Origin of the sequence: Hydrobacter penzbergensis (assembly GCF_900106985.1) — a bacterium.
Taxonomy (GTDB): Bacteria; Bacteroidota; Bacteroidia; order Chitinophagales; family Chitinophagaceae; genus Sediminibacterium; species Sediminibacterium magnilacihabitans.
On the sequence record NZ_FNNO01000015.1, the window covers coordinates 1 to 57,671 of the forward strand.

Annotated in this window: 40 protein-coding genes and 1 tRNA gene (1 of these 41 running past the window's edge); 19 read left to right on the forward strand and 22 right to left on the reverse strand. The window is 45.5% G+C overall.

All coding sequences use genetic code 11. From position 1 onward, the window contains the following. Positions 1-113: 113 nt before the first annotated feature. Positions 114-1,346, reverse strand: a complete 1,233-nt coding sequence (locus BLU98_RS14110; RefSeq protein WP_026773331.1) for an NADP-dependent isocitrate dehydrogenase — start codon at positions 1,344-1,346, stop codon at positions 114-116. Positions 1,347-1,411: 65 nt separating this feature from the next. Continuing rightward, positions 1,412-3,295 carry an Nramp family divalent metal transporter gene (locus BLU98_RS14115; protein WP_092725830.1) on the reverse strand — a complete coding sequence of 628 codons (1,884 nt, stop codon included), beginning with the start codon at positions 3,293-3,295 and terminating at the stop codon, positions 1,412-1,414. A gap of 136 nt (positions 3,296-3,431) precedes the next feature. On the opposite strand from BLU98_RS14115, the gene BLU98_RS14120 reads away from it, so the two are divergent. The 3 genes from BLU98_RS14120 to BLU98_RS14130 all read left to right on the forward strand — a co-directional run bounded on the left by BLU98_RS14120 (position 3,432) and on the right by BLU98_RS14130 (position 6,790). Further along, positions 3,432-4,382, forward strand: coding sequence for a hypothetical protein (locus tag BLU98_RS14120; RefSeq protein ID WP_092725832.1), 951 nt, complete (start codon positions 3,432-3,434; stop codon positions 4,380-4,382). A 117-nt stretch (positions 4,383-4,499) separates the two neighbouring features. Next, entirely contained in the window at positions 4,500-6,152 is a 1,653-nt protein-coding gene (gene glgP / locus BLU98_RS14125; RefSeq protein WP_092726019.1) for an alpha-glucan family phosphorylase, read from the forward strand. A 77-nt stretch (positions 6,153-6,229) separates the two neighbouring features. Beyond that, positions 6,230-6,790, forward strand: a complete 561-nt coding sequence (locus BLU98_RS14130; protein WP_092725834.1) for a UbiX family flavin prenyltransferase — start codon at positions 6,230-6,232, stop codon at positions 6,788-6,790. On the opposite strand, the gene BLU98_RS14135 is transcribed toward BLU98_RS14130, so the two are convergent. Further along, a complete protein-coding gene (locus BLU98_RS14135) occupies positions 6,787-7,833 on the reverse strand; it encodes a formimidoylglutamase (protein WP_092725836.1) in 1,047 nt (348 codons plus the stop codon). The genes BLU98_RS14130 and BLU98_RS14135 overlap by 4 nt on opposite strands. A gap of 56 nt (positions 7,834-7,889) precedes the next feature. Then, on the reverse strand, positions 7,890-9,134 hold the full coding sequence (hutI, locus tag BLU98_RS14140; protein WP_092725838.1) for an imidazolonepropionase: 1,245 nt from the start codon (positions 9,132-9,134) through the stop codon (positions 7,890-7,892). 216 nt (positions 9,135-9,350) lie between these two features. Here hutI and BLU98_RS14145 point away from each other — a divergent pair, with 216 nt between their 5' ends. Together BLU98_RS14145 and ctlX are read left to right on the forward strand one after the other, a co-directional pair. Further along, positions 9,351-10,787 carry an arginine deiminase family protein gene (locus BLU98_RS14145; protein ID WP_092725840.1) on the forward strand — a complete coding sequence of 479 codons (1,437 nt, stop codon included), beginning with the start codon at positions 9,351-9,353 and terminating at the stop codon, positions 10,785-10,787. A 5-nt stretch (positions 10,788-10,792) separates the two neighbouring features. Continuing rightward, entirely contained in the window at positions 10,793-11,707 is a 915-nt protein-coding gene (gene ctlX / locus BLU98_RS14150; RefSeq protein WP_092725843.1) for a citrulline utilization hydrolase CtlX, read from the forward strand. Here the strand turns inward: ctlX and BLU98_RS14155 are convergent. Continuing rightward, positions 11,694-12,575, reverse strand: coding sequence for an SDR family oxidoreductase (locus BLU98_RS14155; RefSeq protein ID WP_092725845.1), 882 nt, complete (start codon positions 12,573-12,575; stop codon positions 11,694-11,696). The genes ctlX and BLU98_RS14155 overlap by 14 nt on opposite strands. Positions 12,576-12,735: 160 nt before the next feature. Here BLU98_RS14155 and pfkA point away from each other — a divergent pair, with 160 nt between their 5' ends. From pfkA to BLU98_RS14180, 5 genes are all read left to right on the forward strand, one after another. Continuing rightward, the gene (pfkA, locus tag BLU98_RS14160) at positions 12,736-13,722 is read left to right on the forward strand and encodes a 6-phosphofructokinase (protein ID WP_092725847.1); all 987 of its coding nucleotides are present in this window, start codon (positions 12,736-12,738) and stop codon (positions 13,720-13,722) included. Between the two features lie 39 nt (positions 13,723-13,761). Continuing rightward, positions 13,762-15,252: a pyruvate kinase gene (pyk, locus tag BLU98_RS14165; protein ID WP_092725849.1), complete on the forward strand. Its 1,491-nt coding sequence runs from the start codon at positions 13,762-13,764 to the stop codon at positions 15,250-15,252. A gap of 154 nt (positions 15,253-15,406) precedes the next feature. Further along, the gene (locus BLU98_RS14170; RefSeq protein WP_092725851.1) at positions 15,407-17,038 is read left to right on the forward strand and encodes a beta-N-acetylhexosaminidase; all 1,632 of its coding nucleotides are present in this window, start codon (positions 15,407-15,409) and stop codon (positions 17,036-17,038) included. Positions 17,039-17,123: 85 nt separating this feature from the next. Continuing rightward, positions 17,124-19,022: a glucosamine-6-phosphate deaminase gene (gene nagB / locus BLU98_RS14175; protein ID WP_092725853.1), complete on the forward strand. Its 1,899-nt coding sequence runs from the start codon at positions 17,124-17,126 to the stop codon at positions 19,020-19,022. An 89-nt stretch (positions 19,023-19,111) separates the two neighbouring features. After that, positions 19,112-19,789 (forward strand): phosphatase PAP2-related protein, encoded by a 678-nt coding sequence (locus BLU98_RS14180; RefSeq protein WP_257575005.1) that lies wholly within the window; start codon positions 19,112-19,114, stop codon positions 19,787-19,789. Position 19,790: 1 nt separating this feature from the next. Here BLU98_RS14180 and BLU98_RS14185 read toward each other — a convergent pair whose 3' ends face one another. After that, the gene (locus BLU98_RS14185) at positions 19,791-20,870 is read right to left on the reverse strand and encodes a BamA/TamA family outer membrane protein (RefSeq protein ID WP_092725855.1); all 1,080 of its coding nucleotides are present in this window, start codon (positions 20,868-20,870) and stop codon (positions 19,791-19,793) included. A 169-nt stretch (positions 20,871-21,039) separates the two neighbouring features. Here BLU98_RS14185 and BLU98_RS14190 point away from each other — a divergent pair, with 169 nt between their 5' ends. From BLU98_RS14190 to BLU98_RS14200, 3 genes are all read left to right on the forward strand, one after another. Continuing rightward, positions 21,040-21,852 (forward strand): phytanoyl-CoA dioxygenase family protein, encoded by an 813-nt coding sequence (locus tag BLU98_RS14190; RefSeq protein ID WP_092725857.1) that lies wholly within the window; start codon positions 21,040-21,042, stop codon positions 21,850-21,852. A gap of 75 nt (positions 21,853-21,927) precedes the next feature. Next, complete coding sequence (locus BLU98_RS14195; protein WP_092725859.1) at positions 21,928-22,707, forward strand: SDR family NAD(P)-dependent oxidoreductase; 780 nt, start codon at positions 21,928-21,930, stop codon at positions 22,705-22,707. 72 nt (positions 22,708-22,779) lie between these two features. After that, positions 22,780-22,853, forward strand: a tRNA-Arg gene (locus BLU98_RS14200). Between the two features lie 339 nt (positions 22,854-23,192). Here the strand turns inward: BLU98_RS14200 and BLU98_RS14205 are convergent. The 9 genes from BLU98_RS14205 to BLU98_RS14245 form a co-directional block, all read right to left on the reverse strand. Beyond that, positions 23,193-24,590 (reverse strand): c-type cytochrome domain-containing protein, encoded by a 1,398-nt coding sequence (locus BLU98_RS14205; protein ID WP_257575006.1) that lies wholly within the window; start codon positions 24,588-24,590, stop codon positions 23,193-23,195. Positions 24,591-24,619: 29 nt separating this feature from the next. After that, positions 24,620-25,549 carry a sugar phosphate isomerase/epimerase family protein gene (locus BLU98_RS14210; protein ID WP_092725861.1) on the reverse strand — a complete coding sequence of 310 codons (930 nt, stop codon included), beginning with the start codon at positions 25,547-25,549 and terminating at the stop codon, positions 24,620-24,622. 20 nt (positions 25,550-25,569) lie between these two features. Next, the gene (locus BLU98_RS14215; protein WP_092725864.1) at positions 25,570-27,078 is read right to left on the reverse strand and encodes a DUF1501 domain-containing protein; all 1,509 of its coding nucleotides are present in this window, start codon (positions 27,076-27,078) and stop codon (positions 25,570-25,572) included. Positions 27,079-27,097: 19 nt separating this feature from the next. After that, positions 27,098-29,839, reverse strand: a complete 2,742-nt coding sequence (locus BLU98_RS14220; RefSeq protein WP_092725885.1) for a DUF1553 domain-containing protein — start codon at positions 29,837-29,839, stop codon at positions 27,098-27,100. Positions 29,840-30,166: 327 nt separating this feature from the next. Continuing rightward, positions 30,167-30,733 (reverse strand): fasciclin domain-containing protein, encoded by a 567-nt coding sequence (locus BLU98_RS14225; protein WP_092726025.1) that lies wholly within the window; start codon positions 30,731-30,733, stop codon positions 30,167-30,169. Between the two features lie 118 nt (positions 30,734-30,851). Beyond that, a complete protein-coding gene (locus BLU98_RS14230; RefSeq protein ID WP_257575007.1) occupies positions 30,852-31,541 on the reverse strand; it encodes an anti-sigma factor in 690 nt (229 codons plus the stop codon). A gap of 94 nt (positions 31,542-31,635) precedes the next feature. After that, positions 31,636-32,199, reverse strand: coding sequence for a sigma-70 family RNA polymerase sigma factor (locus BLU98_RS14235; RefSeq protein WP_257575008.1), 564 nt, complete (start codon positions 32,197-32,199; stop codon positions 31,636-31,638). A gap of 64 nt (positions 32,200-32,263) precedes the next feature. After that, positions 32,264-32,833 carry a globin family protein gene (locus BLU98_RS14240; RefSeq protein WP_051348002.1) on the reverse strand — a complete coding sequence of 190 codons (570 nt, stop codon included), beginning with the start codon at positions 32,831-32,833 and terminating at the stop codon, positions 32,264-32,266. Between the two features lie 18 nt (positions 32,834-32,851). After that, the gene (locus BLU98_RS14245; protein WP_139173953.1) at positions 32,852-33,277 is read right to left on the reverse strand and encodes a hypothetical protein; all 426 of its coding nucleotides are present in this window, start codon (positions 33,275-33,277) and stop codon (positions 32,852-32,854) included. Positions 33,278-33,757: 480 nt separating this feature from the next. On the opposite strand from BLU98_RS14245, the gene BLU98_RS14250 reads away from it, so the two are divergent. After that, entirely contained in the window at positions 33,758-34,174 is a 417-nt protein-coding gene (locus BLU98_RS14250) for a hypothetical protein (protein ID WP_092725895.1), read from the forward strand. Between the two features lie 65 nt (positions 34,175-34,239). Here the strand turns inward: BLU98_RS14250 and BLU98_RS18145 are convergent, their stop codons facing one another. The 7 genes from BLU98_RS18145 to BLU98_RS14285 all read right to left on the reverse strand — a co-directional run bounded on the left by BLU98_RS18145 (position 34,240) and on the right by BLU98_RS14285 (position 38,872). Continuing rightward, a complete protein-coding gene (locus BLU98_RS18145; protein WP_092725898.1) occupies positions 34,240-34,617 on the reverse strand; it encodes a response regulator transcription factor in 378 nt (125 codons plus the stop codon). 175 nt (positions 34,618-34,792) lie between these two features. Beyond that, the gene (locus BLU98_RS17905) at positions 34,793-34,978 is read right to left on the reverse strand and encodes a hypothetical protein (protein WP_092725903.1); all 186 of its coding nucleotides are present in this window, start codon (positions 34,976-34,978) and stop codon (positions 34,793-34,795) included. A 379-nt stretch (positions 34,979-35,357) separates the two neighbouring features. Further along, positions 35,358-36,005: a response regulator transcription factor gene (locus BLU98_RS14265; protein ID WP_037361193.1), complete on the reverse strand. Its 648-nt coding sequence runs from the start codon at positions 36,003-36,005 to the stop codon at positions 35,358-35,360. 1 nt (position 36,006) lies between these two features. Then, a complete protein-coding gene (locus BLU98_RS14270; protein ID WP_092725905.1) occupies positions 36,007-36,798 on the reverse strand; it encodes a sensor histidine kinase in 792 nt (263 codons plus the stop codon). Then, positions 36,759-37,418, reverse strand: a complete 660-nt coding sequence (locus BLU98_RS14275; protein WP_092725907.1) for a hypothetical protein — start codon at positions 37,416-37,418, stop codon at positions 36,759-36,761. The genes BLU98_RS14270 and BLU98_RS14275 overlap by 40 nt, the downstream gene beginning before the upstream one ends. 51 nt (positions 37,419-37,469) lie before the next feature. Further along, positions 37,470-37,973 carry a hypothetical protein gene (locus BLU98_RS14280; RefSeq protein ID WP_092725909.1) on the reverse strand — a complete coding sequence of 168 codons (504 nt, stop codon included), beginning with the start codon at positions 37,971-37,973 and terminating at the stop codon, positions 37,470-37,472. A gap of 245 nt (positions 37,974-38,218) precedes the next feature. Beyond that, positions 38,219-38,872, reverse strand: a complete 654-nt coding sequence (locus BLU98_RS14285) for a response regulator transcription factor (protein ID WP_092725911.1) — start codon at positions 38,870-38,872, stop codon at positions 38,219-38,221. 666 nt (positions 38,873-39,538) lie between these two features. Between BLU98_RS14285 and BLU98_RS14290 the strand changes: the two genes are divergently transcribed. The 5 genes from BLU98_RS14290 to BLU98_RS14315 all read left to right on the forward strand — a co-directional run. Continuing rightward, positions 39,539-41,215: a Hint domain-containing protein gene (locus BLU98_RS14290; RefSeq protein ID WP_092725913.1), complete on the forward strand. Its 1,677-nt coding sequence runs from the start codon at positions 39,539-39,541 to the stop codon at positions 41,213-41,215. A gap of 3,602 nt (positions 41,216-44,817) precedes the next feature. Next, the gene (locus tag BLU98_RS14300; protein ID WP_092725917.1) at positions 44,818-48,522 is read left to right on the forward strand and encodes a hypothetical protein; all 3,705 of its coding nucleotides are present in this window, start codon (positions 44,818-44,820) and stop codon (positions 48,520-48,522) included. Between the two features lie 16 nt (positions 48,523-48,538). Next, positions 48,539-49,924: a ComEC/Rec2 family competence protein gene (locus tag BLU98_RS14305; protein WP_092725920.1), complete on the forward strand. Its 1,386-nt coding sequence runs from the start codon at positions 48,539-48,541 to the stop codon at positions 49,922-49,924. A gap of 58 nt (positions 49,925-49,982) precedes the next feature. Continuing rightward, positions 49,983-51,410 carry a ComEC/Rec2 family competence protein gene (locus BLU98_RS14310; RefSeq protein ID WP_092725922.1) on the forward strand — a complete coding sequence of 476 codons (1,428 nt, stop codon included), beginning with the start codon at positions 49,983-49,985 and terminating at the stop codon, positions 51,408-51,410. 13 nt (positions 51,411-51,423) lie between these two features. Beyond that, positions 51,424-57,671: the 5' portion of a LysM peptidoglycan-binding domain-containing protein gene (locus BLU98_RS14315; protein ID WP_092725926.1), read on the forward strand. It continues 5,671 nt past the right edge of the window; the window shows 6,248 of its 11,919 coding nt (coding positions 1-6,248); its start codon is at positions 51,424-51,426; the stop codon falls past the right edge of the window.

Below are 57,671 nucleotides of genomic sequence, written 5' to 3' on the forward strand. Positions count from 1 at the left end.
ATTGTATGATAACCTATATCTTTTTATTCACCTCCATTGTGCACAAACCCACCCTTAAAAATAAAAAGAGGCTGCCCTTTTGAGACAGCCTCTTTGTCTTTTATCCGAAAATTTTATTTACCCAGTTTGGCTTTCAGGTTCTGGTCCAGCGCATCGAGGAATTCCTCGGTGTACAGGTAATGTTCACCATGGTTCACTTTATTGCCATGGATACATACAGCGAGGTCTTTGGTCATCTTACCACTTTCCACTGTTTCTACACATACCTGCTCCAGTGCTTGACAGAAATTGATCAGCTCCTGGTTACCATCCAGCTTACCACGGAATTCCAGTCCACGTGTCCATGCAAAGATGGAAGCGATGGGGTTGGTAGAAGTAGGCTTCCCTTTCTGGTATTCGCGGTAGTGACGTGTTACGGTACCGTGTGCGGCTTCAGCTTCCATCACTTTGCCATCGGGTGTTACCAGTGTGGAAGTCATCAGTCCGAGTGAACCGAAACCTTGTGCAACTGTATCGCTCTGCACATCCCCATCGTAGTTTTTACAAGCCCATACGAAATTACCATGCCATTTCAGTGCACTAGCCACCATGTCATCGATCAGACGGTGTTCGTAAGTGATACCGGCTGCATCGAAAGCAGCTTTGAATTCTTTCTGGTAAATGTCTTCAAAAATATCTTTGAAACGGCCATCGTATTTTTTAAGGATGGTGTTCTTGGTAGAAAGATACAGGGGCCATTTTTTCATCAGGGCCTGGTTAAAGCAGGCGCGTGCAAATCCCTGGATACTTTCATCGGTATTGTACATGGTGAGGGCTACGCCATCGCCTTTGAAATTGTACACTTCGAATTCCTGAACGGTTCCGTCTTCTCCTTCGAATTTAACGGTGAGCTTGCCCTTTCCTTTGGTCACAAAATCTGTGGCGCGGTACTGGTCGCCAAAAGCATGACGGCCAATGCAGATGGGGGCAGTCCAGTTGGGCACCAGCCTGGGCACATTGGAACAAACGATGGGCTCACGGAAAACGGTACCATCGAGAATGTTACGGATGGTTCCGTTCGGGCTCTTCCACATTTGTTTCAGGTTGAATTCTTTCACACGCGCTTCATCGGGTGTGATGGTAGCACATTTGATACCAACGCCATATTGCCTGATGGCATTGGCCGCATCTATCGTTACCTGGTCGTTTGTCTCATCACGGTATTCCACGCCAAGGTCATAGTATTTAATGTCAACTTCAATATAAGGAAGTATCAGTTTTTCTTTGATGAATTTCCAGATGATCCTTGTCATCTCATCTCCATCCAGTTCCACGACCGGATTAGCTACTTTGATTTTTTGTGGCATGAACGATTGCTTTTATTGATTGTAAAACGGAGCAAATGTACGTCAAATGAAGTTTCAAAATTTGGCTAAACATTCACGATTAATACCGGTATGGGCAGCGCGTGCCTTACGTCTTCAATGGTTTCCCCGAAGAGATAATCCTTGAGACCGCTGTGCCTGTGGGCGCCCATCACCAGCAGATCGGCCTTCGAATCCTTCACGATCCGGATGATCTCATTCACCCGGCTCCGGTATCCCAATGCGGTCTCTACATGGTAACCCATGTCGCGCAGCTGGTGGGCATAGGCCTCCAAGCGGTTACGGTCGCGGCGGGTTTCGTCGTCATCGCTGGCCGATCCCAGGTAGCTGGCCGATACGCTTTCTACCACGTGCAATAAAATATAGTGGACCGATTTTTTGCCCTGGGTTACCGCATGGGCGATGAGCTTTTCATCGGCAATAGAAAAATCAAGCGATACCGCGATCCGTTCTGTGGGTTTCACCACCAGGTTGCGCAGGTTTGCTACATCGCCGTGCATGGGAGGAACCTGGCGGCGGGCTTTGTATTTGCGCACCAGGGGCTGGAAAGTCATGATGAGGAACAGCCAGGTAAACCCGGGTATCGCCAGCGCCACCAGTATTTTCCATATCCAAAGTCCTTCTGAATGGAACAATTGCGTTGTTTCTTCAGCAACCAATTTTACGTTAAGGATCACCAGGATCAACGCTACCAGCCAGGCCAGTACTTTGATGCGCCAGGAAATGGCAAACTCCCCCATCGTTTCTTTATCGCTCACAAAATGGATCAGCGGGATCACGGCAAAGCCCAGTTGCAGGCTCAGTATCACCTGGCTCAATACCAACAGGTCGTCTACTTTTCCTTCACCATAAATCAATATCACTACTACTGCGGGTATGATGGCAATGAGGCGTGTGAGCAATCTTCTGAGCCAGGGATTCAGTCGCAGGCGCAGGTATCCTTCCATCACAATCTGACCCGCCAAAGTACCTGTAACGGTTGAGCTTTGTCCCGCTGCGATCAAAGCCACTGCAAACAACACCGGCGCCAGTCTCGTACCCAACAAGGGTTGCAACAGGCGATGGGCATCTTCAATCCGTGCCACTTGTGTGTTACCAGTCTTGAAAAAAACGGCTGCTGCCAGCACCATGATGGCAGTGTTCACAAAAAAAGCGCTGTTCAATGCAATGAAACTGTCGATCAGGTTGTACCTGATGGCCCGCCATATCCCTGGCTTATCATCACTGATCTTTCTTGTCTGTACCAGCGCCGAATGCAGGTACAGGTTATGCGGCATCACTGTAGCGCCAATGATACCTACTGCAATATAGAGTGCATCGTTATCGAGTGCAGAAGGCACGAGGCCGGTTACTACTTCTTCCAGGTGAGGTTCAGCGAGAAACAATTCCACCAAAAAAGAACACCCGATCGTAGCCACCAATGCAATGATGAAGGCTTCCATTTTGCGAATGCCGTAACGCTGCAACAAAAGAAAAAGAAAAGTGTCGAGCAGGGTAATAACGGTACCCCATATCAATGGCAAGCCTGTGAGGAGGTTGATACCAATGGCCATGCCCAGCACTTCGGCCAGGTCGGTAGCGGCGATGGCCAGTTCGGCCAGGATGTAGAGGCAGAAGTTAACCAGTGGCGGATAGGTCTCGCGGTTGGCTTGTGCCAGGTCGCGACGGCGAACGATGCCCAGCCTGGCGCTGAGGCCCTGCAGGAGCAAAGCCATTAAGTTGCTCATCAGCAATACCCAAATCAGCTGGTAACCAAAGCGGGAACCTCCCTGCAAATCAGTAGCCCAGTTACCGGGATCCATATAACCCACACTTACCAGGTAAGCAGGCCCTATATAGGCCAATATGCGCTTCCACCCTTTGCGCGGGGTGGTAGTATCTACCGATTCATGCACTTCACTCAGCGACTGGTCTGTCTGCACCCTGTTCATTATGAGTCTAAATTAAACATTTAGACAAATCTAAATTATTTTATCGATAACACTGTCCGCCTAGTCACTTCACGCGAAACGCTTACATTTATGGCATAAAACCGGGCAAAGCAATTATTACACAAACAATATCTGAATGAAAAAATGGATCGCTGGCTTTTTACTATTGGGTATTTTATCCTGTAAAGAGAAAAAGACCGACTTCTCAGGCGATGTGCCGCTCAAAGCTTCCGATTTTATCGGAGCGTTTCCGAAGATCACAACGGTATTCAATGTGACGGATACCAATGTAGGCAAAAAAGCAGATACCCTTACCATCGGCTACAAGGCGCTGGAGCAGTTTGTGCCCGACAGTGCGCTTGATATACTAACGGGGAAAGATAAGAAGCGCTTGCAGATACACCCTGTTGGATTGATCGAAAAGGACAAGGAAAATTATCTCCTGCTCAATTTCGTTAAACGGAACAAGACAACCCTGGGAGTGATCGTGACCGATAAGAAGATCAAATTCCTGGGTGCCAAAGAGCTGTTATCCAATGCCAGGGATGATGGATATACGCATTCTGTTTCTGTGAACCGCGAGCCCACTTTCATCGTCAGCAAAGAAAGGATGGGGAAAGACAATACCCTGTTGTTTTCACGTACCGGCTGGGTGTTCAACAATGCGGGATTGTTCATGGTAGCGATACATGATTCCAATGAAGAACCGCGGAAATCGGCTATCATCAACCCTATTGATACATTGTCGCGTAAAAACAAGCTCAGCGGCGATTATGTGCAGGATAAAAAGAATTTTGTATCGTTGCGTGACGGAAAAGATCCCAGCCACTATGTCTTCTTCATTCATTTTGAAAAAGATGGTGGCAGTTGCACCGGTGAACTGAAAGGCCAGTTGGTTATTCATACACCCAATACAGCCCAATTTTCAGCGAGTGGCGACCCCTGTGTGATCGATTTCAACTTTGAAGGCAATACATTAAAGATCAAGGAAAAAGGTAGTTGCGGCAACCATCGCGGTATCAAATGTTTCTTCGATGATTCCTTCCGTAAGAAAAGGGAACCCAAAACCGCCCGTAAGCAGGGGTAACCCGAACGATTGTATCAATCTTAAACATGTTTCCCACAGACCAATGTGTATAAAATACATGTTAATTGAAAAAACCTATATTGCGCAACTAAATTGTATCAAAGCAAGCAACCCATCATGAATTTCAGAAATTTCCAGGTTCCCTATCAGATCAGTGAACAGTACAGCAAGAAAGCGGCTTATTTTTCTATGGAATTTGCCGTTCATCAACCTTTGAAAATATACAGCGGCGGCCTGGGCTTCCTGGCCGGATCGCATCTGCGCAGCGCCTATGAATTGCGGCAGAACCTTATCGGTGTGGGCATTTTATGGAAATACGGTTATTACGACCAGGCACGTAACCAGGACCAGACCCTGCAGGTGACTTTTATGGAAAAGCTCTACAGTTTTCTGGAAGATACCGGTATTAAATTCCAGATATCGATACATGATCATCCGGTATGGGTGAAAGCCTATTACCTGCATCCGGAAACTTTTTGCAGTGCACCCCTGTTCCTGCTGAGCACCGACTTGCCGGAGAACGATTATGTATCGCAAACCATTACCCACCGTTTATACGATGCCAATGTGGCCACTAAAGTGGCTCAGTTCATCCTGTTGGGCGTGGGTGGCGCGAAGCTGATAGACGAGCTCGGTTTCAACCCCGATGTGTATCACCTGAACGAAGCACACGGCATTTCTTCCGCTTTTTACCTGCTCAACAAATTCAAGAGCGTAGAGAAAGTGAAGGAACACCTGGTATTCACTACCCATACACCCGAAGAAGCCGGCAACGAGAAGCACGATATTTATCTCTGTCATAAAATGAGTTATTTCTGCGGACTCAGCATCGATGAAGTGCGCAAGCTCACCGGCATCAAAGACGACCAGTTCAACCATTCACTGGCAGCACTTCGCTTTGCCCGCAAAGCCAACGGCGTATCTGCTTTGCACGGTCGCGTGAGCCGTGAAATGTGGAAGAACTATGAAGGCATTTGTCCGATCGCTTCCATCACCAACGCGCAAAACTGGCGTTACTGGGCCGATAAACAATTGTATCGTTTCCAGGAAGAAGGCAATGATCTTGGGTTCGATGACCGCAAAAAATACCTGAAGAAAAGGGCTTTTGAGATCGTTGCCGATCAAACCGGGAAGGTTTTTGATCCGAATGTGCTCACCATTGTATGGGCCAGGCGTTTTGCCGGCTACAAGCGTGCCGATATGCTCACCTACGATATGGAGCGTTTTGAGGCATTGCTGAATAATCCGAAATACCCTGTACAGATCATCTGGGCAGGTAAACCCTACCCTGTTGATTACCCGGCTATTTCGCAGTTCAACAACCTGGTACACCTGAGCAAGAACTACAAAAACGTAGCAGTATTGATCGGTTATGAACTGGGGTTGAGCAAGCGATTGAAGCAGTCGGCCGACGTATGGCTGAACAACCCGCGTGTACCCCGCGAAGCATCGGGTACCAGTGGTATGACGGCCGCTATGAACGGAGCCGTGAACTTTTCTACCGATGATGGCTGGATACCTGAATTCGTGAACCATGGCAACAATGGTTTCGTGGTACCCAAGGCCGATTATGGCAACATGACCGTACATGACCAGGACGAATACGACCTGCATAAGGTGTATGAAATCCTGGAACAACAAATACTGCCCATCTACTACGATAATTTCGATACCTGGAGGCAGATCATGAAAAACGGTATGCGTGATGTGCGTTTCCAGTTCGACAGCAACAGGATGGCGCATGAGTACTACGAGATCATGTATAAATAGATGTTAGTTGTGAGTTGTTAGATTAATTCTAGCAACTCACAACTAACAACTCTCAACTATAATTCTATCTTTGGCGGATGAATAAAGTTGCCCTAGCTATTACCGGAGCCAGCGGAGCCATTTATGCAAAGCTGTTACTGGATAAGTTGTTATTGCTGAAAACACAATATGCTGAAGTGGGTATTGTGATGAGCAAAAATGCAGAAGAGGTATGGCAGACAGAATTAGGCAATGATAGTTATCGCAAATACCCTTTCCGTTTTTTTGATAAACATGATTTCAAAGCGCCCTTTGCTTCGGGATCGACGCATTACAATATTATGATGGTAGCGCCCTGTAGTATGGGCACGCTGGGCAGGATTGCAAGTGGTGTAAGTGACGATCTGGTTACCCGTAGCGCCGATGTGATGCTGAAAGAAAGACGCAAGCTCATTTTACTGGTGCGCGAAACGCCTTACAACCTTATTCATATCCGGAACATGGAAACAGTAACACTGGCAGGGGGCATTATTTGCCCTGCCAGTCCTTCTTTTTACAGTAAACCTGTTACCATTGAGGCAGCTGCATCTACTGTAGTAGATCGCATGCTCGATTTAGCAGGATTTGAAATTAACAGCTTTCGTTGGGGGAGCGCTTAACTCTTGGCTTTCAGAAAATCGCTCACCAGATAACTGATCAGCTTCCCTGTATCGGCGCTGGTTCTTCCGTTAGACAACTGTGCAGCACCTTCACAAATATGCAGATATGCCACTTTGCTGTCTGCTGCCGTAAAATTGATATACTGTCGGGCATGCTGAATGCTGATACCGGCTGGACTGGAAGCGCTGCTCAACACATTTGCAACTGAATCGAGGTCTATTTCTATTCCACACAGACTATCTTCTGTAAAGCCTGTTGCATGGCCAATGGCTTGCAGGAAAGTTCTTTTTTCGTGCACGAATATGTCTTCATAAGTAATGCAATCAACAAAGGGATTGTTCACAATATCCATCCACACATTTTGAGGCAGGTAGTTTTCATGTATGCCCACCACACAATATTTTTCCAGGTAACCATCGGCCTCTGCGTAAGTAAAACCGTTACCGCTGTGCCGGCCTTCCATGGGCCTGAAATCGGTGTGGGCATCAAGGTTAATGGCATTGATCTGTGCAATGGGCAGGATACCTGCTTTGTGAAATCCTTTGGCAGCGCCTTTGATGCAGGGATAAGCATTATTATGCCCACCACCAATGACAACCGGTATCTTTTTATTCTGCGTAATCATATGCACCAACTGCTCCACTTCATCATCGATCATGTTAACAGCATGCCGGCGGGCTTCCAGCTTCTCGTCGAAATCATGGGCATTTTGTTCTATCAGGGATTCAATGTCTGAGAAATCAAAATGTCCCAACAGGAGGATATTACTCCCTTCCAGGAAATCATTGCTCTGAATATTCAGGAACGACTGTAAAAAAGGCACCCAGACCGAATCGGCTCCTCCGATACCCATATTGGCTTTTACTCCGATGTCTTCGGGTATACCAAACAAAACAAATGGCGCAGTGGACTGTTGCAATGTTGTTTCGAGTAAATGGGGGCCGGCCGATACCTGCACCCGCTCTCCGAGCTTGGTTTCATAACGGCGGATTTTTGTGAGAGACAAAACATCCTGCTTGTCGTAGAATTTAAAATGCTTCATCTTATTAACAGGTTTCCTTTCCGGTTAAGTTAACATATTCACCCGAAAACATAAAATCACTTTTCTATCCATTCTCCGTTGATCATCACCCTGTCTACCAGGTTCGACCCGAACGCATAAGGCAAATAAGCCAGCGAAGGGATGGGTTTCGTAAAAATGAGGTTGGCTTTTTTACCTACTGTAATACTACCCAGTCGATCGCCCAATTCCATAGCATAAGCGCCGTTCATCGTGGCGGCATTGATGGCTTCTTCGGGTGATAGTTTCATTTGTATACAGCTCATGGATACCACCAGGTTCATATTGCCGCTTGGGCTCGAGCCGGGATTGTAGTCAGACGCCAGCGCTATGGCACAGCCTGCATCTATCAATTGCCTCGCTGGTTGAAAAGGCATGCGCAGAAAAAAGGCGGCCGTAGGCAACAATGTACCGATGGTATTGGAAGCAGCGAGCGCTTTAATGGCATCAGCATCCATGGTTTCGAGATGATCTACTGATAGGGCACCCAATTGTACGCCCACTTGTACACCGCCCGAGAGATGCAATTGGTTGGCGTGTATTTTGGGTTTCAATCCTGCCATCATACCTGCTTTGCAAATGGTGATGGTTTCAGCCGGTGAAAAGAACCCTTCTTCACAAAAAACATCGATGTAGTCGGCCAGTCTTTCTTTTGCTATCTCAGGTAACATATCATGAATCATGAGATCGATGTAACCCTGGTGATCATTACGATAAACCAGTGGATAAGTATGTGCCCCTAAAAATGTAGCTTTGATGGGGATGGGTGAAACGGCCTTCAGCTTTTTGATCACCCGCAGCATTTTCAACTCTCCTTGCACCGATAAACCATACCCGCTTTTGATCTCAATAGCGCCTGTACCCAGGCGGATCAGTTCATATAAACGTTGCAGCGATTGTTCGAAAAGCTGCTCTTCGGGCATTTCCTGCAGCTTGCGGGCAGAGTTAAGAATACCACCGCCTTTGGCGGCGATGGCTTCATAGCTCATTCCCCTGATCTTGTCTACAAACTCTTCTTCCCTGCTGGCTGCAAAAACCAGGTGGGTATGACTGTCGCACCAGGCAGGTAAAACAAAAGCGCCCCGGGCATCAATGACGGTTGGATTCGAAAGTTCCTGCTTATCAATGTCTTTCATGAGACCATACGCTGCAATCCTTTCATCATCCAGCAACAAAAAAGCATCTTCTACACAAGGCAGTTCTCTTAGTGCCGCACCTCGCAAAACAGTGCTGGTATTTCTTGTACCGACCAGGCATTTAATGTGGGTAATCAACCTGAGCATGTACACAATATACCCCCTTTCCACTTGTTAAACAATCTTGTGCAGATACATGGTTCAAAAGAATGTTGTACATTGCATATATGCATACCTGCAGCAGTTTTGTTTTTTTGACAGCGCATTTTGCCTGGATGTATCGCGGCCTCAATCCCATGCCCGATCATTAAGTTCATCTGTGTAACAACGGAAAACTTAATTTTTTCATCAACCCAACATTTTATGGATCAACTATTATCGGTTACCTCGGAAATCGGTACCCTGAAACGTTTATTGGTTCACAGTCCGGATAGCGGACTGGGAAAAGTAGTACCATCGAAAGCGCAGGACTGGTTATTTGAAGACATCGTTCACCTCGACACCATTCGCAAAGACGAATACGATTATTACACCAAATTATTACTCTACTTCCTCGATCCTGAAAAGATCAATGGGAAACTCAGTACAATTGACGATCCTGCTTCCGACAGAAGTTTTTACAAACCTTGCCACCCTTCTTTTTTTCAATCGGATAAAGTGATAGAACTGGAATGGTTACTGGCAAGCATACTGGACAGCCACGAGATTAGGGTAAAACTGGTGGCTTCTGTTTGTGCCATAGAAGGATGCACATACCGTGTGCAACAGGAACTGCTGAACTATACACCCAACGACCTGGCCAAAACATTTATCACCGGCTCTTCAACAGACAAGCACCTGCTGTTTGCCCCCATTCCCAATTTTATTTTCACCAGGGATATTGGCATTACCATCAAAGACCACTTCTTGCTCAACAAACCAGCCAAGAAAGCACGCACACGCGAAGCATTACTGGCCAAGTATATTTTCTTCCATCACCCTTTCTTTGAAAAATGGAAACAGAATATCATTGAGCTGACGGACTCGCACCATGGCTTCCTGTTGCCCAAAGACGATGACGATCGCAAGATGACGCTGGAAGGCGGCGACATCATGGTAGTAAGCGATAACCATGTATTGGTAGGCGTTAGTGAAAGGACCAGTTCAGAAGCGGCAGCCAGGATCACCAATATCCTGTTTGAAAAAAACATCGTAGAAAAAGTAACCATCATCCGAATTCCCAAGAAAAGGGATTACATGCATATCGACACGGTATTCACACAAGTAAAGCGGGATGTGTGGGTGATGCTGGGTAATTTCTCGCGCAAAGTCACCCGCCAGGAAGATGCCAATGCCATTGAACGCGTGCTGGAGATCAAGAAAGAAGAAAAGATCAAGATCCTGCAATTCCATAAAAAGCAACCTCATCACCCCATTACATTTGAAAGCCTGGAAGACCTGCTGACCGATGTGAGCAAAAATGATCTGCATTGTGAAGGAGAAGTACAGTTTATTTTCTCGGGAAATAATGAGTTCCCTTATAATGCCAGGGAACAATGGACAGATTCCTGCAACCTGCTGGCCCTGAAAGAAGGGGTGGTATTGGGATACGACCGTAACGATAAAACAACAGAAGCCTTTCGCAATGCCGGTTTCAGGATCGTTTATGCAAAAGAATTGTTGCAGCAATTGGATGCAGGAACAGTGATCATTGATGAAATATCCGATACACTCATACTGATGCCATCGGCCGAGCTTTCGAGAGCCAGGGGTGGATTTCATTGCATGAGTTTGCCTTTGTGGCGTGAACCTTTACAATAATACCCATGCAACACAGTTCACATATACTCATGATCAAACCGGTGTGTTTCGATTTCAATACCGAAACAGCTGTGAACAATAGTTTCCAGGTACAATCGAACGACGAAACATTACAGGAAAAAGCGGCTGCAGAGTTCGACCATTTTACCAACCTGTTGCTGGATAATGGTATTGAACTGACTATTGTGCATGACACACCCGAACCGCATACGCCAGATTCTATTTTCCCCAATAACTGGATCTCTTTTCATACCAACGGCACCATCTGCCTCTACCCCATGTTTGCTGTGAACCGCAGGCAGGAAAGAAAACAACAAGTACTCGACCGCATCAACGAGCAATTCAAAGTGGCGGGTATAGTAGACCTTACTGGTTATGAAAACAATGGGCTTTTTTTAGAAGGTACCGGCAGCATGGTGCTCGACAGGGATCATGCCATTGCTTATGCCTGCCTCTCGCCCCGCACGAATGCTATTGTGCTGGACGACTGGTGCAAACGTTTCGGATACAGGGCTGTTCGTTTTACCGCAACCGATGCCAAAGGTATTCCCATCTATCATACCAACGTAATGATGTGTGTGGCGGATGTTTATGCAGTGATCTGTTTGGAAAGTATTGCCAGCAACACAGAAAAGCAACAAGTGGTGCAAGCTTTACAAAGCAGCGGCAAAGAGATCATCGACATCAGCTTTGAACAGATGAATCGTTTTGCGGGGAATATGCTACAGGTACACAACAAGTACGGTCAGCATTTCCTGGTGATGTCGTCACAGGCTTTTCATAGCTTAACAAAAGAACAGGTACAAAAACTGGAATCGTTCAATCCCATCCTGCATGCCGATATTACTACCATTGAAACCAATGGCGGTGGCAGCGCCCGTTGTATGATGGCCGAAGTTTTTCTTCCTACAAAAAGCTGAGCCTTACCCCTTCTTCAAAATCAACCGGTGCATAACCCAATTCGCGGATGGCTTTGCTGATCTTCAATCCCGAGCGTTTGGCCCTGCGCACCGGCTCGGGGAAAGTATCGGAAGTAACGGGTTGGATCAACGCACTGTTGAGCCCCAATGTCTTTGCCACAGTAAGCGCCATCTCATAAGGCGATACAATGTTCTTACCGGCCAGGTGGTACACACCTCTTGTACGATGTTCTATGATCTGTGTAATACCCGCACAGAGATCGCCCACATAAGTCGGCGTACGTTGTTGATCGGTTACTACTTTAATGGCCTTGCCTTGTTCCAGGTTGTTCTTCACCCAGTGTAAAAAACTGGGACGCATACCCTCGAGACATTTGCCATAAATGAAGACCGGTCGCACAATACAGTGATCCAATACACTTTGTTGCAGCAGTTGTTCTGCCCGCAGCTTGCTTTCTCCATAGAAATTCAACGGTCCGGGTTCATCGTCTTCACTATGAGGGCCATCTTCCCCAAAAATGAAATCCGTAGAAATATATACAAAATGCGAATTTGTATTTTTAGCAGCATCTGCCAGGTAACGGGTAGCTTCTACATTGTATGCAAGACATTTTTCAGAATCTGCATTGCACTCATCGGGTTTGCTCAACGCCGCAGTATGTACGATGGCATCGGGCATCAAATCGCGAATTATTTGCGTTACTGTACGAACATCCGTTAGTTCCAGTGAATGGTAACAAATATTTTTCACGGGTGAAAACCTGCTCTCTCCCCGTGAGAGTGCATGCACTTCAAACCCTTTACCAGCAAGGGATAGCGACAAATGCCGACCTAAAAATCCGTTAGAACCCGTTACAATTATTTTCATTTTACAAGATTACTAATAATATGCAATTCACTATCCGAACTTGGCATTTACTATCAAATGCTTATTTTTGAAACTCCGTGTAGCAAGTACACTTTTAGTGGTTACAGGAACAAATATCAAAACCCATTAGTCGCATTAAAGAAGAATCGCATATCTAAAAATGTCTGCAAGAAAAGTTACTAAGATTGGCGTACTGACCTCAGGAGGAGACGCCCCGGGTATGAATGCAGCCGTGAGAGCTGTAGTCAGAACCGGTATTTATCATGGATTGGAAGTTTTCGGAATCATACGCGGTTACAGCGGAATGATAGATGACGACATTATCCCCATGGATTCCCGTTCTGTTGCCAATATCATCCAACGCGGCGGAACCATTCTCAAAACAGCCCGGTGCAAAGAATTTTTTGAACACGAAGGCCGTAAAAAAGCCTTTGAGAACCTCAAGAAAAAAGGGATTGACGGATTGGTGATCATTGGCGGCGATGGCAGTTTCCGTGGCGCGCAAAAGTTCAGCAACGAATTCGATATACCCTGTATTGGTTTGCCCGGCACCATTGATAAAGATATTGCCGGTACCGATTTTACCATTGGATTCGACACGGCGGTAAATACGGCCGTGGATGCCATTGACAAGATCAGGGATACTGCCGACGCGCACGACCGTTTATTCATTGTGGAAGTGATGGGCCGCGATGCCGGTTATATTGCGTTGCATAGCGGTATCGCTACAGGCGCTGAGAATATCCTCATTCCTGAGAGCAAGACCGATATGGAAGAACTGGTCCATTCGCTCACCGAAAAAGAAAAGCGAAAGAAACTCGTGAACCTGGTGGTGGTAGCCGAAGGCGATGAATTCGGTGGCGCCAATGAAGTGGCGGCCGTTATCAAAAAGCGCATACCTCAAGCCGATGTACGGGTTTGTATCCTGGGCCATATCCAGCGTGGCGGCTCTCCTACCTGTCTCGACAGGCTCATTGCCAGCCGCATGGGCTATCATGCAGTGGAATGCCTGCTCACCGGCAAGCACAATGTAATGGTAGGCATCGTAAACAACAACCTGTATTATACACCGCTTGACAATGCCATCAAGGCCAAACAAAAAATATCGGAAGAATGGCTGAAGATCGTGAAGATACTCGCCAGCTAAACACTAACCCATTTATTTCACCCCCCAACTGAATAAAAAATGTCAAAGAATATAGATAAGTACCTGCACAAGGATATGAACAAAGAAGCGGGTATCGACCATGTGAACCATCGTACCAAGATCGTAGCTACCGTGGGTCCCGCTTGCGATACATACGAAAAACTGCTTGAATTGGTACAGGCAGGTGTGAATGTTTTCAGGCTCAACTTCTCGCATGGCAGTCATGAAGACAAAGCGCGCATCATTGAACATATCCGCAACATCAATAAAACCCAGCCTTATAATATTTCCATCCTGGCCGATTTGCAGGGCCCCAAGCTCCGTGTAGGTGAGATCTTAAACAACGCGTTGGAAGTGAAAGTGGGCGATATCCTCACATTCACCAATGAAAAATGCATCGGTACGCTGGAGAAGATCTATGTTTCTTACCCCAACCTGGCCGGCGACGTAACAATCGGCAACATTATCCTGATAGACGATGGCAAACTGGAAGTGAAAGTAGTGAGCATTGAAAAGAACGGCGATGTAAAAGTAGTGGTAACGCTGGGCGGTATCCTTTCTTCCAAGAAAGGGATCAACCTTCCTGATACCAAAATCTCTTTGCCTGCGTTGACCGAGAAAGACCTGGCCGACCTGGAATTCATCATTGAACAAAAATGCGACTGGGTAGCGTTGAGTTTTGTACGCAGCGTGAACGATATTGTTGATCTGAAGAGAAGACTCAGGGAGAAACAAAGCAAGAGCAAGATCATTGCTAAAATTGAAAAACCCGAAGCACTCACCAATATCCGTGACATCATTGTAGAAAGCGATGGTATCATGGTGGCCCGTGGCGACCTGGGTGTGGAACTGCCCGTAGAGCGTATTCCGCTGATCCAGAAAGAACTGATCCGTAAATGTCTCCACCGCGCCAAGCCGGTGATCGTGGCTACACAGATGATGGAAAGCATGATCGACCGCGTAAAACCCAACCGCAGTGAGATCACCGACGTGGCCAATGCCGTACTGGAAGGTGCCGATGCGGTGATGTTGAGCGGTGAGACCGCTACCGGCCAGCACCCTGCACTGGTAGTACAAACCATGCGCAAGATCATCATGGAAGTGGAAAGCAAAGAATACCGTTACAACCGTTCGGAAGACCTGAAACCGCAACCCCACTCTCCTTCTTTCCACAGCGATGCCGTTTGCTACAATGCCTGTAAGATCTCTGAAGACGTGCAAGCCAAAGCATTGATTGGTATGACGCAGAGTGGTTATACCGCCTTCATGCTGAGCAGCTATCGCCCATCTTCTCCGCTGTATATCTTCACCAAGGAAAAAACACTGGTGAACCAACTGAGTCTCAGTTGGGGTGTACGTGCTTTCTATTATGCAGAAGAAGACAGCCTGGACGATATCATTTTTGACCAGATCAATATCCTCAAAGAGCGTGGTTTTGTCAATACCAATGATGTGGTGGTGAATACTGGAAGCACGCCGGTGCACCTGCACCTTCCTACCAATATCATCAAGATAACCAAAGCAGAATAAGCTGATATCATCTTATTAAAAAGCCCACTGTAATCACAGATGGGCTTTTTTAATGCCATTTACACACGCAAACGATTGTGTCTTTTAATGTTTCAACTCCAGATTGTTAGAAAGAGGCTGTACATTAGCAGCATTCTTTAACCATATTCACGTCATGAAAAAAACATTGCTAGCTTTATTGATGCTTCCGCTGATGCAGTTACAAGCACAAAGTGTAAACATCATTCCCCAACCGGCCAAGATGGAAGTTGGGCAGGGTCATTTTACGATTGATGCCAATACCAAGATCATTGTAAGTGGCGCCGGGATGGAAAAATCTGCCCGTTTCCTGAATGATTACCTGCAAAAATTTTATGGGTTCAATTTAAAGGTGATCAAAGGCAAAGCTGCTTCGGGCATTGTGCTGAAGCAGGCCGCCATGACAAACGGTGTGGATGGCGCTTATACCATGAACATCGACAAAAGCGGTGTAACCATTGCCGGTCATACTGAGAATGGTACATTTTATGGCATCCAGTCGCTCATTCAATTATTACCGCTGGAAAAAAGCAAAACATTCACTGTTCCTTTTCTCAGCATAGAAGACAGGCCCCGCTTCGCATACCGCGGTATGCACCTCGATGTGGGCCGTCATTTCTTCCCCGTTGATTTCATTAAAAAATACATCGACTTCATTGCCATGTACAAGCTCAACACTTTCCACTGGCATTTAACGGAAGACCAGGGATGGCGTATTGAGATCAGGCAATATCCCCGTCTTACATCGGTGGGCGGTTTCAGGAACGGTACCATCATTGGCCGTTATCCTGGTAAAGGAAACGATGGCATCCGTCGTGGTGGTTTTTATACCCAGCAACAGGTGAAAGAAATTGTGAAATACGCGAGTGACCGTTACATCACCGTGATCCCCGAGATTGAATTGCCCGGTCACTCTTCTGCCGCTATCGCCGCTTACCCGCAACTGAGCTGCTTCCCAGATGAGTCTACCAAACATCCCGCCAAGACCGCATGGCATGGTGATTCTACCGGTAAGCAAGTGCAGCAGGTTTGGGGCGTATTCCCCGATGTGTTTGCTCCTACCGAGTATACATTCAAGTTCCTGGAAAACGTACTGGATGAAGTGATCGCTTTGTTCCCCAGCAAATACATCCATATCGGCGGCGATGAGTGCCCCAAAGAAAGCTGGAAGCGTTCTGCTTTCTGCCAGCAACTGATCAAGGAAAAAGGGTTGAAAGACGAGCATGGCCTGCAGAGTTATTTTATCCAGCGTATTGAAAAATACCTGAACAGCAAAGGAAGGCAGATCATCGGCTGGGATGAGATATTGGAAGGCGGTCTCGCGCCCAATGCCACTGTCATGAGCTGGCGCGGCGAGCAGGGCGGTATTGAAGCTGCCAGGCAAAAACACAATGTGATCATGACGCCCGGCGGATGGATGTATTTCGACCATTCTCAGGATAAGAAAGAAGACTCTGTTACCATCGGCGGATATACCACCGTTCAGAAAGTGTACAGCTATGAGCCCATACCCAAAGAGTTGTCGGCCGAAGATGCAAAATATGTATTGGGTGCACAGGCGAATATATGGACTGAGTACATGAACAATGTATCCAAAGTAGAGTACATGATCTTCCCGCGCATGAGCGCCCTGAGTGAAGTGCTCTGGAGCCAGCAATCACAGCGCAACTGGAATCGGTTCGATCAGAAACTGCGCGCCGAGTTCAAGCGTTACGACTGGTGGAAAGTGAATTACAGCAAGGCTTATTTTGATCCTGCTAATAACTAACACCAAATCATTTCTTTTCTATCTTCAAAAGAGCGTGTACTTTAGCGAACCGTAAAAAACACTACACTACAAACACCTCACTAACATGGTTGATTCATTCGAAAAAATCGCGGTTGCCATTTACCCCAGTTCCAAAGATGGTTCGCGTTACGTTGCGCAGCAGATCGCTCAGCTCATCCGCGAGAAGCAAAAAAACAACCAGCTTTGCGTGCTGGGTCTCGCTACCGGCTCCACCCCCATCAGCATGTATGCCGAATTGGTTCGCCTGCACCGCGAAGAAGGGTTGAGTTTTAAGAATGTGGTCAGCTTCAATCTCGATGAATATTATCCTATTGAAAAAGATGCATTCCAGAGTTACTGGAGTTTTATGCATCGCCACCTGTTCAATCATGTAGACATTGACCCTGCCAATATTCACATACCCGATGCCAACTGGCCCAAAGAAGAGATCAAAAAGCACTGCGCTTTCTATGAAGAAGCTATTGAAAAACTCGGAGGTGTAGACCTGCAAATATTGGGTATCGGTAACAACGGACACATTGGTTTCAACGAGCCCGGTTCCAGCATCTATTCCAAAACCAGGCTGGTTAATCTCGATAACGGCACGCGTTTGGCCAATGCTTACGAATTCCAGAACATGTCTAAAGTGCCCAGGCTGGCCATCACCATGGGCATCAGCACCATCCTCAAAGCCAAGCGCATTTTACTGATGGCATGGGGTATGAAAAGCGCCATCGTAGCCAAAGCAGTAGAAGGACATGTGACCGAGCAGGTGCCCGCAAGCATTCTGCAACAACATGGCGATTGCACATTTGTGATTGATGAACCTGCTGCGCAGGAATTGACCCGCATCAAATATCCCTGGCTCGCAGGTGAAATCGAATGGACTTCGCAGATGATCAAAAAAGCGGTAGTGAACCTGGGTCTCAAGTTGAAAAAATCTGTATTGAGTTTAACCGCTCACGACTATAACGAGCACGGCCTTTCTGATCTGCTGGTTGAAAAAGGCGATTCCTATGAGATCAACCTGCAGGTATTCTATATGTTGCGCGACAGCCTAACAGGCTGGCCTGGAGGCAAGCCTGGTGTAGTGTTACCCACGCATCCGGAAAGAAGCGAACCTTATCCTAAAAAATGCCTCATCTTCTCCCCGCACCCCGATGATGATATCATTAGCATGGGAGGTACGTTCATGCGCCTGCACGACCAGGGGCATGAGGTACACGTAGCTTACCAGACCAGCGGTAACATTGCGGTGACCGATGAATTCGTTACCCGTTTCCTCGATTTTGCAGTTGGTTTTGAAGATATGTTTGGTATCGATAACAACAAGAGCCAGCAAATACTTTCAGCGGCACGTACCTTCCTGGCATCTAAGAAAAAAGACGAATCCGACACTTCTGAAATACGCGCCATCAAAGGGTTGATCCGCCGTTGCGAAGCCAAAGCTACCTGCCGCTATGTAGGTCTTACTGATGACCGTTGTCATTTCATGAACCTGCCTTTCTATGAAACAGGTACTGTAGAGAAAAAACCCATGAGCGAAACAGATGTACAGATCACCATGGAGTTGCTGCGCAAATTAAAACCGCACCAGATCTATTGTGCGGGCGATCTGGCCGACCCGCATGGCACGCACAAAGTTTGTCTCGATATTATTTTTGAAAGCATGCACCGCCTCAAAGCTGCCGGCGAATCCTGGATAAAAGATTGCTGGGTATGGTTGTACAAAGGCGCATGGCAGGAATGGGATATTTCAGAAATAGAGATGGCCATTCCTATGAGTCCCGACCAGGTAATGAAAAAACGTTTTGGCATCTTCATTCACCAGTCGCAGAAAGACATGGTTCCCTTCCAGGGTACCGACAGCCGCGAATTCTGGCAAAGAGCGGAAGACCGGAATGCCAATACCGCCAACCTCTACGCTGAATTGGGCATGACCAAGTATGCGGCGATGGAAGCTTTCGTTAGATGGCATTATTAGATGTTAGATGACAGTTGTTAGTTGTTAGAATTATTCCCTATCTAACAACTAACAACTGTCATCTAACAACTCTTACGTACTTTTGTCCGATGCAGACACCTGAGGTCAATACGTATGTTCCTATTGCTGAAGTAAAGAAAAATGAAATGCAGATCCTGACCTGGGATGAAGCCTGGCGCAATAAGAGTTTCCGGATCAAAACCATTGTTGGTGGTATGTTGCTGGTGATGCTGCTGGCTTTGTTCCCACTTTTCTTTTCTTATGTTGAAAAGCGGCAGGGTATCCAGTTGAATGATTTCATTCTACAGCAAATACCGGTAGCGGATGTTTCGATGATCACTTTCATCATTATCTGGTCTGTGAGTATCCTTTTGCTGATCAGGTGCGTACAGCGGGCCGATATTTTCCTGGTGATGTTGTGGTCATTCCTTTTTTTATGCCTTGCACGTGTGCTCACTATTACATTGGTGCCATTGTCGCCACCGGAGGGACTGATCGTTTTGAAAGACCCGCTCACCAGTATTTTTTATGGCGGTGCCGATAAATTCATCACCAAAGACCTCTTCTTTTCCGGTCATACTTCTATCCAATTCCTCATTTTCCTCAGTGTGAAAAAGAAGATAGACAAGATCATCACCCTCACAGCTACTATTGCAGTGGCTTGCCTGGTGCTGATACAGCATGTGCATTATACCATTGATGTGCTGGCTGCTTTTATTTTCACGTATATCATTTACCGGATGGGTAAGCTGGTAACCGGTTGTTAGATCAGAAAGCTTCTCCTAACTGAAAATACAGTCCACTGTTATTGCCCTGTCCAACGCCGTAGTCGAGACGGAGGTTGAGTTTATCACTTTTCATCAGCGCAAAGCGCAGGCCGGCGCCCACTGAGTATTTGAAATCGCCGAATGAATAATCGGTGAAGCTGTTTCCCACATCACCCAAACCACCAAAGGCCACTGCTCCGAAGCGGCGATAAATAGGAAAGCGATACTCGCTCTGGAAAACCATCTGGTGAGTATACCTGAAACGGCCGGCATAATAACCCCGCATACTGTTGGAGCCACCCAGGAGTGCCAGGCTACGCAGCGGCACTTCATTGCCCGTATTACCAAAACTATAGGCCTGCAAAGCCAATACGTTATTACCAAAAGCAATGTACTTGCGCAGATCAATTACGATGTTGGTATAATTGTAATCGGAGAAAAGGTGTTTATCGAAGTGGTTGAAATATAGCTGCGCGAACCCGCCTTTATTGGGTGCAAATGCATGGTTGCGGGTATCGTATGTAAAACTCATACCCAACCCGGCAACTGTATACCCATTTCTACCCACAATTTGTTGCTGATCGAAGAGACCGCCGGCCTGGTGCTCCACATCGCTGAGTTGCTGGCGCTCAAACAGGCCGCCGATAAAAAAATGATGCCCTAGCTTACGCATCAGGTGGAGATAGATATAGAACTGTTTGTACTTATACGATTCATAATCGTTGTCTTTGGTATACTTGCCCAGTCCCCAGAATTTATCGGGAAACGAGCTGAATGAAACCTGCTCACTCAATATGTATTTTTCGTGCCGGCTGTACTGTGCACCGTTGATAGCCAGTATCAATTGTTTCTTTAAAGAATACAATGCCAGCAGTTGCATGTTGGATGTTCTACTTATCGTATCTTTAGGATGTAAGCGAAATGTGACAGAGCCCACGGCCCCGCCAGACCAGCCTGTTTCAATGGATTTGGCAATCACTGGTAAAACAAGAAAATTCGTATGCCTGACAGAATCTTTTTGTGCAACTGCCGTAATGCAAAAGCACCAGGATAGTAAAAATACGGCAGTCAATTTGCACATAAAACAGCGTTTTGTGTCATAAAACACGCAAAATAAACCTCTTATACATTATCTTAGAGGAATCTCTTCATAAATTGCTTAGATTTGCGTGTTTTTTGGGTTTAGCCCTTTACAATTTTGTAATAATTAATTAACATTACACTAATATACTAACCGTAACAGCGTAAGAATGAAAAAATGGGATAGTCATTTTCAACTGGGAGATACTGTAACCGCGGAGCAATTGGATTTTTTCGACAAGCACGGTGTAATAGTATTCAGGAACTTCATCAGCAGGGGAAAAGTGAATATATTCATTGATGAGCTGAAACGCCTGGAGCAGACATGGCTGGAAGAAGGACGCGATAAAGTGAACGGCATCCCCTTGAAATTTGGCAAAGACGAGCACGGCAACAAAACTATCCAGCGTTTATGTTTCAGTTCTTTATACAGCGACCCCCTGCACCAATTACTGGAAGACGACCGGTTGAAAGCCCTCACCGCTTTCCTCGGGCCTTACGAAGGGCGTATTGCTGAGAATGAAAAAGACGGACTGGTCATCAACAATTACATCAACACCCCTAACAGCACTTTTACCCAAATGGGTTGGCATACCGATGCGCCCCGTGATCTTTTCTTAGGACAAAAGATCATGCCCATGCTCAATGTGGGTATACACCTCGATACCTGTCCTTTTGAGAATGGCGGTTTGCGGGTGATCCCCGGTACCCATAAGCAGGGTGTGCTGAAATTATTGTTCGGTAAAAAATATTTCATCGATAACAGTGATGATAACCGTGAAGTTGGGTTCGACCTCAATGCCGGCGACCTGTCGGTGCACGATGGCCGCCTCTGGCACCGCGTGAAGCAATCACCAAAATTCGGTGAAGAGAGCCGACGCCGCGTAATGTATGTGCCCATTGTAACGGGTAAGTATAAGCCGAAGGATGAGAATAGCAAAACACCTTTTTATCACCGTTTTACCAGCAAAGTGCATCATTAAAAATTATACCCTCAGTCAAAAATGATATTGTGAAAAGGTCAACAGCTGTTGGCCTTTTTCATTCAAAACAAGTATATGAGTTACGCATTGATCACCGGGGCCAGCAAAGGAATTGGCAAAGCCATTGCAGAAGAGTTGGCGGCGAAAAAGATCGGCCTGCTGCTGGTAGCCCGCAGTGGCGACCTGTTGTCGGCACTCGCTAATGAGCTGACGGCTAAGCATGGTATCCAGGTAGATTACCTGGCAGCCGATCTGGGCAAGGCCGGCGCTGTAGAACAGATCCTTCGCTGGATAAATGAAAAGCATTACCCGGTGTATATCCTGGTAAACAATGCGGGATATGGATTGAGCGGCCCGTTTACGGCCTATAATGCCGCTGAGCACCGTGAAATGATGGAAGTGAATATGATGGCGCCTGTAACGCTCTGTAGCGCTCTCCTGCCCCGTTTAAAAGAACAGCCGCAGGCTTATATCCTGAATATTGCCAGTTCGGCAGCATACCAGGCTGTACCCGGACTGAGCGTGTATGCCGCTTCGAAAGCTTTTGTTTTAAATTTTAGCCGTGGATTGCGCTATGAATTGCGTAATACCCGGGTATCGGTAACGGCTGTGAGTCCGGGTTCTACCGATACCGGTTTTGCACACAGGGCCAATGTGGGGCCTAAAGCCCTTAAAACGGCCGAGAAAGTGAACATGACACCTGAAGCAGTTGCCCGGCTGGCGGTACATGCTATGTTTGCCCGCAAAACAGAGTTGATCACTGGTGTGATCAATAAACTCGGTGCATTTTTTGCGTGGTTATTGCCTAAGAAGCTGGTAGAGAAAGCTTCAGCAGGTATATATGATTTAGATTAATGTTGAAAAAAGGCAAATTGGTTTTGCAGATTCTTTTTTAGCCTTTATATTTGCAGCCCGATTAATGGGAACGGCTGCGTAGCTCAACTGAATAGAGCATCTGACTACGGATCAGAAGGTTTCAGGTTTGAATCCTGACGCGGTCACAAAAAAGAGCAGTAACATACTGCTCTTTTTTATTTGCCTCACCTGGTGTCTTCAGTTATCGCATCTACAGGCTGAGCGAAGACCCAAACTATGTAATTGTTGATTTGGTTTTTGATCATATAGACAATGCCCTGTTAACCCTGAATGCGCTAAAAAAATTATGGAGTAATGTAGAGGGAACCGTAATGATCAATCATAAAACCAGGATACTGGACATGGTTGATGAAAACGAATATTAAGTGCCCTCGATAAGCCGTTGACTTACGTCAACAATGTTGTTTTACAGGATACCAGTATCACAAGGGTGCAGCACGAATACAGCAATATTTTTTTCATCATTACATTTTTTTGGGAGGAGGCTTTACAATCATTGTGTCAGTAGGCAATGACGCTACTATGTATTTTCCAGAGTCCAGCCTCGTTGCCGGAAATGCTTTCTGCAACGAAGTCCACTCCTGGTTTTTCACATCTGTTTGATACAGGTACAGATACCTGAGTGCTTTTAAAGGTTTTAATCGTTCTATTCCTTTTGCCGTAACCTTTGTTCCTGTGAGGTTAAGAGATGCCAGGTGATGCAACGACTGTAATGCCGCGATCCCTTGATCTGTAACAAGCGTATTGCTGAGTTGCAGTTTTGTAAGTGTTGTAAGCTTGCCAATGACCGGCATAGCAGCATCATTGATAGCGGCATGATCCAGCTTCAACCATAAAAGCTGTTCTTTGAGTGGTTCGAGTAATACTATCAGGGAATCTGCATTGGCATTTACAAAATTGGCAGAAAGATAATTGCTGTTCTGTGCAACAGGCACCACTATTACTCCGGCTTTTTTCAGCCTGCTGACAATGGTTTCATCAGCTTTCGCCACCTGCTGATCAGGCATTGCATTTTCTTCTTTTTTAACATTGCCCGATTGCAAAGCAATCAGTACCGGTTTGATCTTTTCTGTTTGCGGCAGGTCTTTTATTTTCTTATTAAAATCTGCGCCAGTATTGATCCACCAATGCAGTAAGGCGATTTCTTCTGCGGTGAGTTGAGGTTTCTCTTTGGGCGGCATGTGTTTTTCATTGGAAACCGGCAGCAATATTCTCCTGATCATTTCGCTTTCATCTGCTTTACCAGCGATGAGTGCAACGCCATCCTTACCTCCTTTGAGTATAAAGTTTTGCTGATCGAGTCGCAGTTTTCCTTTTTGTTTTTCAGGCCCATGACAACTGTAACACCTGGCCTGTAACAAAGGTTGTACCACACCAGGATACAACGCTGCTTCCTGGATATTGGGAATGGGTTTCAATGCAGGGCCTTCCTGGTTATTATGCAGGGCGGATGTAAGATAATCCGACCCATGCGTCAATGAACCACCCAGGTGCCCGGTAATGGTAATCAATACAATGATGCCCAGGGAAAACCAGCGGGCCATTTTTTCATTGAACGAAAACTTATACAACAAATAGAAGATCAAAGAAGCTGTTACTGAAAGAATACCCAGCCATTGATGCTGCTCTACCAAATCGGCATCGTAATCTGCGCTGAGTGAAAGCATATACCCTGTTAAACAGGAAAATATTCCGCTCAGCACACCCCAGAACAGCATCACGGGGATCGCCGGCCGAAGCAATGCAAATCTTTCTTTTATAGAAAGCCACTGAAAAAAACAGGCAAGCAATAAGATACCGATAGGCAAGTGCACCAGTACCGGGTGAAAACGTCCCATCAAACCTGAAACAGATAAAAACATGATCGATACAATTTTAAAAACGAAGGGCTTTACGCGCCGTATCGCTGTCTCAGCAATTTCATCATATACACATTGATGGCCCATTGATCAGCCAATGGCTGTCTCGTATAAGGCAGTGTAGGCATGTATGTAGGAGGCCCAAATTCGGTGAGGATCGTCATTCGCTCGCCATTTCTTTTTTTACGTTCCGCTACCTTGTCCCACCATGCGAAATGTTGCTTAACCGCCGCTTCCCATTCCAGTGCGCGCGGATCATTCACTTGTGGCCCTTCTTCGTGGCCGATGCGCGCATGGATATGTTCTACCCTTTCCAACGCCATATCAACTGTTTCTTTTTGATCACCCAGCATACTTTCGTGCACATTGCACCAATGCGATACATCGAAAGTAAGTTTCAGGTCGGGTTTCTTTTCTATGAACTGCCTGGTAATATGCGCAGCGAATAGCATGCGCGAACGGTGCGTTTCGTGACAGAATCGAATGCCTGTGTCTTTGGAAAGTTGCGTGGTATGATCGATGAAAGCTACCGATTGATCAAAACTAAAATAATCACGCCCGGAATGGCAATTGATATAAACCGGTTTTTGAAACCGATTGTTGGCGGCATCGGAAGTTACTTTCTTAAAGCTGTCGAGATGCTCCCTAAAATCGTTTTGCCAGCCCCGGCACAGAAATCCCACTTCGAGCCCATACTTTTTCAAAGCAGCAAACAATGCTTCCTGGTCTTTAGCTTCAGTTGGCCACACTGGCTCTATGCCATCATACCCTTCTTTTTTGGCAGCAGCGCAAAATTCATCGATCGTGCCATTGAATCCCCAGTTGGTAGCCATCAGTAACAAACTGAATTTTTCGTTTTGTTTAAAGGAAGGCTTATCCGTTGCTGCAAACTCGTCTAATGAATACAGCATGCCGGCTGCTGTGGCGCTGAGTTTGATAAAATTCCTTCGGCTTTGTTTCATTGTATCTGTTTATAGTTTTTTTAAGCGATGATATCCCGGATCACTTTCCCTCCTACATCAGTAAGTCGGAAAGGTCTTCCCTGGAAATAATAAGTGAACTGTTCATGATTAAAGCCCAACTGGTTCAATATAGTTGCCTGTATATCGAAGGCGTCTGTTTTACCGCTCACGGCACTGTAACCGATCTCATCTGTTTCGCCATAAGTATATCCTGGTTTGATACCGCCACCCGCCATCCATATTGTAAATGCTTCTGTATGATGGTCTCTTCCTTTAAATGGCGCATTGATGCCATTCCTGTTTTCCATCATAGGCGTACGGCCGAATTCGCCGCCCCATACCACCAGTGTTTCTTCGAGCAAACCTCTTTGTTTTAAATCGAGCAACAAAGCTGTAATGGCTTTGTCGATCGTCCGGCATTTATTGATGAGGCCTATATTGACTGCATTATTGGGACTGTCTCCGTGTGCATCCCAACCCCAATCGAATAATTGCACATAACGCACGCCTTTTTCAACCAGCTTCCTTGCCAGTAATACATTATTTGCGAAGCAACTTTTACCGGGTTGGGTGCCGTACATCTCATGAATATATGATGGTTCATCGTTGATGTTCATTACCTCGGGAGCTGTTATCTGCATACGATAAGCCATCTCATATTGTGAGATACGTGAAAGAATTTCGGGATCATTGTATTCAGCGTACTCCTGCCGGTTGGCTTCATTGATCGTTTCAATCGATGCTTTTCGCAAATCGCGGCTCATGCCATTCGGGTCCTTGATGAATAAAACCGGGTCTCCTTCGCTGCGACATTGCACACCCTGGTAAACAGATGGCAGAAAACCACTCCCCCATACCGATTTACCTGCATCGGGAAAGCTGCCGCCACTTGTTAGCACTACGAAACCGGGCAGGTTCTGGTTCTCTGTACCCAGGCCATAAGTGACCCAACTGCCCATACTGGGCCTTCCCAAACGCGGACTGCCTGTATGCATCAACAGTTGCGCAGGTGCGTGATTGAACTGATCGGTAGTAACTGCTTTTAAAAAGCTCACTTCATCCACTACTGTTGAAAAATGTGGCAGGTTCTCGCTCACCCATGTCCTGCTTTCACCGTGTTGCGCGAAACGAGCTTGCGGACCCAGCATTTTCGGCACACCACTTATGAAAGCGAACTTTTTTCCGGCAAGCAAGGAAGGCGGACAATCCTGTCCATCCATCTTCATCAATTCAGGTTTATAATCGAACAATTCCAATTGAGAGGGGGCGCCCGCCATGTGCAGGTAAATGACACTTTTGGCTTTGCCTGCAAATTGTGGGGGTTTGGGAAGCAATGGATGTGCGGGATCGAATGCAACAGGTGCAATAGCATTGCTGTTACCGCAGCATCCACCCAACAACGACCCCATGGCCAATGCGCCCAGCCCCATAGCACTTTCTTTCAGGAAGTGCCTGCGGGTGTGTAAGCGCAAATACGCTTCCTGCGCTTCTTTCACTAACCGTTGTACCTGTAATTCTTTTTGTGTCATGAACAACTGTTTTGCTCGTTTACCATTTCGTCACTATTTCATCGAGATTCAGCATAGCATTCGCTACTACAACCAGTGCTGCTGTTTCAGGGTTGTTGTGTTGATCATTCATGCCGATCATCTCGCAGGTCTTGTCCCGATCATTTTTAAAATCTCTCAAGGCTCTGTCGTACAAGCCTTTGAACAGGCTCAGCTTCGCCTGGCTGATGGGTTTATACAACATGAGTTCATATCCTTTCATGATCTGCTGCTCTGTTTTTTTACCCGCTTCCTCTTGCATACGGTATGCAAAATGTCTTGCCATATCCAGGTAAGCAGAATCGTTCATTGTTACCAATGCCTGCAACGGCGTGTTGGTGCGGATTCTGCGGGCTGTACACAATACACGCGGCACACCATCAAATGTAATCATGGAGGGATACGGCGCGGTGCGTTTCCAATAAGTATACACTGCCCTGCGGTACTGGTCCTCGTCTTTGCTGTTGATCCATTTTGCGCCATTGTAGGGTGAAAGCCATATCCCTTCTGGCTGCCAGGGCATCACACCCGGACCATACATTTTATCACTCATCATACCACTGATGCACAAATGCTGGTCACGCAGTTGTTCCGCGCTTAATCGTACCCTTGGTCCGCGTGCATAATATTTATTGAACGGATCTTTTTCTTTTACTTCATTACTCAGTTTCGAATCTTGCCGATAAGTAGCACTCATCACCAGTTCTTTCAGTAAGGTCTTGAGGCTCCAGTGGTAATCATTCATCAGCTTCCAGGAGAGAAAATCCAGCAGCTCTTTATGAGTAGGTGGTATTCCCTGGGTACCCAGGTCTTCGAGCGTTTCTGCAATACCGGTACCGAAAAGCTGTTCCCATAAACGGTTTACGATCGTTCTGGAAACCAACGGGTTTCTTTTATCGGTCAGCCACATGGCCAAACCCATGCGGTTCTTGGGAGCTCCGGCAGGCATGGCATATGCAAATATCTTTGGCACGGCCGGTTCCACTTCTTTTCCTTTACTGGTCCAGGCGCCCCGTATGAACACATTCGTTTTCCGCCACATCCAGGATGGATTCTCTACCATTACAGGTGTTGTGGTTACTTTGGCATCAAGGAGTTCATGAAAGGATTGTTCGATTTTTACAAAACCTGGCACCGATTTACCAGGCAATTGTTCAATGAAGCCAAAACAGTCAAAGGATACGGCAAATGATTTATTATCCGCAGGCAGTGTGGGATTTTCGTAAGTAAGATACACATCGTGCACACCTGTTTGCGAAGAGAGGTGAATGTATTCATACCGCCATTGAGGTATAGCTTTTAATACTACTGAAGCCAGTAAAGGTCCGTCCGGCGCATCTACATGCAACTTCAATGTACCTGATCGGTTATTAGTGTAGAGCTTACAAACCAGCAGGTTCTTTTGTTGTAAGTCGATTTTTTTAAGCCTGGCTACTGCATGATTGCGAATGATCAATTGAATATTGTGGTTTGCAATCACAGCGTTTTTCAAGCTATCGGCTGTTGTAGAATTTACCGATGGCTGTAAGGTGCGCAGGAATTTTTTGAGATTACTAGCTTCTGTTTCCGATGCATATTTCTTTGTCCAGTCAGTAATTGCCTTTAATTTTTGTTGCATCGTATCGTTGTACTCACGTAGTAAGGGATGTTCTCCGGGCACGTCTTCATCACGGGTATTGTTGAAATAAGCCAGGAATTGATAATATTCTTCATGATGAAACGGATCATAAGGGTGGCTGTGGCACTGTACACAAGAAAAAGTGGTGCTCATCAACGATTCCCAGGTAGTGTTCACCCGGTCTATCACTGCGGCTGTTCTAAACTCTTCATTATCGGTTCCGCCTTCATCGTTGTTCATTGAATTCCGGTGAAAAGCAGTAGCAATATATTGTGCATCGGTAGGATCTGGCAACAGATCGCCGGCAATTTGTTCCGTAATAAAAAGGTTGTATGGTTTGTCTTCATTGAAAGCATGGATAAGCCAGTCCCTGTACTTCCAGATAGAACGGCCTCCATCGGCTTCGTATCCTTTGGTATCGGCATACCTCGCCAGGTCCAGCCAAAGGGAAGCCCATCGTTCTCCAAAATGCGGTGAAGCAAGCAGCGAGTCCACCAACACTTCGTATGCTTTATCATTATTGCTTTTCAGGTATTGTTCTGCAACCGTCTGCGTTGGATACCTGCCAATCAGATCAAGACTTACCCTTCTTAACAAGGTAGCTTTATCTGCCTGGGCAGCAGGTTGTAATTTTTCCTCCTTCAGTTTGGCATAAATGAATTTATCTACATCATTGTGTATCCAGTTATTGGCGATATCAGGGGCATCCGTTTTTTGTACGGGAAGGTAGGCCCAATGATCACCCCATTTAGCCCCTTGCCTGATCCATTCTTTCAGGATATGTATCTCATTTTTACTAAGGGCTTCATGTTTATAGGGCATTCTTTCTTCCGGGTCTTTGGAAGTCAGCCGGCGGATCATTTCACTTTCGTTGGGATCACCGGGAATAATAACAGGGTTGCCAGACTCTGTTTTAGCCAATGCCTCTTCGCGGAACAATACGCTGAATCCGCCCTTGGCTTTGACACCACCGTGACAGGAAATACATTTTTTATTGAGGATGGGTTTTACTTCTGTATTAAAATCTATCCTTTTAGTGGGCGACAGCAAAAAGATACAACCCGTTGCTGCAATAACGGTAATTCCGGTAATAACATATTTTTTCTTTGTAAAAAGAAATTTCATCTGGCAGTCTTTATCGTAGAATCAGTGCTAAAAAATACGCTTTTTTTACCAATCATTTGCTTGCAGGGCACAGACAATCGATTGCTTATAAATATTTTATATATATCCAGCTTTTATGAGTCAGCACAAACTCAGGGCGAACCCATTACACCTTTATTAATACGCATTCAAGATTTGCCAAAAGAAGTAAAAGGCTACAAAAGGAATTAAGTTAAAATTTAAATGCCGGGCAGTTATTCACCACCCGGCATTTAAATGTATTGATTTGCCAGCCATTGAAAAATGATCATCTCATCGACATATCCTCCCTATTCACATCATTACACACTATGGCATCAAAACAGTGTTAATCACATGAATGACGCCATTTGACTGATACACATCTGCAATTGTTATTTCTGCTTTATTACCTTTGGAATCAATTACCCATAGTTTTTTCCCTTTTTCTGTAAAAGTCAATTGCTCTCCCTGAAGCGTGGTAAACATCACCTTTCCGTGTCCTTCTTTGATCTTCTTACGCAACTCTTTCGAGTCCATCTTACCGGGAATCACATGATAGGTTAAGATAGCAGTGAGCGTGGATTTGTTTTCCGGCTTTACAAGATTGTCAACTGTTCCTGAAGGCAGCTTTTGAAAGGCTTCATCCGTAGGTGCAAAAACAGTAAAAGGGCCCGCACCAGAAAGCGCTTCTACGAGACCAGCAGCTTTTACTGCCGCCACCAACGTGGTGTGATCTTTGGAATTGACGGCATTTTCAATAATATTTTTGGTAGGATACATTGGTGCACCACCTACCATAACTGCTTTGCTATCCTGTGCAAAAGCATTGCTCAATGAGAAAGTCATCATCGTTACTGCAATCAGCAACAGGGACTTGTGTTTCAATAATTTCATAAATGATTTTAATTTGATTATATTCATTTACGCAGATAATATCTTGATGGTTTTATCCCCGATAATAAAAAAGCAATATTCGTAATGAATATTGCTTTCTAAAAAAAATCAGGACACATCAAACTTTCCCGGCTACATACATCTCGGTAAGGGTAGGTTGATCGCTACCACCCTGCTTTTCAAGGGTAATTGCAAACATTTGTGCGCGATCAATCACTTTCATTTTTTGTATCAATGCATGGCTGTTTAAAGCATATACGCCTGCATTTATGGGCTTACCGTCAACAATGGCCCAGAGTTGATATTGTTTGCCGATTGGCGGGGTGGGAAGGTCTTTGAGAGAAAGATAGACTTCTTTGTTTTGCGTGTTCCAGAACAACATAACGGTATTAGCGCTATGTGCACCAACCCCAGCCAATGGAATCGATTTCACCGCAGGACTTAACAGCAGATTCATTTTTTCCTGTTCTGCTTTCAGACCGGCCAATTCCTGTTTAGATGCACGATCTTTCATCAACAATAACAAGTTGAATACCATACTTGTAATTAATAATACAACAGCTACGGCCCTGTATAAATGATACATTGAAACAACCCTGCCGGGCTTATTAGTATCTGAAATAGGGTAAGCGTCCGTGTGTTTATTCTGATTACTTATTGTTGCAGGTAGTTCTTTCTGTTGCAAAGCCGACCATATCTGCTCTTTCATATCATCAGGTGGTGCCTGGCTGTACAATGTAGCATATTGTTCCAGTTGTTCTCGGCATGCTGAAATAGCCATAGCTACTTCATGGTGTTCAGATGCCATCAACTCTATTTGATGCATTTCTTCAGGTGAAGCTACACCTAAAACATATGCTTCTATTACCCCGGATGATATGTAGTCCTCGATATTCAATTCATTATGATTTCATTATATCCTTTAATTGTAGCAAAGCTTTCCTGCATCTTGTCTTTACAGTTCCAAGAGGAATGTCAAGTTCTTTCGCGATCTCTTCCTGTGTATAGCCTTTAAAATATGATAGATCAATAACCTGACGGTGCTCCTCTTTAAGAACAAGCAGTAATTGCTTTAAACCGATATGATCGGTCTTCATGGATATCGATAACCTGCTTTCATGTGCAGACATGTTATCACTGGAATACTGGGTATTCTTTTCCTGGTTGTATCCCGACGATCGCAATGTATCAATCGCTGCATTACGGGCAATATTCAACATCCAGGTGTATAGCCTGCCTCTTCCGGCATCGTAGCTGTCAATGTTACGCCATATCTTAACGAACACTTCTTGCAATATATCGCTGGCCACTTCCTGCTTATCCAGTATTTTAATAATAACACCATATAAAGCTCCGGCGTAATTATCGTAAAGATAATTAAATGCTTGTCGATCTTTGTTCTTTAGCGATGCAACAAGTTCTGTTTCCGTATTTTGCGTGTTCGCTGTCAATAGCAGGACTTTCAAAGTAAATATATGGCAGTTCCCGATAATTCCGGGATAAACGTTCAGTTAGAGCGAATAATGTTTATTATTTCTGAACAACTGCTCCCCGCAATGATTCAACAATTTTCCCCACGCTTACCAAGGCTGGTGTATTGGAAGGCACCCCGGCTTTATTGGCTCCCATAAAGAGATCTGTCTCAAACTGGTCCATGTCTGCATTCCCAGCCTTACCATTCATCCTGGGATTTTGAGCAGGGTCATGGGCAGCCACCATTGATTTTCCACCATAACTAAAGTTTTTTGCCCCGGTTCCCACACAAACAAAGTCTGTCAGGTTCTTACTCAATGCCGTAAATCCACTGGTATTGCCTGAAGTAACTTCTGCCAGTAGAACTTTGAAAAAGCCATTGATCTTACTATCTGCCGCAATAACAAAGATTGTACTGTCTACAATCGTACGGATAAGCAGACGCCCCTTTTCGATCTGGGTACCTTGCTGTTTAGGATCTGCAACCAGCGTGGTTCCCCCCAGAGAATCATAAAGTGTAGGCATGGGTGCTGCTGCCATCGCATCGTTTTTCTTGGAGCAAGCCTGAATCGCCAGAAAGGCAATGCACAGGGTAGAGAAAACTAAAAAAACTGTCATCTTTTTCATTGGTTACTTTTTTATGTTTTAAAGAATTTTTTTGATATAGTTATAAAGCTTGTGTGATCCCGAAGCTGCTACCGGGCAACCGGTACTCATTTCTTCTTGTGTAGGAAGATATCTTTCAGCTTTGTAATGCAGTGATTTTTTAAAATTGGCGACAATTGCATCCCCACTTGTTTTGATTGGGAAAAATGTAAATATGACAATGCCGTTCTGCGTATTACAAAATACATGATCTACCCCTTTCTGGCCATACATCCAATTCGTTATTTTATCCGCATCTCCCTGATCGATTGGCTGTTTAATATCAATCCTAGCCATAATAAGTGTATTATTATCAGGCGGTTTAACCCTGGTTACCAGGTAAATATGTACTAGTAACGTTCCGAAAGACAAGAATAGCAGTATCAATGTGTACTTGAGTACTTTTCTGAAGAGGTTCTTTTTCATAATTGTACATTTATTCAATATTGTGATGGCAATATGAAACATGTACGGAAATATTGCAGAAGCAGATTCAGAAAGAAAAAATATTGTTGGAAAGCAGATAAAAAAGAAAAGCCCGCCGTTGCTAAAGCTTTGGCGGGCGAAGTCGGGAAGACAAGATTCGAAATTAGTTATAAAATATTATTAACTAGCGACTTGCATAAGCTCAGGCACTGAACTCAAGCCCTGCGTCGCAGGTAAAAATGTGTTTAAAAGAACTATCGCAAAGGTATCAAACGTTGTCGATACACAATGTGGAGTGGAAGTAGATGTGAATGAAAGTCAAGAGACCGACTACCTCCAATTGACGGATGACTCGACTAATTCAACCGACTGCTATGTAATTAATGGCATTAGTTCAATACTTTCAATTAGACCCGTAGGGGCAGGAGGGTTATTAATATTTAACAAACAATGATTTATCGCCCTATAAAAAATACAAATATGAATTTTAGATTAAATTCATTGATTTTACTTTTAGTTGTACTCTTATTTAATACGAAGCTTTCTGCACAATATCTTAAAGAAAAAAAACTTATTACAGGAACATGGATATCTGAAAAAGCGAAGCAAAAATTTGTCTTTCGGCCTAACGGCACATGTACCCTGTATTTTTCCGAAGGAGGTCTTATTGAATGGAAATATACTTTTACGAACCAGTTAAAAGATTGCGATTCTAGCAGAAGTGGAATTGCAGAAGATAGTTCATACTATCTCCATCTGAAAGAAATTAAAATCGGATACACCGATTGTTATATAGTCAATAGTCTAGACTCAAAAGAACTTTCTCTTAGCCCTTTTGGCAGAGGCGGTGCAATTCTATTTTTAAAACAACGTCAAAAGCGAATGAATAAATTGTAATAGATACTTATCTACCTGTTCAGATAAAAGGCTCATAATTCAAAAAAAATATTGGCAGAAAATCGTTAACAAATATTTACGATCCCAGAAGTGATAGCAAACAGAACAAGTGCGGATCTGTTATGAACATTTAGTTTATTGTATAAGCTATCTCGATAATTCTCCACAGTCTTTAGACTGACATTCATGATAACCGAGATTTCTCTATATCCCAGATCAGTGGCACAATGTCGTAGGAAAACGATCTCCTTGTCTGTCAGGCATTCTCTGCCAAAGAATGAATGTCGTCTGGAATACTTTCGAGACCCACCCGGTACATTAACTCTATTCTTGGGTAAGAAAAATGTCTTATTTTGGTTGACTTCCTTTTGTATCGCGTTAAGGATTATTTCCGGCTTTTCGTCTTTCCCAATATAACCTGAGCAACACCTTTTCCCAGACAGGGGTCGTAGTCCTTCAGCGGCTTATTACGAATGTAGGATTCCAGATCGGTCGCAAACTGTATATCCGCCTGTTTTAAATAGACCGGCTTGTCGCCAAACCTGGCTTGCGCAAACACCTTAATATGGCGATCGTTGTCTTGTAATTCTTGAAGCCGCCGTTTTTTAGTTTGGTCTCTTAAATCTTGGCAAAGTAATCCAGCAGGTCAAAGAGTTGTTTGCCCTTTTGGGCTACATCCTCGCCGAGGAAAGTTTGCTTTACAGATTCAGCAGTAACTTCCATGTCTTCCGCTTTCATCCATCTGTACTTTTCCTTGATACCCAGGCGAGTTAAGGTCTCAGACTGCTTTTTCATCACTGACATACCAAAATAAAAAAAGACCAAACTTTCGTTTGATCCTTCCTTCACTCACCCACCCCGTACAAATATCGAACCCTTGCTGGGCCTCGCCCGACGAAGCCCGCCTAAATAACAGTGTGTCTAAAAAAAGAAAAGCCCGCCGTCGCTAAAGCTTTGGCGGGCGAAGTCGGGAAGACAAGATTCGAAATTAGTTATAAAATATTATTAACTAGCGACTTGCATAAGCTCAGGCACTGAACTCAAGCCCTGCGTCACAGGTAAAAATGTGTTTAAAAGGACTATCGCAAAGGTATCAAACGTTGCCCATCAACCACATACTTTTTTATTGTAGACTTCATCCACAGAAAGAACAATAGAGCCCACTTTTCTTCAGATGATGAAGTTAAATATCATTTTCTGTCGCGTAGACCACCAGACCGACTTTACCCTTTACTGCTAATTTTTTTATGAGATTCTTTCGGTAGTCATGGACGGTTTGCGGACTTATATGCATTTTATCGGCAATCTCCTTATACGTGAATGAGAGGCGTAGCAGTGATAGAAACTTTCTTTCTCTTTCCGTCAATACCGGAGAAGCCCCCGCGGGCACAAGAACATTATCTTGAATCCCCTGGAATATCTTCTTGGATAGTGCAGCAGGAAGATACACTTCGTTGTTAAATACCTGGCGGATGGCCAAGATAAGATTCAGGGGGTCTTCATTTTTAGTAATAAAACCTTTAGCGCCGGCCTGAATCATTTTCAATATTGAGGTCTCGTCTTGATACATCGACAATGCCAGGATTTTAATTTGCGGAAAATGATTAGTGACCCATTGCGCCGTCTCAAAACCATCCTTCCCCTCCCCCATATTGATGTCAAGGATCAATACATCCGGTATCTTCCTGTTGGTCAGTTCGCTGACAACCTGGCTTCCGTTATCTGCCTCAAACAAAAGCTGAAAATCATACTCTAATCGCAACAAACTGACAACCCCCTTGCGAAGCATCAAATGATCGTCAGCAATTGCGACAGATATTTTTCTTTTCATACTATTCGGCAAATGGAATAAAGATACAAATATGGGTACCCTCCGCAACGCTGGACTTTATCTGTATAGACCCTTTAATCAACTCAGCACGCGAATGCAGGCTCCTCAACCCGATGCCATTTTTCACGGTCTCCGGCTCAAACCCTTTACCATCATCTTCAATAGTAAGCGTTATCCCACCGGGAACGGATTCGAACAGATAGCTAACCGTCTTGGCTTCTGCATGCTTAAGAATATTCTTAATGGCCTCCTGATGCATTCGGAAAAGAACAAGCTGCGTTTCATTCGGCAGGGTGATCGTTTTACCATCAGTATCATCAAAAAAATTTGTTTTGATTGCCCCTTTTTTTGACAACCAATCAAGTTCATTTCGTATGGCTTCATCTATTCCAATCTCGCTGATTCGGTCACTGTGGATATTCCTGGACAGTTCTGACAAATCTTCCATAGCGGAACTGATCAGTCTTTTAGATTCAGCTATAAGAGAAAAGGATTGTTCCGGCGTTTCAGCAAATTGAAATAATGACAGATTTACATTTGCCAGTAGAAGAATCTGACTGACATTATCATGTATTTCCATGGAGACATTCTTCAATATCTCTTCCTGGGTTTCTATCTGGGTCTCAAGCAGTTTTTTTTCATGAATTACTTTAAACCGCTTGATTTCCTCCTCCTGAAGCCTCTTCCCTCTTTGGATCAGTCGTACAACCAGTAGTATAAACCCAATTAAAAAAACAGCAACAATAAAAGTGACTACTGCTTGAAGAAGGATTTCGGGATTCTCTTTGGACATAAGCAAGCGATTATCAGGAGTAGATAGTAAAGACTGTTTATATTGAGTAATAAGATATGCATATTCCTTACAATTTCCTTTGAGAAATTGGTCAGACTGTTAAGGACGACAACAACTGAAAGAGATCCGGTATAAAAGAAAAGAATCGCAACAGTAACCCAGAAAACAAAATCTTTCGTTAGCGGCAGCAATTCGTTCTTCTCATTTTGAAGGAAATTTTTAACCTTCCACAAACCCACAAAGATCAGCCAAACAGCAGACAGGGCATAGGAATAGGTGTGAAAAGCTTTATATCCCGTAATAAAAAAAATGTCAGTGATACATATGCCCGCAATGAAAAAGCCGGAAAACAGAATTGACTTTCTTTGTAGACCTGGTTCAGATGTCACGTAAAAAAAAGAAGTATACAGCGCTAATTCAACTATTGAAAGGCAATTGATGAATAAAAGATTATTCCAACTATGCCAGGCATAATAGGTGCCGACGGCTTCTACAAAGAAAGTAAAACACAACAGCATTGAGATTATTACGCGCTCAATCCCTCTACGTTGGAAAGTAGTGTAAACAGCAATAATCATTGCAGCTAGTAGGATCCACAGATCAGGGTTAATGGAATGCATAAAAAGGCCCCGGTTTTGCCGGGGCAAAATTACTCAATTTTAGGGCGGAAACTAGATAACTTTAATCCCCTTTTCGTCCTCTAAGATGGTCAGTCCAACTCTTTCCATTTCCAGCCCGAAAGGGATGCCTTCCGTACCAAGAGGATCGTTTCCGCCACAAAAGGGAGGACAGGCTGTCCCGTAATTGAATGCCAGAATTTCGGCACCACCTTTATGAGGCACATAGAGGTTTTTATGAAAAAGACCATTTTCAGTCTTTTTCTCTTTTGTAGCCACCAGAACCACAGTTTGCCTTCCCCGCAGCTCAATATCCCCTTCGAAATCCTCCGGGTAAACACCATAGTAGACCTTAATGCCATCCGCCCCGTGCTCGGACGCTAAACGAAGAAACTGTGTGATTTCTTCAATACCGAACCAGGTGCTTAAAGAATCAGGTTTCCCCAAAAATTGGGTGTTGGCTACCCATCTTTCTTTTTTGTAACGGCTGATAAGTTGGTCAACATGTTTGGTTCCGACCAACCGCCCGTTTTTCTGAAGAACTTGTGCTGTTGTCATTGGAATTAGTTTAGGTGAATAATACCACCAAACTATCCGACGTCATTGTAATAATACAGTTTCAATAATTTATAAAACAATTAATTACACATGTGTTATATATATAATATAATGTATGCCAAGAATTTCCGATTTTCGTGACAAATATTACCCTGTCATTGGAATAAAAAAACAATGCTTTCAGGGATAATAAAATACCCCCATAAATGGGGGCGCAAATAAAAAATAATCGGGGAGGTTAGATCTCAATGATAGAATGCGATCATTCCGTTCAGGACTCCGTATAATACCAAAACGGGACGGCTGTTAAGGTCAAGCTTTTGAAACAGGCTGTCCCGGTAATTTTCTACCGTTTTGAAACTAACCCCCATTTTCTCAGCTATCTCTTTATAACTCAAGTCGGTACTGGCAAGTTGAATAAATTCAACTTCTTTCTTTGTTAAAATACTCTTGCCGTAAAATCCTGTCTTTTTATTAGAATGCTCTCGAAATTGGAAATACTCCTTTTTAACAAGGTCGCCAAGGTAAAAACCATATTTATGCACCGACACGATCGCTTTCTGTATAACGGAAGGATCAGATGACTTATTAATATACCCGCAGGCACCGTTTACAATCATATTGATGATCATATCCTCTTCGCCGTAAAAAGAGAATACGATAATTTTAATATCCGGATATGACAACAACAATTTCTCCATGGTTTGTTGACCGTTCATTACCGGCATTGAAATATCTAAAAGGACAATTTCCGGTATACAGGTACCAGATATTTTTTTTAAAAGTTCTGCTCCGTTACTTGCTTCCATTACAATCTGAATTTCATCAGTCGATTCAATCAGCATAGCAATACCCCTTCTGGTTACCGGATGATCATCTACTAAGGCAATCTTAATCATTGAGCAGCATTGGTTTCACTAAACTAAAATTAAGGCTTTTTTATCTTGTTTTATAGGTCTTTAAAAACGAAGCCTGACTATAATCTTAATTAAATAACGAGCGCTTTCGGTCGCCACCTTACAACTCAACAATTACAGAGAAAGTTGTAAACGAGCCGGCTTTTATCTGGGGTGATATTTGATTCCATAAATCATACATTATCATTTATAAATAATGCCACCCAGATGGGTTGCTATTTGCAAACAAATTTGAACACGGCACCCATCGATCAAATCAAAAAAGAGTAAATCCAAATTTATCTACGAAACTTAGAGCGGAAACCGAAATGTGTAAAAAAATCCTGTTTCACCCACTCCAAATAGGGGGTTTTCCCCCTTGTATCAGTCAAAATTTGATTGTATTGTTGTATGGCATCAATCATTGCGAAAGAAAGTCTGCAACAGATTGATTTCTAATACAAAGTGTAGCACGCTTAAACTAATTTCTAACCATTAGATCATCGTTTTTCGTGCCACTTTGTTCGGCGCTTTTTGTTTTTTGTCTCCATATCAAATTCTACCCGATGAATAATTCTAAAATAAAAAACTGGCTTCCCGGTGTTTCTGCTCTCATTTGAAGGGAAGCTTATCGTTCCAATCAAAAACCACAAACATAAAATTCTATTTATGAAATCTCTGCCAACACTAACACCACAACAAGCTGGTGAGTTACTCGCATTTCAACGTGCTTCGAAACAAAGTGCAACTACTTACCTCAACCCTTCAGATCCCACACATCGAAAATTCATTGAAAGTATGCTCAATGCTGCCGGCAGAACACCGGCCAATTACCCATACCTCTATAAAGCACTGAACACGGGAGATTCATATAAAGGAGCCCCCGGCGTGGACAATGTACGCATGGTAGATGCAGGGAAAACTGCTGCCGGAAAAGCTACTGCAACCGTTTGGTCACGATCATCCAACGATAGCCTGATCAAAGGAGGTAATTTAATGGTATTCGACAGTGATACCGGTGCACTACTGGCGCAGGGAGAGAATACAGCGGTGAAAAGAGGCTTTCTCGCTTGTCCTGCCAGGAGCGCTACCGCTGCACCGGCCGGAAAAAACCTTTCTCTTCTGTACATGGGGCACACAACAGATGCCAACGGGTCTACCCGTTTTTACAGTTATACCAATAAAGTTGCGGTAGCGCAGGATGGCATCAAGGCTAATATTGCTATGCCTGTGATCCAGCATACAGGCAATGTAAACATTTGGATTGCAGTGGGCAGAGTAGCAGGTTCTCCATTTCCATCCAATACTGACTATATCTTTATAGAACCTTCCGCCAATGAAAATAATCCATATCTCATTGTTCCTTTTAAAGGTAATGTGGCGCTGAGCGGGCTTATTGACTTGCCCAGCCTTACCATTGCAGATCTCAGCACCAGTATTTTTGTAAACAATGGGCATGGCTCTACTGTCGAAATCACCAGAGCTACCCAATACACCACAGATGCAAAGATGATTGGTGCTTTTTCAGTGGGTACTCCTGCCAATGTTTTGCAGTGGGAATTTCCCTATGATCAAAAGGGTTACCAACAAACAAACTCAATTGTATACAACTCTACTTCGCTGGGCAACGAAATTGATAGTTATTTCTATTTCGCATTTAATGGCATCCCATTAAAAGGCGGCGCTACTGCACCTCCATTTTTTGTCTGCAGTAAAAACACACCCGAAGACCCATCTATCAATTGCACGCAGATACCGAACCTGTATTTCTGGTGGCATTGCCTGGCCAAAGGCACATTAGTAACGCTGGAAGATGGTAGTAAAAAACCAATTGAAGCCATCAATGAAACCTTCAGGGTAAAAACCGGTACTAACGGAAGTAGTTTCGCAGTATGCGCTACCGCATTAGGGCGACATAGTTCCGATCCGGCAGCAGGCACCCGCAAAGAGATATTCCGGCTCACCACCGCTAATGGTAAAAGCATCACTGCTACCGAGAACCATATGGTCTTTATGACGGCGGATAAGTGCAGAAGTATCAGCCATCTTGTTGCGGGCGACAAAGTAATGACCGATGAAGGCATGTCTACGGTAAAAAGCATTGAAGCGATTGCTTACAACGATATGTTTTATGCCCTGGCACTGGGTAATATAAAAGAACAAGCTGAAAAAAGTTTTCCGCACAATATGGCAAACTATTATGCCAATGGAATCCTTTGCGGTGATCAGCTGGCAATGCGCCATCATTGCAATGAAGCGCACCATGATCTTGAATACATGCTGCCGCGCATCAAACAGGAACTGCATACTGATTATGCATCCGCATTACATCACAAGCGCTTTTAATACCCTACTCATGGCCAACAATCTTATCAAGAACCTGTTTTATGCCAGCCCCTATTCCGTTCCACCTCCCGGCGTAGGTACTACTGGTGTAACATTACAGACAGATCCGGCGCAATCGCCCACGCCTGCCGGCGTTACCAACCCCGTGCTGGTGATCCGCTTGCGAATGGCGTCAAGCCCGGTGGTTATTGGCATATCTGCTACATCCGGTCCCGGTACAAGTGTAAAGACAGCTATCTATCAGCCGTCTTTTCCTTTATCCGCCACCGAGTCTTATATGATCGATATCATCTGGGTGCCGTCGGGCACACCGCCTGAAAATATCGACTGGAACAGTGCCATCGCATCTGCACCCGTAACAGCAGCCGAAGTGATGGTAGGTAGCGCCGCTTTCAATGGCACTACGCTTGATGCAACGGTAACCTATGGTGCAAGCAGTGTTGCAGTAGGCGCACAGGTAAATGTATTCGCCCTATCAGGCGGTGTATATGTGAATATTGGCAGCGCGCAAACTCAGGGTAACAGGTTATCTGTACCTGTTACCACCACCGGGTTTACTGCGCCATTCTCTTTCAATGCACAAGCCATTATTCCCACCAGCAATTCGGGAGGCGGTGCTTTTGCACCGCCTTTCAGCATGGGGCCTCCTACCGTGATCAGCAATTACACCAGCGTACCACAAGCGGCTAAAACAATTGCTGCAGCTGTTTACAATGGCAAAAGCCTTTCTCTTTCCTGGAACCTCGATACCGTTGCCGGTTGCGTGAACCCCGATTCCAGCCTCATACAGGTACTTGCCAGCAACCAGGTTGTTGCCAGTTTTAAAGGAGGCCCTGTTTCTGCCAATATTCCGCTGGATATTTATGGCCAGTCAAACATTACCGTTCAGTTATCTACTGTAGCCAACAATATTGGCAGTACACCTTTGTCCTTCAGCCTGATCACGCAGGCGCCAACGGTAACTAATGTTGTTGCTGATAAAACAGCGGGAAAAGTAACGGCAAATATTACAACGACCCCCACAGGTCTTTCCGCACGGGCTTACCTGATGGATGGAGATATAGTACTTGCCGGTCCTGTTGCACCCACTAGCGGCGTAGTGAGTTTTAGTTATAGTACATCAAAGTACAATGTAGAAGGAATGGTTGGGCTAAGCGTTATTGCCAGCAGTGTATCTGCCGATGGAACAGTAACAGGCCCTGCAAGTAAGCCCGCCATTTTACTGGCCACCGCACCTATACTGCAATCCGCCCTCCTGCGCATCGATCCCGCAAACAACGCACAATGGAGAGCAGATATTGCCTGGAACCGCCTGCCTGATAGCGCTGCCAATGTTACTGCTTATACAGTTTCTGTTTTACAGGAAACGACTGTTATAGCTACGCAAACCATTTCCGGCACTACTGCCACACTTACGTTTGCCAAAACAGCAATCGACACCACCAAAACACAAACCATACAACTCTTTGCTACCGGAATTACCGGCGGTAATAGCCCTGCACAAACTTTGTATGCGCTGTTTGCACCGCCATTGCTTGCTTCATTGGTTACAACAAAGGGACAAATCGGTATTACCTGGACCGTACCGGCCACGCTTCCGGCAGCCAATACATTGCCGGTAAGCTATCGCGCGATCATTGCATCCGGCGCTGCTACTATTTATCGTGGAAACGAAACAACTGCTACACGCAGTGCCATTCAGCTTGCCGCCCTTTCTATTCCGGATACCGGCAACCTGGTGGCAATGGTAAATATTTCACTTGGACCGGTTACACTTCAGTGTGATCCGTCTATGGCTGCCACCTGTAGTGCCAGTCCGTTATTGACAGCGCCCATTATTAACGCAACTACTGCTGCAGCCACTACCAATATAGCTACACTGAACTGGACCGCTGTTACAGGCGCCAATGCTATTGCCTATAATATCAATTTTACAAAAGGCAATCCGCAAACCAATATTCCAACAAACGCTTTTGCATTAACAACAGCGCTTACGCCTGGAGCATTGCTCGGTTATACTGTAAGGGCAACCGGAACTTCAAACGGTGTTCCGGTTACAGGGCCTCCTTCTAATGAAGCATGGGTGCCAACGAATATGGCCAATGTTTCCACAGTCCGCTTCACTGGTAGCAATACAACTGTGGAGTGGGAGCAGGTGCCAGATGCTGTATGCTACTGTATATCGGTATACGACAATGCAACGCCTGCCAACCAAGTGTATACCAATACCACCAGTGCCACCAGCGATTCGTTCACTATTACGGCTGCCTCGGGGAAAGAATACACGGCCTATGTACAACCCATCATGAAAAATGGAACAGGTCTTGCCGGAACATCACTTAAACTATTCGCGCCAGCCTTATTCCTGAGCCAGCAGCCTGCTTCCGCCGCCTATCCATATATTTATCCGGCGCAAAGCATGTCGGTACTCGGTTCTGCAACCACAGGCCCTACGGCACAGGCCATTGTATTGTATTTACCCGAACTGGGTGCTGCATCCGGAGCACTGGGTACCACACCGATTGAAGTAGCTCCTTTCAAGATTGAACCTTCAGGAAATACTGCTTTACCCTATAAGCTAACCATTGCAGCAGATCCATTGGCCTGGACATTCGACACTACTGCAATACGTGCTGCCTTGCAACAAGCCTATGTCAATTTCCTGAAGAATATTGAAACGCCTCCTGGGGGCACACTTGCCGGCGCCACGCCGTTTGGTATTTCACTCGTACAGTTGGCCATCGCCTGTTCATTACCACAGACTTTTGCAGAACAACTCTATTACAATTTCGGATTCTCTACAGTTTCCACTGTGGGATCGGGTTATGTAGACCTCAGGCCGGGCATGGTGTTGCGGGTAGCTGCAAGCGACTACATTGGCATTGCGCAAAGCGGACTGCCTTCCTGGATCAACGGTTATGCGGGCGCTACCATTCTCGATTTTGAAATAGGCAGCTATCTGTCGGGCACTAACTGGCGTACAGGGTTCGATGCATTTTTAAATACACTTACTTCGCAGGGCTCTCTTACCGTTTCATCACCGGCTGCCTCTACGGGTTCCGTTCAGGCCGGCCTTGCCGGGGCGGTTGACTTGTATTATCCGCAATTCATTCAACCTTTCTATCGCCTGTATTTCCCATCTGCCATCAGTAGTCCATGGGGCAATGGATCAAATCTCACAGGATCGAATTTTACATTAGTAGCAGCGGGTAAATACAGCAGTTTGCAAAGCACAACAGTTGATCCGTCCAATAACCCTACAGCGTATTTCCGCGGCAGAGCTATTGTAGAAGTGATGATCAAAGTATTGGTCAACGGAAGCGAAAGACTTGTACCCATCGGTACCAGCCTGGGCAACCTGCTGGAGCAATTAGGCTTACGACCAGCATCTACATCACCGGTATTGAAGCAACTTCGCGTTTATCGTTCCATCATACCGGCAATTACCAGTACAACTACTGCAACAGCATTGGGACCTCAACTGGAATTGTGTGTTGACTGGAATGGTTTGGCAGTATATGGAACAGGTAATGGGTTGAATGCCATGTCGGTTCCATTAATGCCTGGCGACCAGGTTATCACAAATAAATATTAACCCATTCATGAGCGCTGTTCCGGTATTCAACCAGGTTAACTCTTCCGTATATGTGTTGTCAACACTCGCAGATACCGGACTGGTCAATTATTGGGCAGGATACTTTGCAGATCCACCTGGTAGCCTGGGCACCAGCGCCAGTACAAGTACAGTGTGGCAGAACATCGGTGGCTTTTATTTATTCCTAGATCAAATACCTTCCGACTGGACAAAGTTCGCAGCAGATTTAACAGCACTCCGTCCAAATCTGGGTCCGCCTGATATCGTTCGTTGTGTGTGGATCAGCAATGCAGGTCAGTCTTATTTGCAATGGCAGATCACTGTAGCTTTTGCAAAAGCTACCGGAACGGGTGTCAACATCAGTTGGCAATTGATGCGATCCGTAGCTTTTAACATCGGCGCTTACCAATTATCGCTGACAGGATTGAGTGCACTCACTTATATCACCGATGAGAACGGAGGCGGTATCGGCTTTCCTGGCGGGGTGTTCAATGGCCCGGAAGGGGGCTATACTTTTCCAACAGCACAGCTGTCATTCAGCGGAACAGCACTTGGTGCATTCAGCAGCAGCATGACTATTGCAGCGCCTTCCAGCCAGGACCAGTGTGATCTGTGGAAAGCACTCAACATTGGTTTGCAATATGCAGCGGCACCTACGCCTTCTGATGATGAACCAGTTCCTCCTGTTAATGGAGATGATCCCGACCCGGCAGCTATGGCCTATGCAACTGCAACAAAAATATTGTTCATGCCTGTGTTCGCAAGGCAAACAGCAACCCTTAACCTGGGCATCCTGTTCGATCCATTGCTGCCACTGGTGGCTTCCCGCACTTCATTCAGTTTATTTCCTGCGGGAACAACGGCTTCACCCATACAGGAAAGTTTCCTGCGAACCACACGCGGATACACTATTCAGTTAACGCCACTCAAAGCGAATGGGGTACTCCCCGATGCACGTTTTGTATTCGGCTATTGCCCGGTACAGGAAAGCCTGTCAGAAGAAGGATATCGTTATCATTTAAGTCCCGATGGTGCATTCCAGGCAACCATCCTCACTCCTTCGCAAAAAAAGAGTAAGCGCAGCACAACTACACCCCTGCCCAATCAATTATTATTGGGTTTGTCCGGATTGGAATACGCAAGCCTCGATGGCGCCAGTTACATGATCATATTCCAGGGAAACAAACCGGCATTCATTCCTTATGTTCCGCCATCGCAATCACAGGCACCCGATATATCTAAAGCACTGACAGGAGCGGCAACTACTTCACACCTCACTGTTATGTCGCTCAACAACCAGGTGGTTAACCCTGTATATTATGCGCAACCGCGCGAAGCGCCGCTCTTTTCCGGTATCGATCATCGTACCGACAATATCCTTGATTTCAATCCCATGCCTGCTTTTACCTTTCCTTATAATGTGCAACAGCAGCCAGTTGTATTTCCCGTAGGCATTTACAAAGGACTCAGCAGTGATGAGAATGCACTTGCACGTGAAATGGAAAATGCAAGCCTGGCCCCCTACCGTAATTATTTTATCAGTAAACAATATGGTGTAACAGCCCATGCCGCCAACGCGGAAAACTTCCCCGTACCCAAACGACGTTTACGCAGCGTGAATGATCCGCTGGGTGTGACGCCACAAGGACTCGTAGCTGAACTGACGCCCGACTATAAAAATTTCGATGGTCTCATCATGGGTAATATGCCCGGCACTAATTATCCCAAAGTAGACTTCACAGCCGTAGAAGGCATGTTCAAGCAGGCTTTACAGAACAATCAATTGTTTTTTGTTGCAACCAACGCAGGCGTGCTTATGAGTGGCACTTCGGTACGGTACCAGCTGACAGAAAAAGACAAACCCTTTCTGCTGGCGATGGGCGTAACGCAGGCTGTTATTGATGCCGTATACCTGGCTGTAAGCAGGGCCACACAGCCGTTTGATACGGAGGAGTTATTTGTAAACTGTATCCGTACTGCTGCGGGTAATGATCTCGGTTCTTTTCTCAAAGTAGCCGGCATACTCAAAGTGGAAATGGATGGATGGACTTTCCAGTTGTCGCCGCGCACCTGGCGTACCGATGCGGAGAGTCCAACACTCCTGGTTGCCAAATTCTGCAACCGCTCACTGAGAGACCTGGCCAATGATACCAGTAGCTGGTATTGGCCCGAAGTAGCTACACCTCAGAATGGAACGCTGACTCAAACACAAACAGTATTATTAAATATTTGTAAGGCGGCCGCTGCACCCGATGCAGCCAAACCCCTGCGCATTTTTTACGATACGGTGCTCAACGACAAAAACTGGAACGGCTTCTTGTTTCTGAATGCTCCGGTGGATATTTCAGAGATGCCCGATGACCTGAAATTCTTAACAGCAGGTATTGACCTTACCAAATTCTGTGCACATCATATCGGTTTCTCACAAACGCCCTTCAATGTGCTGAATGGTGTTCCCCAGTTGCAACAGACGGCGGCATTCGGACTGATCAATTACGAAGACCCCATGGATCTCTACGCGGAACAGAGCATTCCATTTGGTTTTAAAACAACAAGGCTGCGGGTGCGTTTTGCCAATGCGGCCCTCGTAGATTTCTCGGCCGAAGTAGAACTCATGCTTAACAGCCTGTTAGGATCTTCATTAACCAAGCAAATAGCAGCACGCGGAAATAACCTGATCATTGGAGGCTCTTACCAGCGTGTGGGCGGCGCACCCTGTTATGCATTTGCATTGAATGGAGAAAATATTTTCAATGCCAATGATACGGTGCTTACAGACATCGAAGTATTATCGGTACAGGTGGTTAATGGTGGAATTACCAATTCTGTAAACGTGCTCACCAATTTTATATTGATGGGGAATTTCAGGTTCCTGCGTATAGAAGCATTCGATCTGTTCTCTTTTGGTCCGGGCGAAGATACCGACGACAGGTTCCTGCGATACAATGGACTTGGTATTAACATGCAGTTCTCACTGGCTACACCGAAACAACAAACCTTTACGGTAAAAGAATCCAATACTGCATTCGACATGGTGGCCAGTCATCAACGGACATCCTCACTGATGAATAATTTTCCATTAGCCATCAGCGGATTGGTTGCCAGCCCCAATCTTGCAGCGGAAGGCGAAAAGCCAAGTGGACAAACACCGGAAGACATGGGTTATACTTCTGTTGCAGCGCCACTGGAGCAAACACCGATGGTGCCTGGCTGGTATGGGCTGGTACTGACGCTGGACCTGGGAACATTCGGCGCATTGACTGGTAGTGTAAGCTTTAAAATTTCTATCCTCGCCGCCTGGAGGAAAGGTGATTCGCAAACGAATGTACCAGTTTATCTGGGGTTGAAATTACCAGGTATACCGGTGCTGGGCGGAAGTTTTCCTTTACAGGGCGTGTTGAAGATCGGTTTCCGGAATTTTCAGTTCGAAACTTATACTACCGCACAAAACGAGCTCGGGTACCTGTTACGGCTCCGGCGTTTTTCATTATCTGTGCTGGTATGGAGTTTCCCTCCCGGCAATAACAACATCATTTTATTCGGACAGCCGCGAAACCCGAAAGGTTCATTGGGTTGGTATGCAGCGTACAGTGATGACAAAGACGATACACAGGCAAAGACAGATCCATTATTATTAGAAAATACAACGCCACTACCGGATCATGTGCAGCGGCGTTTAAAATCGGGCAGGCGTACGCCACCCATCGGGTAATATAAAAGCATACAATATGGCAACAGGTGTTGTAAAAGTAACCGTAGTAGACGTTGGACAGGGGCAATGTACGTTCGTGGAAATTTATAACACGGACAGCACCCCTAAACTCATTCATGCACTTCTTTTCGATTGTGGAAGTGATAAAAAAAGCGATGAAACGTCAACCAACCTCCAATATATTGCTACCAAGGTAGCAGGTATGGATACACCTGCCTTTGATACCATTTTTTTCTCCCATAGTGATAAAGACCACATTAGCCTCACATATGATCTCCTGCAGGAATTCCCTTCTTCGAAAAAACCAACCGTAAAACAGGTTTGGTATGGAGGCGCCCGCAGCAGGTATACCAAATACGATTTCAACATCCTGGATTACCTTGAAGAAGAAGGATATTGCACAAAATCCAATCTCAAAACAACAGGAAGTAATTATACCGGATACGACACAACTTCTAAAAGTTTCACTCAATATCTCTGGAGAAGCGCCGATAATTCGGTTGCAGTATATGCAATCGTTTCTAATGTATTGTCGGATGATCCTGACTGGGACGAAAATGACCTGGATGTAGAAGGAAAAACCGCAGAAGCATTGAACCGGGTATCCATGGTCTGCTGGCTTTCTTATGCAGGTGCTTCTTATGTAATCTGTGGTGATGCTACTAATAAAACGATGGGGGCCATAAACACTCGGTTTACTGCCGGCACTACCGTATTTAATAAAAATAACATGACAACACTGCCCCACCACGGAAGCCGGGCCACGGGGTTTGCAGTGAAATCATCAGAAGTTGCAAGCAGTACAGCCAAACAGGTGGTAAGCGATTTTGCAGGACTTCTTAAGTCGAAGACCCTGACAATAAGTTCTTTTGAAAAACACCGGCACCCTTCCCTGGAGTTGATGAATGCATTTCCGCCTACCATTACTACTCCTTTTGTAAGAGATCCCAGGCTTAAGGAAACAAATGCCCACAGACTGATAGGCAATGTCGATATCGCATTAACACAGCCCAAAGGATGGAGTCTCCTGAAAACATATTACTCTTTCGATACTACTTCCTGTATGTTCAGCACCAGGTATTCCCAGTTAATGACATGGTTTTCCTACAACCTGGGAGCTTCGTCAGTGGCCGTAGCAAAAGGTCCCACATCATCATCAGTAGCTATCAATGCATTTGCCTGCTGGCAGTATGAAACACAAACAAATGGGAACTTCCTCTTAGGTGGTTATGCCAATCTTGCATTGCCACTTGTGCTGTTTACAGCAGGAACCACATCTATGGTTGCATCACAACCCAATCCCGCCATCGCATCCGTCCGGGTAAAAGATCAATCGAAAAAAGTACGGCAGCCTGCTCATACGCAATCGCAATTTTATGATCAGTTAAAACAGTTTCGTTGAAAAAAGATTCGTTCATACATGCAAGACAATATATAACCAATTTAAACCAACAGGGTATATGGCAACAGGCATTGTAGTAATAAGCGTATTAGATGTAGGACAGGGACAATGTACGTTTGTAGAGATCTATAATACGGCGAGCACCCCTAAAATCATTCATACGCTTCTTTTCGATTGCGGAAGTGATAAACAAAGTAGTGAAACGCAAACAAACCTCCAATATATTGCTACCAAGGTAGCAAGTATGGATACCCCTGCCTTTGACACTATTTTTTTCTCCCATAGCGATAAAGACCATATCAGCCTCACCTATGACCTCTTGCAGAAATTCCCTTCTTCAAAAAAACCAACTGTAAAACAGGTTTGGTACGGAGGAGCCCGCGAAAAGTACACCAAGTCTGGCTTTAATATTCTGAATTACCTTGAAACGAAAGGATATTGCACATCATCCAATATCAAAACAACAGGAAGCAATTACACCGGCTACAATACAACTTCTAAAAGTTTCACAGAATATCTCTGGAAAAGCACTGATAATTCGGTTAAGGTATATGCGATCGCTTCCAACGTATTGTCAGATGATCCTGATTGGGATGATAATGACTTGAGTGTAGAAGGGAAAACAGCAGAGGCACTGAACCGCGTATCCATGGTCTGCTGGCTTTCCTATGCAGGCTCTTCTTATGTGATCTGCGGCGATGCCACCAATAAAACAATGGGTGCCATAAATAATCTGTTTACCGGTGGCACCCCCGTATTTAATCAAAATCTGATGACAACATTGCCCCACCACGGTAGCCGGGCCACAGGGTTTGCAGTCAGCTCATCAGCAACAGCAAGCCTTACAGCTATATTAGTAGTAAGCTCATTCTCTGCTCTGTTAAAATCTAAAACAATAACTGTCAGCGCCTACCAAAAGCACCGGCATCCATCATTGCAGTTAATGAGTTATTTTATCCCTACTATAACTACCCCAATCATAAAAGACCCCCGATTAAAAGAAAAAAATTCGCATCGGATTACGGCTTATCTCGACATCAATGTGGGAACGGGCACAGGCATGTTCCTCGTCAGAAATCTACCTTATTCATTTGAAACATTAATCAATACTTTAACAACGCGGTATTTCGACGGATTTCCCACATTCTCTTATAACATTGGTCTCTTTACTACAGCTAAGCCATCTCAGGGACTGGTAACCTCAACTACCGTAATCAATGGTTTTGCATGCTGGCAGTTTGAAACACAAACAAATGGGGACTTTCTTTTAGGTGGTTATGCCAATCTTGCATTACCACTTGTGCTGTTTACAACAGGAGCCACATCTTCGGTCGCATCGAAATCCGGTACGACCGACTTGTTGGAAGCAATTACAGTAACAAATCCGCCCATCGCAACTGTTAGGATAAAAGACCAACCACAAAAAATATGGCAACCTTCACAAAGGCTATCGCAATTCCATAACCATTTAACACAGTTTCGTTGAAAACGGCTAAATCATGAGTTCAGCAAATGTATATACAGCGCTCAATAGTTATATTCAAAACAACTCTATTGATTTATGGGCTGCAGCCAACGGCTCGCCCGACCTGGCAGGCATGCTGCCGGTATTGGGGCTATTCAACATCAACGCGGCTTATACACTTACATTTGTTGTCTTAACGCAAAGTCCCAGTGGTGCAAGCGTTCGCCTCACGGGAAGCGGTTCTTTCAATGGTGCAAACCCATATACGGCAAATGCAACCCTGCAATATATACAGGAGGGAAATGTTTTTTCATTGGAACTGGCCATCACTACAGACTGGATTATTTCCAATTTCTTTTCTTCATTGCCCGAAACACTCATGCAAGTGCCAACGATTCAGCAAGGCATTTTATGGTATCCTTCTGTACTGAATGGCATGACAATACGAACGGCTGTTTTCTCAGGAAAAACCAGAGAAACCAAATTAACGCTCACTGGTTTCTTATTACAACCCAATAATCCCAATCTCTTAAACAGGACCCCAATGGTGGGCCCCTGGCCGCTTCGTTTATCAGGGTCAGTAGAAATGCCCACCAGCACCCGCAGTTATCCATTGATCAACCTCGATGCAAGGGGTAATGACACCATTATCAACGTGGCGAAACAGCAGGATATAAATGGTCCGGATGCAATGGGCCTCTCTAATCCAGGTCTCACACTGCTGGTACAACCGTTGAAACCACAGCAACCCAACAGGATCGCTTTTTCAACCATCGAGTTATTTGCCGATTTTGCCCTGGGTGAGATCAAAGGCCGTATTGCCACCCTGGTTCTTTCGAATGATGACGTGTGGAATTTTACTGTCCGCTTCAAGAAAAACGTATTTACATTGAGACAGGGCCTTGCGCAGCTTACCCGCATTTTTGGCGTGGAACTGCCTATCCCTATGAACTTCCCCGTACTCACTGATTTTTATGTTGGGGAAATCGATATGGATCTTCAGAATACAGGCTCCAATGCAATTCCTTCCTTCTCTTTGTTGAACCTGGCTGTTACCATACGCTCAGAAAAAACATGGGACCCTCCTATTCCTTTTGTTACGATTGACAAAGTTGGTACACGATGGGTATGGGGATGGTCGATGGTGAACGGGGAGGGCGGGCCGGAAAAAAGATACACACTCACCGGTTCTGTATTTGGCACCATCAATTTCGGCGGCAGCAACGGGCAAACAGCATTATTACCTGCTCCCCCGCCACCGGATGATACACCTGATGGCAGCAGTAAAGCACTTGCTGTAAACGACAACCAGGTATCGCTCAACGTAAACATGTCGCTGCCTAATTTTATCATTTCCGGCTCTCTTGCACAAGACAGTTATATCCCCATTGGTAAGGCATTGAACTTTTTCTTTAAGAACGAGGGACCTTCTACCGGCCTGCAAAAAATGAAGATTACCAGGTTAAGGTTCTCTGCAGACCCTATTGGTCAGAATTATTTTGCGGAAGCCACCATATTTTTTGGCGAACCGGGAAACCCGGATCCGCAACAGGGATGGATGATCAATCTTTTTGTTATTACCATCATACTCAACCAGCTCGAATTTAATATTGCAGTGAATGATGGAAAAGTATCCGGTGGTATCAGTGGTACTTTTTTCCTGGACCAGGGCGATCCCAGCGATTACAAAATGCCGCGGATCATGATCAGCGCGGAATATCCGCCGCAACAGCCCGATGCACCGGAAGGATGGACACTCAGCGGTCATCTATACCCCGGCACATCCATCAGCGTTACAAAACTGGTTTATAAATTTATTTATGGCGGAGGTACAACCCATCCACCCCGCTGGGTTCCGGATATTCTCATCGACCGCCTTGATGTTGTTTTCACCACTGGTTCCAAAACACCAACCAGAGAAGTAAAAGCATCTTACACTTTCGGCGGCACCATTTCCGTTCGCTGGGAGCCCAATATTTTCAATACCCCGCTAAAGATCAATGCTTCAGCCAGCATTGACCTGGCAAAACCTGCTACAACAGATACACCCAGCGGCAAGCTAACAGGTACTTTCAGTGTCAACAAGATCCAGCTCACTGCAAGTCTTACTTTCGGTGTTCCTGAACCTACTTATCTTTTTAAAGTACAGTTCGACCAGCTTTGGCTGCAGGCCACCACATCGTGGCGGGGCGAACAGAACAACCGCCACCAGGTTGTTTCATTGCAGTTAGGCGGTGTTACACTGGGTGATATACTGGAATACCTGGTGAACCTTGCTGCACCTACCATTGGCTTCAAGCTCGATTCGCCCTGGGATGTATTAAAGAAAGTGGACCTCTCCCGTTTTGTGCTGACCATTGATCCGAAAGAAAATATCGTTGAATTTGTATTCAATGCCAATGTTGACCTGGTGATTGCACAACTCGATTCAATTGGTGTGCGATACAGTAAAAAAAGCGGCGACGGGAAAGTAGACCTGATCCTTACCGGCAGTTTCCTCGGACAGCAATACACCAACGATAAGCCATTAAGCTGGGATGTGATCAATGATCCGCCTCCCGCTGTTCCCGGGAAAGGACCAAGCCTGGTCAACCTTCGTTACCTGGGTCTGGGCCAGAGGGTAACATTCAGCGGCACTACCCCCAGTACCGTTGCGGATAGTATTAAGAAGCTGAAGCAGGACATGAAGAAGCCGCCGGACGATGGTAATCCATTGCCCAGCACTATGTTGTATGCTGCCAATAGCCAATGGCTGATCGGACTGGATATACAACTGATGGAGACCCTTGATCTCGGGATCATCTTCAACGACCCCAAACTATATGGCTTATCCATTGCATTGAGCGGTGAACGTGCCGGACCATTGGCCGGCCTGCGTTTTGAAATACTATATAAAAAGATCACCGATGAAATAGGCATGTACCGCATTGAGTTCCAGGTACCCGATATGTTCCGAACCATCCAGTTGGGCGCGGTTTCTATCACACTGGGCATCATCGTAATTGAAATTTATACCAACGGTAATTTCAAAGTAGACCTTGGCTTCCCGTATAACCGCAACTTCGACCGTTCCTTCAGTTTGCAGGCTACCATCTTTATTGGCCGTGGTGGTTTTTACCTCGGCGTATTGAATGGCGATACTTCCACGCAGGTACCACGTATTTCCAACGGTAATTTCTCACCTGTTATAGAACTGGGCATCGGCATCTCAGCAGGTGTGGGAAGAGAGATACGCGCTGGCATTCTTGCAGGCGGCGCTTTTGTAGAGCTGCAGGTCATATTCCAGGGCGTGCTCGCCTGGTTCAATCCCAACAGCAGCGGCGCCGCTCCCGCCAAATTTTTCAAATGCCAGGGCGTGGCCGCCATTCATGGAAAAATATATGGCTCGGTAGATTTTGTAGTGGTCAAAGTATCCATTACCCTCGAAGCCTATGCACAGGTGAGCATCATCTATGAGTGTTATCAGCCTATGCTCATTGAACTGGAAGTGGATGTAAGCGCCGAAGCATCGATCAAAATATTGTTCGTCAGAATTTATTTTTCATTTGGTGTACACCTAAGCCTCGATTTCACCGTTGGCTCTGCAGAACCCACACCCTGGATACTCAGCAATAATAACAGTGGCGGCAGATCCTCTGCTGCACTGGCAACTACCAGCCATCACCTGCTGAACCCCAGGCGTCCTGTTGCGTTGAGAACCAACAAGCACCGGCGTTTGCAAGTGCTTCGTGAAGCGCATGTAATGACCATGGGGTTGCAGGGTACGGCTGCTTTGCAGGAATACAACCTGGTATGGCATCCCACCAATAAAGTTTTCCCTGACTCACCACGCAATGCACACCTTACCTTATTGCCGGTATTCACCATTGATGGTGTACCGGTTAACTGGGATGGAACAACACCGGTAAACGGCAACCCCAATTACCGCAGTGCTTTTGTTCTTTTTGCAGACACCGGCATGTCCACCTCAGCCGTAACAGCGGCTGACTGCGCCATACGCAGTGCGGCCCACAGCGCCATGACGGTAAGCGATACCGATACCAGTTTGCTCGCTGCCGATATCCTCACACAAGGCTTGCTTTTATATGCCATCCAGGCATTCCCGCGCGACCCTGCAGAAGGCAACAATATTACGGCCTGGCAGATCACGTCCTTACTGGATCAGCTCAATATGCCCGATACCATGTCGGGCGGACTATCTATCGACAACCTTAAAACATTCTTCACAACCAATATCAATCTCTGGATCAGTGGCGATATTACACCCCGTCCTGATGACAAATCTGCCATGGTATTGCCACTCCCTCCATTTGTGGGATGGACATCTCCGCAGGGTGGCACGATTGATTTCAGCACTAAGAATAAGATCGGTCCTTGGTATGAATGGGGTATCTCACAATTACTGGGTAGTTATTTCCCGGTAGGTGGAGACAACAGTAAGAAGCCGGCGCAGGACGATCCCTCCACTTACGAATCCTTCACCAGTTTCATGTTCCGCGACTTTTGCCTCATCCTTATGCAGAACGGTATTAAGGAGATGCAGAAGCAGATGAATAATACCACGGTTACCGTAACGACTGTGAGCAGTGTAGTGCAAAACCTGGAACAAGTAGCAAAGACACTGCCCAATGCCAGCGTGCCATACAGGATCTGTTCGGGAGACACAGTTGAAAGCGTAGCGGAAAGCCTGGGTGCAACGGTTGAAGAGCTTACATTCCTGAACGATCACCTGCAAAGCGACCTTGAAACATTACCCGTTGGCACACCCCTTACCATTAAGCTGGGCGTTCCGCCCGAAGTATTGGCTATGGACAACGCCGATATTTCGTTTGCCGTGACTCAATGTACATTAGGCACACTGGTTCACCAGGCCGCTCAAAACGATACCCTGCAAAATATTGCCAGCCTCTTCAATGTAGCAAGCGTTGCCACTTTACTCGCCTACCAGGATAAAGCCTACCCCGTACTTTCTTCCGGTCCCAATATCCTGGCCCCCGGAAACAGTTTCGATCTACCTCAGCAAACATTTGTCAATGCACCTGCCGATTTTGTTCAGCTGCGTGTCGCAGGTGTTTTCTTTGCACGTTACCTTGATGCATCCATATTGAAAAATACACCGCTTCCCGATATGGCCAACTGGTATGTGCAGGCCATTGCCGAGGTGAACCAGGACCTGTTGAAACAATTGTTCCCCGAGCAAAAGATCCCTTCGGTCATTGAATTACCACCGGGTCAGGTTTTATCGGTACCGAATGCCTATCAGAATGCCTACAATATACTCGCTAATCGTAACAATTATACCACTGTTGCAGGCGATACACTTTATCGCATCGGGCTGGCGCTCGTATTCCAGCAGGATTTCGGAACTACTACCCCACCAGGTATTACACAGTGGCCTACATTCCGGGCAGGCGTTACATCCACCGGCACACAAAGCTGGTCTATCCCCGCATGGCAAGGAATGATCATTGAATCCGGAACAAACATTGAATCGCTGGTACGCCGGTTGATTGTAAACGCAAGCTGGATAAGCATTATACCGGTGCAACCTTCAAAAGGCACATGGTCATACGACTGGGATAAAGTGGCCGTATGGTTATCGACAGCAAAAATCATTGCACCGCTCGCCAGCATCACCGTACCCAATGCAACAGTAGTTTCAACCACCCCGCTCAGCTTCAGCATACTTTCGACAAAATATGGACTTACTGTTACCGACGCAGCCACGCGTCTTAAAAAATTAAACGGTCTCTATGCCAGTGGCACCGTGCTGAAAGTGAAATTATTACCGGCGCAGGATATCACTGTTCTGGTGAATGCAGTACTGCAAGGCGATAGTTTTACATCCATCGTGAACCAGTCCTCACGAATGTTGCTCTCAGGATTACGTCTGCCATCACTGACAACGGACGGAGGCGGACATACAGTGCCTGATCCTGCCCATCCTTCTCCACTGTATGATCTTACTGGTCAGCAGTTCAATATTGCATTGGACAGTACCAAACCAACAGATAATGCACTTACACTCTCCCTTGCATCACAACAAAGCTGGATCAAACTGTTCAATTCCATTACTGTGCAAACCGGGCAAACGCTGGCTTCACTGGAAGCAGCTTACCCCAACCTGCTTGTATACAACCCGGGACTCAATGAGTCTACTTTTAAAGTTGGCATGATATTATTGACCGCACCGGTAAACTCGCTCGATTATAGTTATACCAATGCAGATATACTGGGTGTAATGCCCGCAACCGGTTTAGCCATCACACCCGTTCCGGCCAC

Excerpts from the sequence above, each read along its gene's own strand:
- BLU98_RS14110 (WP_026773331.1), bottom strand. The coding sequence starts at position 1,346 with ATGCCACAAAAAATCAAAGTAGCTAATCCGGTCGTGGAACTGGATGGA.
- BLU98_RS14115 (WP_092725830.1), bottom strand. The coding sequence starts at position 3,295 with ATGAACAGGGTGCAGACAGACCAGTCGCTGAGTGAAGTGCATGAATCG.
- BLU98_RS14120 (WP_092725832.1), top strand. The coding sequence starts at position 3,432 with ATGAAAAAATGGATCGCTGGCTTTTTACTATTGGGTATTTTATCCTGT.
- glgP (WP_092726019.1), top strand. The coding sequence starts at position 4,500 with ATGAATTTCAGAAATTTCCAGGTTCCCTATCAGATCAGTGAACAGTAC.
- BLU98_RS14130 (WP_092725834.1), top strand. The coding sequence starts at position 6,230 with ATGAATAAAGTTGCCCTAGCTATTACCGGAGCCAGCGGAGCCATTTAT.
- BLU98_RS14135 (WP_092725836.1), bottom strand. The coding sequence starts at position 7,833 with ATGAAGCATTTTAAATTCTACGACAAGCAGGATGTTTTGTCTCTCACA.
- hutI (WP_092725838.1), bottom strand. The coding sequence starts at position 9,134 with ATGCTCAGGTTGATTACCCACATTAAATGCCTGGTCGGTACAAGAAAT.
- BLU98_RS14145 (WP_092725840.1), top strand. The coding sequence starts at position 9,351 with ATGGATCAACTATTATCGGTTACCTCGGAAATCGGTACCCTGAAACGT.
- ctlX (WP_092725843.1), top strand. The coding sequence starts at position 10,793 with ATGCAACACAGTTCACATATACTCATGATCAAACCGGTGTGTTTCGAT.
- BLU98_RS14155 (WP_092725845.1), bottom strand. The coding sequence starts at position 12,575 with ATGAAAATAATTGTAACGGGTTCTAACGGATTTTTAGGTCGGCATTTG.
- pfkA (WP_092725847.1), top strand. The coding sequence starts at position 12,736 with ATGTCTGCAAGAAAAGTTACTAAGATTGGCGTACTGACCTCAGGAGGA.
- pyk (WP_092725849.1), top strand. The coding sequence starts at position 13,762 with ATGTCAAAGAATATAGATAAGTACCTGCACAAGGATATGAACAAAGAA.
- BLU98_RS14170 (WP_092725851.1), top strand. The coding sequence starts at position 15,407 with ATGAAAAAAACATTGCTAGCTTTATTGATGCTTCCGCTGATGCAGTTA.
- nagB (WP_092725853.1), top strand. The coding sequence starts at position 17,124 with ATGGTTGATTCATTCGAAAAAATCGCGGTTGCCATTTACCCCAGTTCC.
- BLU98_RS14180 (WP_257575005.1), top strand. The coding sequence starts at position 19,112 with ATGCAGACACCTGAGGTCAATACGTATGTTCCTATTGCTGAAGTAAAG.
- BLU98_RS14185 (WP_092725855.1), bottom strand. The coding sequence starts at position 20,870 with ATGTGCAAATTGACTGCCGTATTTTTACTATCCTGGTGCTTTTGCATT.
- BLU98_RS14190 (WP_092725857.1), top strand. The coding sequence starts at position 21,040 with ATGAAAAAATGGGATAGTCATTTTCAACTGGGAGATACTGTAACCGCG.
- BLU98_RS14195 (WP_092725859.1), top strand. The coding sequence starts at position 21,928 with ATGAGTTACGCATTGATCACCGGGGCCAGCAAAGGAATTGGCAAAGCC.
- BLU98_RS14205 (WP_257575006.1), bottom strand. The coding sequence starts at position 24,590 with ATGTTTTTATCTGTTTCAGGTTTGATGGGACGTTTTCACCCGGTACTG.
- BLU98_RS14210 (WP_092725861.1), bottom strand. The coding sequence starts at position 25,549 with ATGAAACAAAGCCGAAGGAATTTTATCAAACTCAGCGCCACAGCAGCC.
- BLU98_RS14215 (WP_092725864.1), bottom strand. The coding sequence starts at position 27,078 with ATGACACAAAAAGAATTACAGGTACAACGGTTAGTGAAAGAAGCGCAG.
- BLU98_RS14220 (WP_092725885.1), bottom strand. The coding sequence starts at position 29,839 with ATGAAATTTCTTTTTACAAAGAAAAAATATGTTATTACCGGAATTACC.
- BLU98_RS14225 (WP_092726025.1), bottom strand. The coding sequence starts at position 30,733 with ATGAAATTATTGAAACACAAGTCCCTGTTGCTGATTGCAGTAACGATG.
- BLU98_RS14230 (WP_257575007.1), bottom strand. The coding sequence starts at position 31,541 with ATGGCATCTGAACACCATGAAGTAGCTATGGCTATTTCAGCATGCCGA.
- BLU98_RS14240 (WP_051348002.1), bottom strand. The coding sequence starts at position 32,833 with ATGAAAAAGATGACAGTTTTTTTAGTTTTCTCTACCCTGTGCATTGCC.
- BLU98_RS14245 (WP_139173953.1), bottom strand. The coding sequence starts at position 33,277 with ATGAAAAAGAACCTCTTCAGAAAAGTACTCAAGTACACATTGATACTG.
- BLU98_RS14250 (WP_092725895.1), top strand. The coding sequence starts at position 33,758 with ATGAATTTTAGATTAAATTCATTGATTTTACTTTTAGTTGTACTCTTA.
- BLU98_RS17905 (WP_092725903.1), bottom strand. The coding sequence starts at position 34,978 with ATGTCAGTGATGAAAAAGCAGTCTGAGACCTTAACTCGCCTGGGTATC.
- BLU98_RS14265 (WP_037361193.1), bottom strand. The coding sequence starts at position 36,005 with ATGAAAAGAAAAATATCTGTCGCAATTGCTGACGATCATTTGATGCTT.
- BLU98_RS14270 (WP_092725905.1), bottom strand. The coding sequence starts at position 36,798 with ATGTCCAAAGAGAATCCCGAAATCCTTCTTCAAGCAGTAGTCACTTTT.
- BLU98_RS14275 (WP_092725907.1), bottom strand. The coding sequence starts at position 37,418 with ATGCATTCCATTAACCCTGATCTGTGGATCCTACTAGCTGCAATGATT.
- BLU98_RS14280 (WP_092725909.1), bottom strand. The coding sequence starts at position 37,973 with ATGACAACAGCACAAGTTCTTCAGAAAAACGGGCGGTTGGTCGGAACC.
- BLU98_RS14285 (WP_092725911.1), bottom strand. The coding sequence starts at position 38,872 with ATGATTAAGATTGCCTTAGTAGATGATCATCCGGTAACCAGAAGGGGT.
- BLU98_RS14290 (WP_092725913.1), top strand. The coding sequence starts at position 39,539 with ATGAAATCTCTGCCAACACTAACACCACAACAAGCTGGTGAGTTACTC.
- BLU98_RS14300 (WP_092725917.1), top strand. The coding sequence starts at position 44,818 with ATGAGCGCTGTTCCGGTATTCAACCAGGTTAACTCTTCCGTATATGTG.
- BLU98_RS14305 (WP_092725920.1), top strand. The coding sequence starts at position 48,539 with ATGGCAACAGGTGTTGTAAAAGTAACCGTAGTAGACGTTGGACAGGGG.
- BLU98_RS14310 (WP_092725922.1), top strand. The coding sequence starts at position 49,983 with ATGGCAACAGGCATTGTAGTAATAAGCGTATTAGATGTAGGACAGGGA.